Below are 56,807 nucleotides of genomic sequence, written 5' to 3'. Positions count from 1 at the left end.
GGAAAAGCGCTTCCTGATAGCTGTAATTATAGCCATGCACGAAAAGCGCGATCTGCTTGCCGGAGCGGGTGATATCTCCGAGGTCATCGTTAAAACGAGCCTTGCTCAACATCTGCGCCTGCGTGACGACAAAATCCTTCTTCGCGTCGGGTTTGCCGGTCGACCACTCAATTTTTCCACTCTTGTGGGTGGGCGGTATCGAAATGTCGAAGCGGGCATAATTCGGTTCGGCCGCTCTGAGCGCACTGAAGCCCTTTTTGGCCTCCTCGCTTTTTTCGCGCGTGCTTGCCACATAGGCGGTCACGATTTTGGCATCCTTCGCCCTGGTGTCGACCGCTTGCAGCACGTCCGCTCCCGGCCGTCCGGCGCAGGAGGAAAGAAGACCGAGCATGATAAAAAGAGGCAGGAGGAGACGCATGGAAGAGTTACCGGTGATAACGAACCGGCTATAAATAGCCGCCCGCTAAAAAAGTTGCCACTACTGAATAATTCGCATGGTTTCGGCGCTAGGCAATAAACATGGACAAGAGCCGCCTTGCCATCGGGGCAGCTTCGTTTTAGGCCGTAACCATGACGAACAAGGTCTCGCTTTCCCGACTGAAACTCACGGACTTCCGCAACTACGCGGCGGCATCGCTTTCCCTGGATGACCGCCATGTGGTGCTGACCGGCGACAATGGGTCCGGCAAGACCAACCTTCTGGAGGCGGTGTCGTTTCTGTCGCCCGGACGCGGACTTCGCCGCGCGGTCCTGTCCGACGTCACGCGCGTGGGTGCGGAAGCCACCGGCTTTTCTATTTTCGCAGATGTCGATGGCATGGATGGCGAGGTCGCGATCGGCACGGGGATTGAAGGCGATGGCGAGGTGGTGTCGCGCCGGCTGCGGCTGAACGGCACGGCAGTCAAATCCGTCGATGAATTGACCGACCATCTGCGTGTCCTGTGGCTCACCCCCGCCATGGACGGCCTTTTTACAGGCTCATCGTCTGACCGCCGGCGTTTCCTTGACCGACTTGTGCTTTCGCTTGATCCCGCCCATGGTCGACGCGCCAGCGATTTTGACAAAGCCATGCGTGGGCGTAACAGACTGCTTTCCGAGGGCCGTTTTGATCCGGTCTGGCTGGACGGTATCGAAAAGCAGATGGCTGAACTCGGCATCTCCATGGCGGTTGCCCGTTATGAGATGCTCGGCCTGCTCCGGAGTTTGATCGAAGGGCGGAGGGGCGATGCGGCCTTCCCCTCAGCGACGCTGTCGCTTTCCGGCTTTATGGATGATGGCCTGAACCGTCCCGCCGTCGATCTGGAAGACGAATATGGCTTGATGCTGCGTGAAGGTCGCTACCGGGACGCCGCCGCCGGGCGCACGCTTGATGGGCCGCACCGTGTCGATCTCTTCGTGCGGCATGCGGAAAAGGACATGGAAGCCGAACGCTGTTCGACGGGGGAGCAGAAGGCGCTGCTGGTGGGGCTGGTGCTCGCGCATGCGCAGCTGACCGCCAACATGACGGGTTACGCACCGGTTCTGCTGCTGGACGAGATTGCCGCTCATCTGGACGAGGGCAGGCGGGCGGCCCTGTTCGATCTCATCCACGCGCTGGGGGGACAGAGTTTCATGACTGGAACGGATGCGGCCATGTTCTCCGCCCTTGGCGAGCGGGCACAATTCTTCAATGTATCCCACGGGAGCATCACCGTATGAAGGCAAAGAGAGGGAGTGCGACATGGACCCGCTGAGCCCGGAAGAAATAGAACGCTACAAACGCCATATCCTGCTGCCGGAAATCGGCGGTGCAGGCCAGCAACGGCTGAAGGCCGCGCGCGTGCTGGTCATCGGGGCGGGTGGTCTCGGTGCGCCCGTGCTCCATTATCTCGCCGCCGCCGGCGTCGGCACACTCGGCATGATCGACGATGATGTCGTGTCTCTCTCCAACCTTCAGCGCCAGGTGATCCACGATAGCGGGACGATTGGCGAGCAGAAGACGGAAAGTGCCCGAAAGGCCATCGCCCGCCTTAACCCTCATGTGCGTACAATCGTGTATGAAGACCGCTTTTCGCAGGTCTGGGCGCATGATCATTTGCAATCCTTCGATCTCCTGATTGACGGATCGGACAATTTCGACACGCGATATTCCGCAGCGGACGCGGGGGAAACGGCAAAAAGGCCGCTGGTGACGGGCGCCGTTGGCCGGTTTGATGGCTCTGTGACGGTGCTGAAGCCCTATGAAACAAATGCCGAAGGCACGTTGCTGCCCGGCTATCGTGACCTGTTTCCCGAGCCGCCGCCGCAGGGGCTCATCCCGAATTGTGCGGAAACAGGGATTGTCGGCGCGCTGACCGGCGTTATCGGCACGCTGATGGCCATGGAGGCGATCAAGCTTATTACCGGTGCCGGCGAACCGCTGATTGGCCGTCTGCTCCTCTATGACGCATTGTCGGCGCGTTTCGAAACAGTGCGATACAAGCGGCGTCAAGGGACAAAGAAAACATGATGGAAATCAAAAGAATTGGCGACGACTTCGACCGCTGGCATGAATTGCTGGCGCTTATCATGACGTCCTTCGCTTACATGGATGGCGTCATCGACCCACCATCTTCAGCCCATCGCCTGACGCCTGAAAATCTTGCCGAAAAGGCAAGGGCGGAGATTGCTTTCGTGGTTTTGGACGGGAATGACCTGCTGGGCTGCCTTTTCTGCAGGCCGGAGCCGCCATCCTGTCTTTACGTCGGCAAATTGTGCGTTTCCCCGAAAGCGCAGGGAAAGGGCATCGGTAAAATGTTGCTGGCGCAAGCCGAGGCCCTGGCCCGTGAACTGGCGCTGCCGGCGCTACGGCTGGAAACCCGGATTGAGCTTGTCGCCAATCATGTAAAGTTCGGGGCTTGGGGTTTCGTCAAGACGGCAGAAAATGCCCATGCGGGATATGATCGCACGACCTCGATCGAGATGACCAAGATCCTCGGCTGAAGCGACTCCCCCCGGCGCGATTGACAAGAACCGGGAGGTCCGATCTTCGGGCCTCTATTTCAGTTTCGCCCGGGCAACACCCGGTTCGGCGGGCGGTGACCATCGAACAGCGTGCGGATATTGATGATGACCTTGTCACCCATCTCGATGCGGCCTTCGATTGTCGCTGAACCCATATGTGGAAGCAGCACCACCTTGCCTTCCTTGGCAAGCTTGATGAGCTTGGGATTCACCGCAGGCTCGTTCTCGTAGACATCCAGTCCAGCGCCGGCGATCTTGCCCTCGCGCAGGCACTGGATCATCGCTGCCTCATCGATGATGTCGCCGCGCGCGGTATTGACGATGTAGCTCGTCGGCTGCATCAGCGCGAGCCGCCGGGCGGAAATCAGGTGATAGGTCGCGGGCGTCGAAGGGCAGTTGACCGAAACGATGTCCACCCGCGCCAGCATCTGGTCGAGACTGTCCCAATAGGTCGCTTCGAGCTCCGCCTCCGTCGCCGGATTGACGCGTTTGCGGTTGTGATAGTGAATGGAAAGCCCGAAAGCCTTGGCGCGCCGCGCCACCGCCGTGCCGATGCGGCCCATCCCGACAATACCGATACGCTTGCCGGAAATGCGCCGTCCCAGCATCCAGGTTGGTGACCAGCCGAGCCACTCATCCGCGCCATTGGCAAGCACGCGGGTGCCCTCGATCATGCGGCGCGGTACGGCCAGCACCAGCGCCATGGTGATATCGGCGCTGTCCTCGGTCAGCACGTTGGGCGTGTTCGTCACGGTGATGCCCTTGCGGGCCGCGGCGTCCACATCCACATGGTCGATGCCGTTGGAGAAACTCGCGATCAGCTTCAGCTGCGGTCCAGCCTGCTCGATCATCGAGGCGGTAATGCGATCGGTGACCGTTGGCACCAGCACGTCCACCCGCTGCATGGCGGCGACCAGTTCTTCCTCGCTGCGCGGGGTGTCATCGATATTGAGTTCTGCGTCGAAAAGTTCGCGCATTCGGGTTTCGACGACATCAGGCAATTTGCGGGTGATATAGACTGTCGGTCTCTTCTTGGGGGTCATCGTTTGCCGCTGCCTTGTTCAGAAGTCATTAACCAGAAAGAGCGATAATTTCTTTCAATCAGGGCGTTTCTACCAGACCCACCGGCGAAGACAAACAAAACTCGCTGAAGCTTGAGGCATGTGGAAACGAGCCTCCTTAAATATCATCCGGTTTGCAGAAGGCGGGAAACGGAAATGGGCATGCGCAGTGTGGTTTCTATTGTTTGCATTGCATTGTCTTTGGGCCTCCTCGGTGCGGCAACCGACGCCATGGCGCAGGGCGCCGCGAAAGGCGCCAGCGGCCTGCCGCTGCCGCGTTTCGTCAGCCTGAAATCCAAACGCGTGAACATGCGCATCGGTCCGAGCACGGATTACGCCGTGTCGTGGATGTATCTGAAATCCGGGATGCCGGTCGAGATCATCCAGGAATATGAAAACTGGCGGCGCATCCGTGATGCCGATGGGACGGAAGGCTGGGTCAACCAGGCCCTTCTCTCCGGTGAGCGCACGGCCGTCGCTGCCCCATGGATGCGCGGCAAGGGCAAGGAAGTCTATGTCAACATGCGTCGCGAGGCGCAGTCCGGCGCAGCCGTCGTGGCACGGCTTGAGCCGGGCGTGGTCTTCAGGATCGGCGAATGCAATGGGGACTGGTGTCGCGCCGAGGCCGGTCAGGCCTCGGGCTGGGTTTCGCAGGGCGAAATCTGGGGTGCTTACCCGGGTGAAGCCTTTAAATAAGGCCGTGCTTCTCGCCAAGCGCCTTCAGCGATGACATGGGACGAGGCCCGACCTGCTGAATGACAGCGGCAGCCGCAAGGCAGCCAAGCTTGCCGCAATCTTCGAGCGACCGGTCCTGCGTATAACCAAACAGGAAGCCGGCGGCGAAAAGATCGCCCGCACCCGTCGTGTCGACCACGTCATGCACCGGATAGGCATCCACCTTCACGCGTTCCGTGCCGCGCATGATAACCGCGCCTTCTTCGCTCATCGTCACCGCCGCGATCTTGCAGTCGGCGGCGATCCTGGTCAGCGCAAGCTCGAAGTCGTCGGTTTCATAAAGGGAAAGCGCTTCCTGCTTGTTGGCGAAAACGATATCCACTGTGCCGGAGCGCATCAGATCGAGAAACTCCTCACGGTAACGGCCGACGCAGAAACTGTCGGAAAGCGTCATGGAAACTTCGCGGCCGTTTTCATGAGCAATGCGGGCGCATTCGCGGATCGCATCCTTGGCGCGCGGCGGATCCCACAGATAACCCTCGAAATAGGTGACCTTGGTCTGCGCCACCACGTCGTCTTCCACATCCTCAGGGCCCAGATCGACGCAGGCGCCGAGATAGGTGTTCATCGAACGCTCGCCATCTTCAGTCACGAAGATCATCGAACGGGCCGTTGGCGGGAAGGTGCCTTGCGGCTTGGTTTCGAAATAAACGCCCTGAGCGCGGATGTCGTGCTGGAAGATTTCGCCGAGCTGGTCTTCCGCCACCTTGCCGAAATAGGCAGCCTTGCCGCCGAAATTCGCCACACCCGCCGCCGTATTGCCAGCGCTGCCGCCGGAGGCTTCGAGAGCCGGCCCCATCAGCGAATAAAGCAGCTCTGCCCGTTCTGCGTCTATGAGGTTCATCGCCCCTTTGGTAATGGCATTGTCGTTGAGAAAGCGGTCATCGCAGCGGGAAATGATGTCGACGATGGCATTGCCGACAGTCAGTACGTCAAATTTCGTCATTGGCCCTATCCGGTTCGCACGGGGTGTGCGTCTTTTTTCAAAGGTCTTAAACATTTCTGGCGGCAAGAAAAGCCTAAAGCGGAAATATGCGGTTCTGCGCGAAAGAAGAAAACGCGTCATTTGCCTGTAATATGGTTAAGCTATCTCTGCGACCAGAGCAGAGGTGTGTGAATGCGTACCGAAGTGGAAGACATGAGGTCTTCTGGCTCAACCGTTATCTCCGCCACGGATGTACTGGCGGCATATAACGGACATAAAAGGCGGGGGAGACCCCGCTTTTTCTTTTTGGCAGACGTCACCATCGCATGGGCCGGACGCCCGCCCGGTAGACGTGGTGGGAAGGCTGCCCAGCCTTCCATGCCGCGATTAAAACCGGAACATGAAGCGTTTTCGCGATTCCATTCCGGCCGAAAAGGCTCTAAAGCGGAGTATCCTCCCGCAAAAGCCGCGAAAGCTTTCCCTCCATGTCTGCCGTTGCCGCGAATGTCGCCCCGATTTTCATTCTCATCCTGATCGGCTGGTTGACCGTGAGAGCTGGCCTCTTCCGGGCAGACGCAGGAGAGATCTTGAGCGACTTCGTCTTCAAGATCGCCGTGCCGACCTTGATTTTCCGCACCCTTGCGGAAGCGAATTTCCACGGTGCCTCGCCGTTCCGGCTCTGGCTCACTTATTTTGCTGGCGTGGCCGTCACCTGGACAGTCGGGCATATCGTCACCCGCCATGTGTTCAAGCAGGATGTCCGCATCGCCGTCATTGCCGGCATCTCCTCGGCCTTTGCGAATAATATCTTCATTGGCCTGCCTCTTGTCGGTCGCTCCGTGGGCGACGAAGGGCTGGTTGCCCTTTCCATCCTGCTCGCCATCCACCTGCCGGTCATGATGATCGCCGGCACGATCCTGATGGAAAATGCAACGCACAAGGCAATCGGTGGAGAAAAGCGCAGCACGGCCGCGGTCTTCAAGCAGGTCGGCAGAAATCTCGTCACCAATCCTCTTGTGATTGGCCTCGTCATAGGGCTTTCGACCAATGTTTCCGGTCTGGCGCTGACGCCTGTCCTGAAAACAGTGGTGGATCAGATCGCCTCCATGGCAGGACCCGCAGCCCTGATTTCGCTGGGCATGGCGCTGACGAAATACACCATCCGCGGCAATATGGGCATTGCCGTCACCATGACTTTTTTTAAACTGCTGCTCCTGCCAGCCTGTGTCTGGGCCATGGGCCACGTACTTGGGCTAAGCCGTGAATGGACGGCGGCGCTTGTCCTCACCTCGTCGGTGCCAACGGGCGTGAATGCCTGGCTCATCGCCAACCGTTTCGGCATCGGCCACAGCGTTGCGGCCTCAACCATCAGCATATCCACGGCGACCGGTGTCCTTTCCGTGTCGCTATGGGCCTGGCTATTGAGCTGATTTTCTTACTTCTGCGCGCTCAGAATCTTGAAGCGGGCATTTCGGCATACTTCCGTGCTGGTGCGGAATTCTGCTGCCAGCACCGGCTCATAGGGCAGCCCGCGATTGGCGACCATCAGCAACTTGCCACCGCTGCGCAGCGCCCCGGCCGCGGCCTTGATGAAGGCCTGACCCAGCGCCGGCTCCGCCGCCTGTCCACTTGAATGGAAAGGCGGGTTCATGATGATGAGGTCGTATTTCTCCTTCGGCGGCTCGTTTGCCAGATCCTGCCAGAAGAAACGCGCCGTCAGGCGAGGGTTGTTTTCGAGAAGATTGGTCTTGGCGAATTCGAGCGCATTCCAATCCGCTTCGAACAGATCGATACGGGCCGTGCGCGGCGATTTTTCCGCCAGCATGATGGAGAGATAACCCCAGCCGGCGCCGAAATCGGCAGCATTGCCGTCGAAATCGGTCGGCAGGCGCGATGCGAGCAGTTCCGAACCATCATCCACGCGGTCATGCGAGAACATGCCGGGCAGGGCGGTGAAGCGGCCTTCCACCGTCACGGGCTTCTGAGCAAGTTTCGACACGACGGCAGAGATATCGTCCGGCCGTTTGAACCACAGGGCGACGCCGTGATATTTCGGCGTCGAGTCCACCTCGATGCCGAGCTTTGTCAGCGTCTTACGCAGCGTCAGAATACCGTCTTCCTTCGATCCGGCTGCGACGATCAGGCCGCCGGCCTTCACCCGGGAAAGCGCTTCAGCGACACGGTTTTCATTTTCGCCGCGGTGTTTGCCGCAAAGCAGCAGCGCCGCATCGTAATCTTCGCCCGAAATATCCGGAGTGACCTTTGCGCCCTGAGCTTCAAGAGCGCGATAGAGCGGCCGAAGATGCTGAACCGCGACGATCTCCGCGTCGAAACCGTCGAGCCGCGGACCCGCCTCCGCTCCCAGAAAAAGAACGCGTTCGCCGTTTTTCGGCATGGCAAGCATGTCAGAGGCAAAGGGATGGAAAAGGGTTTTTACGGCGTCACGGCTCATGGGAGCATCCTCACGGTAGAATAGAAAAAAGGCGCGGGCAAAACCCGCGCCTCGACAGGATTTGGTGGCGCGGCCTTATTCGGCAGCGGCTTCACCGTCTTCCTTCTTCTTGTCGGCAACGATTTCCTTGCCGCTTTCCTGGTCGACAACCTTCATGGACAGGCGAACCTTGCCACGCTCGTCAAAGCCCATCAGCTTGACCCAGACCTTGTCGCCTTCCTTGACGACGTCGGAGGTCTTGGCAACACGCTCGGAAGCGAGCTGCGAGATGTGGACGAGGCCGTCACGGGCGCCGAAGAAGTTGACGAAAGCGCCGAAGTCGGCGGTCTTGACAACCGTGCCTTCATAGATGGCGCCGACTTCCGGTTCCGCAACGATGGAGTGAATCCACTTGCGAGCCGCTTCGATTTCCTTGCCGGAAGAAGAAGCGATCTTGACGGTGCCGTCGTCTTCGATGTTGATCTTCGCGCCGGTCTTTTCGACGATTTCGCGAATGACCTTGCCGCCGGAGCCGATGACTTCACGGATCTTGTCGACCGGGATGTTCATCACTTCGATGCGCGGCGCAAATTCGCCGAGCTGACCGCGGCTCTCGGTGATGGCGTTGGCCATTTCGCCGAGAATGTGCTTGCGGCCACCCTGTGCCTGCTCCAGAGCGATCTTCATGATCTCTTCGGTGATACCGGCGATCTTGATGTCCATCTGCAGCGAGGTGATGCCGTCAGCCGTACCTGCGACCTTGAAGTCCATGTCGCCGAGGTGGTCTTCGTCACCGAGGATGTCGGAGAGAACCGCGAAACGGTCGCCTTCGAGGATGAGGCCCATGGCGATACCGGCAACCGGCTTGGCAAGCGGAACGCCTGCGTCCATCAGCGCCAGCGAGGTGCCGCAAACCGTTGCCATCGACGAGGAGCCGTTGGATTCGGTGATTTCGGAAACGACGCGCAGCGTGTAGGGGAACTGTTCGGCAGTCGGCAGCATCGGACGTATAGCGCGCCATGCGAGCTTGCCGTGGCCGATTTCACGACGGCCCGGAGAGCCCATGCGGCCTGTTTCACCGACCGAGTAGGGCGGGAAGTTGTAATGCAGCAGGAAGCGTTCCTTGTACATGCCGGTGAGGCTGTCGACATACTGCTCGTCTTCGCCGGTGCCGAGGGTCGCAACAACGATCGCCTGGGTTTCACCGCGGGTGAAGAGCGCCGAACCGTGCGTGCGCGGCAGAATGCCGACTTCGGAAACGATCGGGCGAACGGTCGACAGGTCGCGGCCGTCGATGCGGCTCTTGGTGTCGAGAACGTTCCAGCGAACAATCTTGGCCTGAAGGTGCTTGAAGACAGCGCCGATTTCTTCCGGCGTGTACTTGGCTTCGCCTTCTTCCGGCAGGAAGTGCGACTTTACCTTAGCCTTGACGGCGTCGACGGCGGCGTAACGGGCGGCCTTTTCGGTGATCTTGTAAGCGTCGCGCAGTTCAGCTTCGGCGAGTGCCAGCATCTCGTTTTCGAGAGCGGAAAAATCTTCCGGTTCAAATTCGCGCGGTTCCTTGGCGGCAACTTCGGCGAGCTTGATGATCGCATCGATAACGGGCTGGAAACCGCGGTGACCGAACATGACCGCGCCGAGCATGACGTCTTCGTTGAGTTCCTTGGCTTCCGATTCCACCATCAGAACCGCGTCCTGCGTTCCAGCAACGACGAGGTCCAGAACCGACTCATCCATCTCGTCGAGATGCGGGTTCAAAACATATTCGCCGTTGATGTAGCCAACGCGCGCGCCGCCGACCGGGCCCATGAAGGGAACGCCGGAAAGCGTGAGCGCCGCGGATGTGGCGATCATGGAGAGGATGTCAGGATTGTTTTCCAGGTCGTGCTGGATAACGGTGACGACAACCTGGGTGTCGTTCTTGTAGCCTTCAGGGAAGAGCGGACGGATCGGGCGGTCGATCAGGCGCGAGACCAGCGTTTCGTTTTCGCTCGGACGGCCTTCACGCTTGAAGTAACCACCGGGGATCTTGCCGGCTGCGTAGGTCTTTTCCTGATAGTTGACGGTGAGCGGGAAGAAATCCTGACCCGGCTTCGGAGACTTAGCGGAAACCACAGTCGCGAGAACCATGGTCTCGCCGTAGGTTGCGATGACGGCGCCATCAGCCTGACGGGCAACCTTGCCGGTCTCGAGCTTCAGCGGGCGGCCTGCCCATTCGATTTCCACGGAGTGTTGATTGAACATATCTTGTCCTTGGTTGTGGCTGCCCGCTCGGTCATCGTGACCGGCCGTGGCAGCGCTGTGACTCAATCACGGGCAAGACAGCGGGAGGCTTGGACGGGCAAGCATCCGGCAATCCTGCCCCATGACAGGTCTGCGGTTGAAAAAGGCGGCACCGGCCCATCCGGTTCACCCTTATCGCCCGGGGGCCACATCTGCGGCAAACGCCCGGAAAATCATGCGGCCTGTAGGGCCGGAATTAAAAACCGGCGGGCATCGTTGAGAAGCCCGCCGGAAACCTTATTAGCGGCGAATGCCGAGAGCACCGATCAGCTTGGTGTAACGGGCTTCGTCCTTCTTCTTCAGATAGTCGAGAAGCGAACGACGGCTCGAAACCAGGGTCAGAAGGCCACGACGCGAGTGGTTGTCCTTCTTGTGATCCTTGAAGTGACCGGTCAGGTTGTTGATCCGCTCGGTAAGGATTGCGACCTGAACTTCCGGCGAACCGGTGTCGCCTTCCTTCGTTGCATATTCCTTGATGAGGGCGGCTTTACGCTCTGCAGTAATCGACATCGGACGATCCTTTCAGTTTTAAGGAAAACGGGACGCCTAGAGCCGGGATGTCGTCCAGCTCTGGCCATGAAAAGCGAAGGCAAAGCCCAAGCTGGCGCTGCCTATAAACTATTCCGGGTGCAATGGAAAGAGGCGATTGACAGCGCTCCGCCACGCGTCAGCAAACGCGTGACGGTCCGACTCAGCCGAAAACCCTCTTCGGGCGAAACTCGCCTTCGCCGATTTCGCCAATGGCGACCAGCTTGCCATGTGCCGTAGCGTAGGCTTCCGGATGGCTGGCCGGCGCATCGCGCCCGCGCAGCAGGATAGGGTTGCCCATCTTCAGCCGGTGCGCCTGGTCGTCGTTGATAATAAGGCGGGGAAGGGCGGAAAGCGCTTCGGCCGTGTCGATCAGATAGGCGTCCAGCGCTTCCAGCCGCTCGTCGCGGTCTTCAACGGCTTCCAGCGCGGTGAGCGTTTCGAGCGGCACCATCATGTCTTCGCCGAATGGAGCGACCATGGTGCGGCGCAGTTCCGAGATATGGCCGAAACAGCCGAGATCGCGGCCCATGTCACGCGCAAGCGCCCGCACATAGGTGCCTTTGCCACATTCCACTTCGAAATGGGCCGTATCGGCATCCGGGCAGGCCAGCAACGTCAAGCGATGGATTTCCACCTCGCGTGCGGGAATTTCTACGGTCTCGCCGTCACGTGCCAGATCATAAGCGCGTTCACCGGCGATCTTGATAGCGGAGAATTGCGGCGGGGTCTGCATGATCACCCCGGTATAATTGGGCAGAAGATCGCGGATCGCCTGCTCGTCCGGGCGCTGATCGGAAGATTCGACCACTTCGCCTTCCAGATCGTCGGTCGTGCGCTGCTCGCCCCAGGTCACTGTGAATTCGTAGATTTTCCGGCCGTCCATGACGTAAGGCACGGTCTTGGTGGCGTCACCAAGCGCGATCGGCAACATGCCGGAGGCCAGCGGATCAAGCGTGCCGGCATGGCCTGCCTTCTGGGCATTGAACAGCCACTTGATCTTGGAGACGGCCTCGGTAGAGCCGAAATCGAGCGGCTTGTCGAGGATCAGCCAACCGGAAATCGGACGGCCCTTGGGTTTGCGGTTCTGCTGTTTGCGTGGTTTGGACATGCTTCAGTTCTGTTCGTCGTCTTTTTCGTTTGAAGGTCCAAGATCGCGCTGCACTTCGGGCGAGCGTAGAAGCGCGTCGATCTTCTGATAATTGTCGAAACTCGTATCGTCGCGGAAACGCAGTTCCGGCATGTATTTCATCTGCCGGAGCTGCGGGCCGAGGCGGCCGCGCATGAACTTGGCATGGCGGTTGAGTGCCGTGATGATATCGGTGTGGTCGGCAACGCCGAGCGGCGTCACGTAAGCGGTGGCGATCTTGAGATCGGGAGACATGCGCACTTCCGAAATGGAAATGACGGTGCTTTCGATCAGATCGTCGCGGACTTCACCGCGCTGGAGAATCTGGGTCAGGGCGGCGCGCACCTGTTCGCCGACGCGCAGCATGCGTTGGGAAGGGGCCGATGATGTAGCTTTTGCCATGGGTTATGCCTCAAACGGAGCGAGCGCCGGTAAGCCGGCGCCCGACAGTAAAGTCCTGTTTTGCGGCGAGAACGCTCTTTGTTCTATCGCATTTCTGGACGGAAAACCGGGGGTCCACTTTTCCTGGAAATGCTTTAGAGCGTTCTCGTGATGTGTTCGACGCGGAAGCACTCGATGGTGTCGCCGGCGCGGATGTCTTCGTAGTTTTCGAAGGCCATACCGCATTCCTGACCAACAGGCACTTCGTTGACTTCGTCCTTGAAGCGCTTGAGGGTCTTGAGCTTGCCTTCGTGGATGACGACGTTGTCGCGAACCAGACGAACACCCGCACCACGTTCCACCTTGCCTTCGACGACACGGCAACCCGCGACCTTGCCGACCTTGGTGATGTTGAACACCTCGAGGATTTCGGCATTGCCGAGGAAGGTCTCGCGACGTTCCGGCGAAAGCAGACCCGACATCGCCGCCTTCACGTCATCCACCAGATCGTAGATGATGTTGTAGTAGCGGATCTCGATACCAGCGCGTTCGGAAGCCGTACGTGCCTGTGCATTGGCGCGAACGTTGAAGCCGATGATTGCGGCGTTGGAGGCCTCGGCAAGCGAGATATCCGATTCCGTGATGGCACCAGCACCCGAATGAACGATACGAGCGCGGACTTCGTCGGTGCCGAGCTTGTCGAGCGAAGCGATAATGGCTTCGACCGAGCCCTGCACGTCTGCCTTGATGACCAGCGGGAATTCCTTCATTCCCGACGTCTGCAACTGGCTCATCATCTGTTCCAGCGAACCGCGCTGGCCGGTCTGACGTGCGACAGCCTTGTCGCGTGCCAGACGCTGGCGGTACTCGGAGATTTCGCGAGCACGGCTTTCGTTTTCGACAACCGCGAAACGGTCACCCGCCGACGGCGTGCCGGAAAGACCGAGAATCTCGACCGGCATGGCCGGACCGGCTTCCTTGACATGTTCGCCCTTGTCGTTGACGAGCGCGCGCACACGGCCCCACTGATCACCGGCAACGATGATCTGGCCGGGCTTCAGCGTGCCCTTCTGAACCAGAACCGTGGCAACGGCGCCGCGGCCGCGGTCGAGCTCGGCTTCGATGACCGTACCTTCCGCCGTGCGGTTCGGGTCCGCCTTGAGGTCAAGGATTTCGGCCTGCAGCAGGATCGCTTCAAGCAGCTTGTCGAGGTTGAGCTTGTTCTTGGCCGAAACTTCGACGTCAAGAACTTCACCGCCCATCGATTCCACGAAGACTTCGTGCTGCAGAAGCTGCTGGCGAACCTTTTCAGGGTTGGCCTCATGCTTGTCGATCTTGTTGATCGCAACGACGATCGGAACACCCGCCGCCTTGGCGTGGTTAATGGACTCGATCGTCTGCGGCATCACGCTGTCGTCTGCGGCAACCACGAGAACGGCGATATCCGTCGCCTGCGCACCACGGGCACGCATGGCGGTGAAGGCGGCGTGGCCGGGGGTGTCGATGAAGGTGATCTTCTGACCGTTCTTCTCGACCTGGTAGGCGCCGATATGCTGGGTGATGCCACCGGCTTCGCCGGCAACAACATTCGCCTGACGGATGGCGTCGAGAAGCGAGGTCTTGCCGTGGTCGACGTGACCCATGATCGTCACGACGGGCGGACGCGGCAGCATTTCGCCTTCGTCGTCCGCCTGGTTGAAGATGCCTTCTTCCACGTCGGATTCGGAAACGCGCTTGACGGTGTGACCGAATTCGACTGCAATCAGTTCCGCCAGATCGGCGTCGATCACGTCGCCCGGCTTCATCATCTGGCCTTCCTTCATCAGGAACTTGATGACGTCGACGGCACGTTCCGACATGCGCTGCGACAGTTCCTGAATGGTAATGGTTTCCGGCAGGATCACTTCGCGCATTACCTTTTCACGGGTCTCCTGCATCTGGCTGCGGCGGAACTTTTCCTGCCGGCGGCGCATGGATGCCATGGAGCGGCCACGTGGCGTACCGTCTTCATCCAGATTGGACGAGGTTACGGTCAGCTTGCCACGGCGGCGTTCTTCTTCTGTCTTCAGGCGTGCAGCCGGCTTGGCCGGCGCCGGCGCTGCAACCTTGCCACGGACTGGCAGGTTACCACGGCGTGCACCGCGATCGTCCTCCTCGTCGCCGTCAGTGCGGCGACCGCGCGGAGCGGCGGTTTCGGTGGCCGGGCGGGCAGGGGCAGCGGCGGGCTGAGGACGAGCCTCGGCGCGCGGCGCCGGCTGAGCGGCAGAAACCGGCTTTTCAGCGGCCGGTTCGGATTTTGCTTCCGCGGCCGGCTGGCTTGCCGCGAGCTTTGCTGCTTCAGCCTCCTCGGCGGCGCGGCGGGCGGCCTCTTCCTTTTCCGCGGCAATGCGGCGTTCTTCTTCCACCTTGCGGCGAGCCTCTTCTTCGGCGCGCTGCTTGGCTTCAATAACGTCACGGGCCTGCGCTTCCATCAGTGCGCGGCGACGGGCTTCCATTTCACCGGCGGAAAGGTCATGCAGAACATTGCCGCGCGGACGCTCCGGCTGGCGCTGCTGGGGCGCAGACGAGCCGGGACGCTGCTGCTGCGAAGGGGAAGAACCCGGACGCTGCTGCTGGTTGCTGGGCTGGTGGATGCGTGGCTGCGGAGCCTGTGGACGCGGTGCTGCGGCGGCGGGAGCCGCCGGCTTCGGAGCGGGGGCCGCAGCCGAATGTACCTGCTTCTCGTCTTCGGGACGCATGGGGCGGCGCTTGCGTGTTTCCACGACAACCGCGTTGGTGCGACCTCGACCCATATCCTGCCGCACGGTGCCCTGATTCATCCCGCCCGGCTTCAGGGTAAGAGTCTTCTTGGCAGGCGCGTTGAGTGTCTTGTCGTCGTTGTTGTCGGTCATTCCGTTCCCGTTCCTTCGGACGAGAACCGGATGACGTTCATCAGGTCTCGTCGTTCAATTGCTGCATCGGAACGCGGCGACCGTTCATATCGGGCAACCGCGTCATTGTTCTGTCCGGGCAGCGTCGCGTTCCGCATGAGCCCGACCGCCATTGCGGTACTGCTCAAGCATCGTTGCGCGCTTCACTACACCCTCACCCGCCTGCCCTGCAAGCGCGCAGGCATGGATAAAAGCATTCTGGCCCATCAACTCGTCCATTTCGGCTTCGCTAAAGAGCCGGAAGGACGGAATTTCATTGCTGGCATCGCTGCCGAGTGCCCAGGCCTTGCGGGCCTGGTCCAGTTTTCTGACGCCATCGGCCGCAGCGTCGGTCGCATGGAACACGGCGATCGCGTTCCCGGACCGGACGGCAGCATCGACCTTCGTCGCGCCGCTGATGAACTGGCCCGCCTTGCGCGCCATGTTCATCATGCCAGCCACATGCTGCGCCATCAGACGGTCGAGAAGAGCGAGAAGCTCAGGCCCGGCCTTGACGTCACGTTTCAGAGCCCGCGCGAAGAGCTTCTTCGCGATGGCTTTCTCGATCAGGGCGCGCTCGGGTGTCACCCAGCAGCCGCGTCCCGGCAATTGGCGTTTCAGGTCCGGAACGACGTCGCCGTCCGGGCCTGCGACGAAGCGGATCAGCTCATCTGGCGATCCGCTCTGCCGTGTCACAATGCACATACGTCCATTGACGTCGCCTTTGATCCGCCCGTCATCGTCAGTCTCGGGCAGCTCGTCCGGCTCATGCGCCTGCGATGTCATTCCTGCTCGGCGGTATCCGCCTCCTCGGCAGCTTCCGCATCGGCTTCCTGTTCGGAAGCGAGCTCTTCGGCGGTGATCCAGCCTGCCAGAAGGCGAGCCTGCACCACCATGTTCTCGGCCTCGACGCGCGAAACATCGAGCTTGGAGAAGATGCCTTCGAACTTCTTCGTCTCGCCGTCCTTGCGCTCGCTCCAGCCAACGAGATCGTCCGCTGCACAGCCGGCAAAGTCTTCGATGGTCTTGATGCCGTCTTCGCCGAGCGCAACCATCATCTGCGAGGTCAGGCCGTCGATCTGGCGCAATTCGTCGGAAACGCCGAGTTCCTTGCGCTTGGCGTCCATTTCGGCTTCCAGGCGTTCCAGATATTCGCGGGCGCGGGTCTGGATTTCATCGGCGGTGTCTTCGTCGAAGCCATCGATCGAGGAGATTTCGTCGAGATCGACATAAGCCAGTTCTTCAACCTGCGCGAAGCCCTCCGAAGCCAGAACCTGGCCGACCATTTCGTCGACGTCGAGCGCTTCCATGAACAGGGCCGTACGCTCGTTGAATTCCTTCTGGCGACGCTCGGATTCTTCCTGCTCGGTCATGATGTCGATGTCCCAGCCGGTCAGCTGCGATGCCAGACGCACGTTCTGACCGCGGCGGCCGATGGCGAGCGACAGCTGCTCGTCGGGAACGACCACTTCGATACGCTCGGATTCTTCATCCAGAACGACCTTGGCGACTTCCGCCGGCTGCAGGGCATTGACGATGAACGACGCCGGCTCCTGGCTCCATGGAATGATGTCGATCTTCTCACCCTGGAGTTCGCCGACGACGGCCTGAACGCGCGAACCGCGCATACCGACGCAGGCGCCGACCGGGTCGATCGAGCTATCGTTCGAGATGACGGCAATCTTGGCGCGTGAGCCAGGATCACGGGCAACCGACTTGATCTGGATGATGCCGTCGTAAATTTCCGGAACTTCCATGGTGAAGAGCTTCACCATGAACTGCGGATGGGTACGCGACAGGAAAATCTGCGGGCCACGCTGTTCGCGGCGAACGTCGTAGACGTAGGCGCGTACACGATCGCCGTAGCGCATGTTTTCGCGCGGGATCATCTCGTCACGACGGATAATGCCTTCGCCACGGCCGAGATCGACGATGACGTTGCCGTATTCGACGCGCTTGACGGTGCCGTTGACGATTTCGCCGATACGGTCCTTGAACTCGTCATACTGGCGGTCACGCTCGGCCTCGCGCACCTTCTGCACGATGACCTGCTTGGCGGACTGGGCGGCGATACGGCCGAAATCCATTGGCGGCAGCGGATCGGCAATGAAGTCGCCGAGCTTGGCGTCCGGGTTGCGGTCGCGGGCAAGCTCCAGCGGGATCTGGGTCGAATAGTCCTCAGCCGCTTCGACAACTTCCAGAAGACGCTGCAGGCGGATTTCGCCGGTCTTGGAGTTGATATCAGCGCGGATATTGGTTTCCGAACCATAGCGCGAGCGGGCGGCTTTCTGGATAGCGTCGGCCATTGCGGCAAGCACGATTTCGCGGTCGATGACCTTTTCGCGCGCCACAGCATCGGCGATCTGCAGAAGCTCAAGCCGGTTAGCACTCACTGCCATTTTTTTATCTCCGTAAGTCGCATAATTGCGGGGATCGCCCGTTTTCCGGGCTTTACGTTGGAATTAGTCTTCGTCTGCTTCGTTTTCGTCGTTCTGGTTTGCGGCAGCGGCCTTGGCCGCCTTGTCTGCCCGCAGCGCATCACGAATAAGGTCGTCCGTCAGAATGAGCTTCGCATCGGAAAGCGCAGTGAACGGAATAACGACTGTCGGCTCTTCGCCATAAGCGATCTGGTCGCGTTCCAGCTTGAAACCGTCAGCATCAACCTCAACGATCTTGCCGCGAAACCGCTTGCGGTTCTCGACCAGAATGGAGGTTTCGACCTTCACCAGATGGCCCTGCCAACGGGTGAAATCCGATTTGCGAACCATCGGCCGGTCGATGCCGGGCGAGGAAACTTCAAGATGATACGCTTTATCGACCGGATCTTCCACATCAAGAACCGGTGAAATGGCCATGGAAATGGCTTCACAGTCCTCAACGGTCATCGTGCCGTCTTCCCGTTCCGCCATCACCTGCAGCGTCATGCCGTTCTGATTGGAAAGCCGCACGCGCACCAGAACATAGCCCATACCCGTCAGAACGGGTTCGATGATCTCGGCAATACGCTGGTCGATGCCGGTTTCGGTTATAAGTCGCGGTTCGTGTGCGGTGTCTGCCATCTGGCCTTCCGGTTTTGGATTGTCGCCGGGCTTTCAGCCCTCTGTTTCCGGTCCGCCTAACGAAAAAGAGCGGAGCCTTGCGGCCCCACTCTTCATCAAGCGATCAAGAATTTCAGTGGTCATATAGACCCATCGGTGCAGGATTGCAAGGTTTTCGCGGGTAGAGTCGCTTCCGCTGCGCCCTCGGCCATATTTTCACCCTTCCCGTGCGGGAAAGGCTGGCATGATTTTCGGCACTGTCTATAGTTGCCGTTTGATAAATCGCAGTTGCATCAAGTGGACAGAGCGTGCCTGACCGTAAATCGCCACTCGCGCCTTTAAGGCATTTGACTTACAGACGAATCTGGATCGCGAGCCTTGCCTCAAATTTCGGCGGACTGATCCAGGCGGTGGGCGCCGCATGGATGATGACGTCGCTCTCCAGTTCGGAAAACATGATCGCGCTGGTGCAGGCCTCCACCTCTTTGCCGATCATGCTGTTCTCGCTGATTTCAGGCGCGCTGGCCGATAGTTTCGACCGCCGCCGCATCATGATTTCGGCGCAGCTGCTGATGCTGACGGCGTCCGTGCTGCTTACCGTTTTTGCCTGGTCCGGCTGGCTCACGCCGTGGCTTCTGCTTTTCTTCACCTTTATGATCGGCTGTGGCACGGCCCTCAACAATCCGTCCTGGCAGGCATCCGTCGGCGAAATGGTGCCGCGCGAGGATTTGCCCGCCGCCGTCACGCTGAACAGTGTCGGCTTCAATATTACCCGCAGTGTCGGCCCGGCCATCGGCGGTATCATCGTCGCCGCCGCCGGTGCGGCCGCCGCATTTTTCGTGAATGCGCTGAGCTATTTCACGCTGATCTACGCCCTGTTTCGCTGGCAGCCGCCCAAATATGCCTCGACCCTGCCGCGGGAGCAGCTTCTGGCCGCCATTTCGGCCGGCATGCGTTATGTGGCGATGTCGCCCAATATCGGCAAGGTGCTGGTGCGCGGCTTCCTTTTCGGCCTTTCCGCCAGCGCCACCCTCGCCTTGATGCCCATCGTCGCCCGCGACCTGGTGGAGGGCGGCCCGCTGACCTATGGCGTCATGCTGGGTGCCTTCGGCGTCGGCGCGATTGGCGGTGCGCTGATCAGCGCGAGATTGCGCGAGGTGCTGTCCAGCGAATGGATCGTGCGCGTCGCATTTCTAGGCTTCGCCTTCAGCGCCGGCGTAACGGCGGTGAGCACGAGCGCGATCATCACGTCACTGGTGCTGACCGTTGCCGGCGCCTGCTGGGTGCTGGCACTGTCGCTCTTCAATACCATTGTCCAGCTCTCCACCCCGCGATGGGTGGTTGGCAGGGCGCTCTCGCTTTACCAGACGCTCACCTTCGGCGGCATTGCGGTCGGCAGCTGGCTGTGGGGTGAGCTGGCGGAAGATTACGGCATTTCCTATTCGCTGCTCTGTTCCTGCGCACTGATGCTGCTCGGTGTCGTCGTCGGCCTCAAACTTGCCATGCCGGCCTTCGCCTCGCTTAATCTCGATCCGCTCAACCGTTTCGTGGAGCCGCCGCTGAGACTGGACATCAAGCCGCGCAGCGGGCCCATCGCCATCCTCATCGATTATGAAATCCATGACGAGGATCTGGGCGAATTCCTGCCGCTGATGGCCGAGCGCCGCCGCATTCGCATTCGTGACGGCGCGCGCAACTGGAACCTGATGCGGGATCTCGAAAACCCCGACATCTGGACGGAAAGTTACCATGTGCCGACCTGGGTGGAATATGTCCGCCATAATCACCGCCGCACCCAGGCAGATGCAGAGGCCTGGGACCGGCTGCTGGAGCTTCACCGCGGCAAGACGCGGCCACGGGTGCACCGGATGATCGAACGTCAGACCATCCCGCCGACCGACGATATCTTTCACAAGCCTCATACAGATCAGCATTGAGAGGTGGGGCCGAAACGTGCAGGTAAAGGCATTGATACCTCCCTGCCATAGCTCTCGACGTCATTCTCGGGCTTGTCCCGAGGGTCCAACGACGTATGTTAAATCAACTGGTTGCAGATGCTCGGAACAAGCCCGAGCATAATGACATAGAGGTTTTCCGACGTCGCCGGTAACGTGCTATTTTAACCTTGCCTTCAAGCTTGCATCTGGAAAACACGTCGGTGAAAGCCCATTTTTCGACTGCCAGTCCCCGAGTGAGCGGCGCGTCTTGAAACCGGCGAGGCCATCTGCCTTGCCGACATCATAGCCCTTGGCAACCAACGCCTTCTGCATTGCCAGAACATCCGAGCGCAGCATCGATCCGACATTGCCCCATTCCCCCTGGAACGGCCCCGCGCCGTGGGCGATGCGGTCAGCGAGATTGCCGATGAAGAGCGCATAGAGATCGGAATTATTATATTCCTTGATGACGTAGAAATTCGGCGTCACCACGAATTCCGGCCCATGCCGCCCAGCCGGGACCAGCATCATGCCATCGGCAGAGAGGTCATTGGCCGGGAAGGCTTTTCCGGAAATGCGTGTGATGCCCATTTTCGCCCAATCCGCCACAGGTCGTGCGAGATCAGGCCCTTCCTGCGCGCAGGAAACATTGGCGGGGATCGAGACTTCGAAACCCCAGTCGCGATTGCGTTGCCAGCCGCGCTGAGAAAGATAGTTAGCTATGGATGCCAACGCGTCCGGCACGGAGTTCCAGATGTCACGGTGGCCGTCGCCATCAAAGTCCACGGCATACTTCAGATAGCTCGACGGCATGAACTGCGGCTGGCCGAGCGCACCGGCCCAGGAGCCCATCATGCGAGAGGCCGCGATATCGCCACTCTCGACGATCTTCAGCGCATCGATCAACTCGGCGCGAAACATCTCCTTGCGGGTAGACATATAGGCTTTTGTGGCCAGCACATCGACCACGGAATGTGGCAGTTTTGCCCGGCCGAAACCGGATTCGCGGCCCCAGATCGCAACGACGATATCACCCGGCACACCGTATTTCGCCTCTATCCGGCGCAGCGTCGCCGCGTGGGTGGAAGCAAGCGAACGCCCGGTGGCGGCAAGACCCTGCAGCCGCTTTTCCGAGAAATAGGCGCCGGGCGAGGAAAATTCCGCCTGGCTCTGGCTCTGCTCCTTCGGCGGCTTCTGGCCGGGAATGACGAGATCGGGCAGGTTCCAGCTGATGGAGAGACCGCTGAGCGTAGCCTCAAGCGTCCTTTGCGAAATGCCGGCCTTGCGCGCTTCCGGCCAGATTTCCTTTTTCAGCCAGGCATTAAATTCGGCATCATATCGGGCTGCCGCTGCTCCTGTCGGTGCCGATTGCCCCAACGCCGTCGTTGCTGAAAAAACGGAAAGAAGGGCAGCCAGTGCCTTCGGGGCAAAACGGTTTCGCATTCGGTCTCCTCTTTGAATGACGGGGAGGGAGGGGGACTTCAGATTGTCGTTCGCGCCCGAAGCGCGGCCGTCAAAGTGCCCTCGTCGAGATAATCGAGCTCACCGCCCACCGGCACGCCATGCGCAAGCCGGGTGATCTTGATGTCGAGACCGGAGAGGCGGTCGGTGATGTAATGGGCGGTTGCCTGCCCTTCCACCGTCGCATTGACGGCGATGATGAGCTCGCGGATGCCGCCGGCGCTCACACGGTCGATCAGGCCCTTGATGTTCAGGTCCTCCGGCCCGACCCCGTCGAGCGGCGACAGAGTGCCCCCCAGCACGTGATAGGCAGTGTTCATCGCACCCGTCCGCTCCAGCGCCCAGAGATCAGACACATCTTCCACCACGATGATGACCGACTGGTCGCGCCGGTCGTCGGCGCAGACGGTGCAGGGGTCTATCGTATCGACGTTGCCGCAGCAGGAGCAGATCTTCACCTTGTCATAAGCCTCGCCCATGGCATGGCCCAGCGGCCCGAGAAGCTGTTCCTTCTTCTTGATGAGATGCAGTGCTGCCCGCCGCGCCGAGCGGGGCCCAAGCCCCGGCACTTTTGCCAGGAGCTGGATCAGTTTTTCGATTTCGGGGCCGGTGACTCGTTTTGCCATGAGCGCTTTCTACTGCATAAATCGGGAAACGGGAATCATGAAGCGCAAAGGGTTGTTCATGAAAATCAGGGCGGTGTGCCGGGGCGAGGCAAAAAGGCTGCCGGGAAAGACCACGAAGACGGGCATCTTCAAACATGCCGTGCAGGGTCCCGTCATGGTCGATGCGGAAGGCATCGTCAGTGACGCCGTCTGCAATCGCAAACATCACGGCGGGCCGGATCAGGCGATTTACGTCATGGGCTCCGCCGATCTCGACTTCTGGTCCCGCTCTCTGGGCTTTACGGTCGAACCCGGGTTTTTTGGTGAGAACCTCGTTCTTGATGGTGTCGACAGCGCAAAACTCCACGTTGGCGACAGGTTCTCGGCAAATGACGTTGAGCTGGAAGTGACCGCCGCCCGCATTCCCTGCGCCACCTTGTCGGTTCGCATCGGCGATCCCGATTTCGCACTGCGTTTCCGTCGGGCGGGCCAACCGGGGTTCTACTGCCGGGTGCTGAAAGGCGGCATGTTGGCTGCCGGGGAGGATATCGTGTTCAAACCCTATCAGGGATTAAAGCTGCCAATACCGACCATTTTGCAGCGCTTTCGCCCCATGCAGCTCAACGCAGCTGAACGCCTGGCCTTTCTGGAAACGCCGCTGGCGAGCCGGTTTCGCGCGATGCTGGAAGCTTGAAGCCGGCCATGGGACAAGGAGGGCGCCCGCTCCATGCGCTTCGCCCCCTCGTCAAATCGGTTATATCAGAACGGCAGCTTCATGCCGGGCGGCAGCGGCAGGCCGGCGGTCAGCCCAGCCATCTTTTCCTGCGCCTGCGCTTCGCCTTTCTGCTTGGCGTCCTTATGCGCTGCGACGATCAGGTCCTCAAGGATTTCCACCTCGTCTTCCTTCAATAGCGAGGGATCGATTTTCAGGCCGCGCATTTCGCCCTTGCCGTTCAGAATGACGGTTACCAGACCGCCGCCAGCACGCCCCTCGATTTCGAGCGCAGCGATTTCTTCCTGCACCTTCTCCATCTTGGCCTGCATTTCCTTGACCTTGCCCATCATGCCCATGATGTCACGCATGTGCCAATCTCCTGTTCTTTTTGTTTAAAACTCGATGTCGTCGCCGGGAAGGATGTCGCCTTCACTCGATTCGGCAACCGATGGCGACGCGATGTCTTCAGCCTCATCCTGTACGGCGGCGCGGATGCGCACGTCGGTAATTTTTGCGCCGGGAAACTGCGCCAGGATGGCAGCCACATCAGGGTCCTGGCGTGCATCGACAAGACGCGCGTCCCGTGCGTTGCCCTCAGCCTCGACAAGGGTCGGTTCCCCCTGCTCCTTGCTGAGGCTGATGATCCAGTGGATGCCGGTCCATTCCTTGAGCTTGACGCCAAGTTCGCCGGGCAGGGAGCCGGGGGCACCTTCCCCGAGGCGCATATCGAGCCGGCCGGGCTCCAGCCGTACCAGCCGTACGAAGTTGCGCACTTTCGCCCGCATGACGGGATCGCGGTTCTTCTGACACAGATCGGCAATATCCTGCACCGAATTGACGGGAACTTTCGGCTCCGGCCGCTCCTCCGTTTTCGGTGCTGCGACCTGCATTTCCTGCGGGCGGCTATCTGGAATGGCGCGCAGTATGGCGGAGGTCTGTGGCGCTGCCTGGCGCTGGGTGGGAAGATCGACAGGTCGTCCCGCAGCCACGGTCTGTGCTGACGAATAGGCGCGCGCACCGCCGCCATTGCCGCCGCCGGAAGGTCCGCCATTGGCGTAACCCCCGTCACCGTTCGAAAGCTCCAGCAAGCGCCGGGCAGCATCTTCGGGTGCGGGAAGATTGGCAGCGTGCGCCAGCCGGATGAGAACCATTTCGGCAGCACCGGCCGGGCGCGAGGCATTTTCCGTTTCCGGTATGCCCTTCAGCAACATCTGCCAGATGCGCGAAAGCGCGGTGACCGCAATTGTGTCGGCAAATTCCGCACCGCGCACGCGCTCTATTTCAGAAAGCGAGGGATCTTCCGCTGCATCCGGCACATATTTCATGCGGGTCACGAGATGGGTGAAATCGGCGAGATCGTTAAGGACCACAACCGGGTTCGCGCCCGCCTCATATTGACCGTTGAATTCCGACAGAGCGGCCGCGACATCGCCTTTGACGACGTGCTGGAAGAGATCGACGATGCGGGCCCGGTCGGCAAGACCGAGCATGCCGCGTACCGCTTCAGCTTCCACCCGGCCACCGCCATGGGCGATTGCCTGATCGAGCAGCGACAGGCCGTCACGGGCAGACCCTTCCGCCGCGCGGGCGATCATCGAAAGCGCCTGCGGTTCGGCTTCGAAACCTTCCTTGCCGGCGATGGCGGTAAAAAGACCGACGAGATCGGCGGCGCTGATGCGGCGCAGGTCGAAACGCTGGCATCGTGACAGAACCGTGATCGGAACCTTGCGGATTTCCGTTGTGGCGAAGATGAACTTCACATGCTCCGGCGGTTCTTCCAGCGTCTTGAGCAGGCCGTTGAAAGCCTGCGTCGACAGCATGTGCACTTCGTCGATGATATAGACCTTGTAACGCGCCGAGACAGGGCGATAACGCACCTGTTCGATGATTTCGCGAATATCGTCGATGCCGGTATGGGAGGCGGCATCCATCTCGATCACGTCGACATGGCGACCTTCCATGATCGCCTGACAATGTTCACCGGGAATGCGCAGATCGATGGTCGGCTTGTCGATGGTGTCGGTTTTGTAATTCAGCGCTCGGGCGAGAATGCGGGCCGTGGTCGTTTTGCCCACGCCGCGGACGCCGGTCAGCATATAGGCCTGCGCAATACGTCCGGTCTCGAACGCGTTTGTCAGCGTGCGGACCATCGGCTCCTGTCCGACCATCAGATCGGAAAAATCCTTCGGGCGATATTTGCGCGCCAGTACCCGATAGCCGGTCCCGACCTGGGATTCGCTTGATGTGGTGGGTACGCTGTCGTTCATCGCCTCGCCAGTTTGTTTTGCCAGTTTGTCTTGGGGCGCTGAACTGGCCCGGCGAAAGCTGAGCACGTCTTTTAAAAGGTGGGAGGCTGGCACGGCGACCCGTGCCGGGCTCGTTAGGGCTGCTTCCTTCCGGACCTGACCCGGTTGGCGAGTGGCTCGTCCACCACCAACCTCCCGGGGCCACATATCGGCAATATCGACAGCAAATGCAAGCCAAGCATTCAAAAAACTGCTATCACAATGAAAACAAACATGGAGGACACCTTGGAGACATTCCAGCTGGACGAAAGACTGGCGCGCGATAGCGTGCTCGTGACGCGTTTGGGGCTATGTGAACTGCGTTTGCAAAATGACAGCCGCTGGCCATGGCTGGTGCTGGTGCCGCAGCGAGACGGCGTCAGCGAGCTGTTCGATCTTACTCCGCTTGATCAGGCCGTGCTGACATTCGAGACCAATCTTGTCGCGTCCGCCTTGAAAGAAATTACCGCGGCCACCAAGATCAATGTGGGCGCTCTGGGCAACATCGTCCGGCAACTGCATGTCCATATTATCGCCCGCAATGAAGGCGACACCTGCTGGCCCGGCCCCATCTGGGGTCATGGGACGCCCGTGCCTTATGCCGCGGGCGAAAAGGAAACTTTGATGAAAAAAATCTCCGGCGCACTCTGATGATTTCCATGAAAATTTTTGAAACCACTGCCCCCCATCCCGAAGCAAGTCTGCTGACGGCTTTTTCCAAAAATGCCCTCGACCGTTTCGCGGAAAAGCGGACGGAGGAATGCGTTGCCGATGCCCTGAAAGTCGACGGCACCCATATTTTTGCCTTTTCGGGCAGCCGGCTTGTCCTGAAGCATGACGAACAGGTCATCGACCCCCTGTTTTCCGCCTATGAGCTGGCCGAGTTGCAGCCGGATTTCGACAATGCCGTCCTGCTTGGATATCGGGAAACCGGCGAACCGCGAATCGCCGTTCCGGTTGCCGTGGCCGAAGACCAGCTGGCGAGCCACTACAAGCTCGCCGACGCACGCACGCTGTATCGCGATCACCTGCTGGAAGAGGAATTGCTGAGTGAGGTCGCCCAGGCCGTCAGCCTCACACATTGGAACGCCGACAACCGCTTTTGCGGGAAATGCGGTGGGGCCATGGAGCTGCGAATCGGCGGCTACAAGCGCATCTGCGCCGCCTGCAGCCACACTATTTTTCCACGCACTGATCCCGTCGTCATCATGATGACGATCGACATCGAGCGCGATCTGTGCCTGCTTGGCCGCGGAGCGCATTTTGCGCCGGGCATGTATTCGTGCCTCGCCGGTTTTGTGGAACCGGGTGAGACCATCGAACAGGCTGTTCGCCGTGAAACGCACGAGGAATCCGGTGTCGAAATCGGCCGCGTCCGTTATCACGCCTCCCAGCCTTGGCCGATGCCGCATACGCTGATGATCGGCTGTTATGCCGAGGCGTTGTCTTTTGAGATCGCACGCGATGAGGTCGAGCTTGAGGATTGCCGCTGGTTCACGCGGGAAGAGGTGGCAAAGATGCTGGAGGCCCCGGCGGGCGAAGGTCTTTCTGCGCCGCCCATGGGAGCCATCGCGCATCGCCTGATGCGCGACTGGGTGGAATGGCCGAAGTAGGAGATCGCGGCAGGCTCAGCTCTGGTTGAGCTTTCCGCGCATCGCATGGCCCTTGTAGACGCCGAGAATACGGACTTTTTCAGAGAAGAAGCGCAGCTCGTCCAGGGCATGCCGCACGGGTTCGTCATCGGGATGGCCTTCAATGTCGGCATAAAATTGCGTCGCCACGAATTTGCCGCCGAGCTGGTAGCTTTCGAGCTTCGTCATATTGATGCCGTTCGTCGCAAAGCCACCCATGGCCTTGTAGAGTGCCGCGGGAATGTTGCGGACGTTGAAAACGAAAGTCGTGACGACGATTTCTTCGCTCGACTGGCGCTTGGCCCAGTTTTCATCGCGGGACAGCACTACGAAGCGCGTGACGTTGTTTTCCGAATCCTCGACATTCTCGGCGAGAATATCGAGACCGTAAAGGCTGGCGGCAAGACGCGGCGCAAGCGCCGCCATGCTGCGGTCGCCCGTTTCGGAAACGAGCCTTGCCGATCCTGCCGTATCGCCGGCGATGACGGGTTTCCAGCCGTTGGAACGAATGATCTTGCGGCACTGGCCAAGTGCGTGGATGTGGCTGTGGACGGTGCGGATCTCGTCCTTTTTCACGCCCGGCATCACCATCAGCTGAAAGCGGATCGGCATGAAATATTCGCCGATGATATGCAGGCGCGATTCCGGCAGCAGGTGATGAATATCCGCCACGCGGCCGGCCAGAGTGTTTTCGATCGGGATCATGCCGAGATCGGCTTCGCCGTTTTCAATGGCGTTGAACGCATCCTCGAATGTCGGACACGGCAATGGTTCCATGTTCGGAAACATGTCGCGGCAGGCCATGTCGGAGTTCGCGCCGAATTCGCCCTGAAAGGCAATGCGATTGGTGATCAAGCTCATGGGACTGTCCGTTAAAGGGTTCTGCTTGCAAGAATTTTGCGAGCTTTTTCGAGATCGTGCGGCGTATCGACACCGAGCGGTACGGAGCGGACGATCTCGGCATCAATGCGCATGCCCGCTTCGAGAGCACGCAGCTGCTCCAGCCGCTCGCGCTTTTCCAGCGGTGAGGGCGGTAGACTCACGAATGTCTCGAGCGCAGCACGGCGATAGGTGTAGAGCCCGATATGATGATAAAGCGGCCCCTCGCCGTAAGGCGCGGTGGTGCGGGTGAAATAAAGCGCGCGCAGACGTGTTTCGGAAAGTGGGCTGCCCACAACTTTCACTACGTTCGGATTGGTTTTTTCTTCCTCGTCGGTGATTTCGACCGTCAGTGTCGCAATGTCGACGGCGGCGTTCTCCAGCGGGCGCAACGAGGCGCGTATAGTTTCCGCCTCGATGGTCGGAAGGTCGCCCTGAACATTGATGACATATTCCGCCTTGCCATAGGGGTCGGCCTTCTGCAGCGCTTCGAAAATGCGATCCGAACCGGATTGATGGTCGTCACGCGTCATCATCACGTCGAAACCGGCATTTTGAACCGCCGAAAATACCTGTTCGTCATCGACCGCGACGACGATTCGCTCCGCGCCGGCCTCACGTGCCCGCTGCGCAACCTGCACGATCATCGGCTTGCCACCAATGTCGGCAAGCGGCTTGCCGGGCAGGCGCGTGGAGGCCATTCGCGCCGGTATGAGGACGACAGCTTTCTCGAAATCCCGATTATTCATCCGACACCCTTCAAATCCCGCCCGAAAAGTGTCAAAACGTCACGGTGTGGGGAGCATTATTCAAGTTGCGCAGGCTGTGCAAAAGCCATAGCTTTCGAGCAATTTCAAGATGCCCGTTATATCGAGCGGATGCGAGGGAGCGCGTTTAGATGAATTCTTATGTTAATATGGGCGTTGGGGCGTTTCTGGGTACAGTATTCGTCCTGATGTCGGTGTCGATTGCGTCCGAGGGCATTTTCCATGCGCCCGCGCCCGAAAAGGAAGGTTACGCCATCGTCGCGGAAGAAAGCAGCGGCGGAACGGGCGGCGGAGAAGCGGCGGCTGCGGCCACCCCGATCGCACAGTTGCTCGCCAGCGCGGACGCCGCCAAGGGCGAAGCGGTCTTCAAGAAATGTACGAGCTGTCATACCGGAGAGAGTGGTGGTGCAAACAAGGTCGGCCCCAATCTCTTCGATGTCGTCAACCGGCCGATCGCCAGCCACGAAGGTTTCAGCTACTCCGCAGCGATGAAGGATTTCTCCAAGGGTGGAGCCGAGCACTGGGATTACGATCATCTCAACTATTTTCTCGAAGCCCCGAAAAAGCACGTTCCAGGCACGGCCATGGGCTTTGCGGGTGTGAAGAAAGAAACGGAAAGAGCAGATCTTATTGCCTATCTCCGCACGCTGTCTGCGAACCCGGCGCCGCTGCCGGACCCGGCTGCAGCTCCCGCGCCGACAAATTGAAGGTGACGACAGTTCATGAGAAAAGCCCGGCAGAGATGCCGGGCTTTTCTTTTCGCAATCTTGCCTTGCCTCTCGAAGATCAGAAGCCCTTGCCGCCCCGCAACTCGGAAATCACCGTTCCGACCATGATCCTGACATCCAGCCAGACCGAAAAGTTTTCGACATAATAAAGATCGGATACGATGCGCGCCCTTGCCTTGTCGCTGCGATCCGTTGGCCCGCGCAGGCCCCGCATCTGGGCAAGTCCCGTGATGCCTGGCCGCATCCGGTGCCGCAGGTGATAGTGCGGAACCAGCTCCTCGTAGAGACGGCCGGCCGCCAGCATGCCGATGGCATGGCAGCGCGGTCCGACCAGCGACATGTCACCCTTGAGCACATTGATGAGCTGTGGCAGCTCATCAATATTCGTGCGCCGGAGAATGGCGCCGATGCGGGTTATTCTCGGGTCATTCTTCACTGTTTGCGCCACGCCGGTGGCGTCGCACATGTCTGTTCTCATTGAGCGAAATTTATAGACGCGAATCTTCCGCCCATTCATGCCCCAGCGGACCTGCGAGAACAGGACCGGCCCGCGGCTGTCGAGTTTGACGAGCGCTGCCACCGTCAGAAGGACGGGAGCCAGTGCGACGAGGGCGATGGACGCCCCCGCAATGTCCATCGTTCTTTTGAGCGCGAACTGGCCGCGTTGTAGTGGAGATACCCGTTTCTCAAAAATGGAGGGCTGCGTTTCCGGTGTCTCGAAAGTGATGGCCGAGGAATAGGGATCGCCGAAAAAAACGGCATGGGATGAGCCTTTAGTACCCAACATAGTATAGGATCCTGAAAAACTTATTTTGATAGAAGAAATTTAATTTATATGAACGATTAATAATTCATTTACCCTAAAAAGTCATCCGAAATGTAGCCGTGTCTGGGCAAATATCAATCTAAAGTTAACGTATGCACGCAGGTGTTGCGCTTCAGGCGCCGATTCGCCGCCGTGGACGGGGTGGCGGCCGGTTCGGCCACCGAAAAGCGTGAAACGAAAGGGGTGAAGGACGTGGACCTCGGTCGCTTCGTCCTTCGTTGCCGGGCTTGGCGACGATTTAAAAACCTGTCAGCGACCCATCAGAATGTCGAGCAGGGTGGTTTGTTTCGGTCCCGACGCGTCAGGCGCTTCACCGCCAATATCGGCCGGCGGCACAGGGCCGTTGCCGGCGGAATAACGGGGTTCGATATCCCGCGAAGGAATATTAGCCGGCGGCGTCAGCCCTCCCGACTGCCCATCTGGCTGATTCGGTGTGGGTGATGCCGGCGCCGCGGGATAGGCGCGATTATCAGTCGTTCCGCCGCCCAGCGCGTTGGAAATGATGTCGCCAATGGAGGAGGGCGCATTCTCCGGCGCCGGTTGCTGCATATCCATGAGCGGCGGCACGCCGCCTGCACCAAGACCGAAGAGGGGCGAAGGCGAAAGACCGGAATGAGCCGCGGTCATGAACTCTTTCCACGCCCTTGCAGGAAGGCCGCCGCCCGTGACCTTTTTCATGGAGGTGCCGTCGTCGTTTCCAAACCAGACGCCGGTCGTCAGATTGCTCGTATAGCCAACAAAGAGCGCATCGCGGAAAGACTGCGTGGTACCGGATTTCCCCGCTGCCTGCCAGCCCTGCAGGCGCGCGGCCTTGCCGGTACCTTCGGTGATGACGCGCGACAGCATGCCGTTCATCGTGGCGGCAATTTCTTCGCTTAGCACCCGTGGCGGATTGTCATATTTGTTTTCATAAAGCACCTTGCCATCGGCATCGGTGATACGCTTCACGATGTGCGGCGTGGCTTTATAGCCGCCATTCATGAAAGGAGCATAAGAAGCTGTCAGTTCCATCAGCGACACTTCCGAAGTCCCGAGCGCGATGGAGGCATTGTTCTGCAGCTCCGATTCGATGCCCATGCGATGCGCCACCTGTGTCACCCGCTCGGGACCGACCTCCATCACCAGCTGGGCGGCGATGGTGTTCAGGGAGTTGGCCAGCGCTGTGGCCAGTGTCACTTCGCCGCGAAATTTCTTCTCATAATTTTCCGGGGTCCAGTTGCCGATACGAACAGGCCCATCATTACGAATGGTATAGGGCGTAAGCCCGGATTCGAGAGCGGCGACGTAGACGAAGGGCTTAAATGCCGAGCCGGGTTGCCGTTTTGCCTTGGCAGCGCGGTTAAACTGGCTTTCGGCATAATCCGCACCACCTACCACGGCCCTGATCGCCCCCGTACCATCGATGGAAACCAGTGCCGCCTGGGAGGCGCCCTGTTTTTTGCCGTCGCCCTGCAGCACGTGGGTCAGCGCCTTTTCGGCATCGCGCTCGAGATCGGGATCGATTGTCGTATCGACGACGATATCCTGCTTGACCTCGCCAACCAGGCCGCGCACCTCTTCCAGCACCATGTCGGCGGCGTAATGTTCGGCACCGGACCAGAAGCGTTTCGCTTTGGTCGGCGGCTGCGACATGGCGGTCTTGATCTCATCATCGGTAATGAAACCGACGTCGCGCATGGATTGCAGCACGACCTGCGCCCGTTCTTCCGCTGCCTGTGGGTCCCGTGCCGGCGAAAGGCGCGACGGCGCTTTGAGAAGCCCGGCGAGCATTGCCGCTTCGCCCAGATTGACGTCGCGGGCGGATTTGTTGAAGTAGCGCCGCGAGGCCGCCTCGACGCCATAGGCGTTGGATCCGAAATAGACGCGATTGAGGTACATCGCCAGGATCTGATCCTTGGTGAACTTGTGCTCCAGCCAGAAGGACAGCAGCACTTCCTGAACCTTGCGTTCGAGGGTCCTGTCCGGCGAAAGGAAAAGGTTTTTCGCCAGCTGTTGCGTCAGTGTCGAGCCGCCCTGCACGGTTCGCCCCGTCAGCACATTCGTGACGATGGCACGTCCGAGACCAAGCGGATCGACCCCGAAATGGGAATAAAACCGCCGGTCCTCAATCGCCATCACAGCCTGTGGAATATAGGGCGACATGTCTTCCAGCGCGAGCGCCTCGCCGCCGGTCGTGCCGCGGTTTGCAAGCACGCTGCCATTCACGGAAACGATCTTCACATTCGGCGGACGTTCTGGAATGGACCAGCTGCTGGCACTCGGCATGCGCGCGCCATAATAAAGCACAAGTCCGGCAATCCCGATACCGCCCCAAATGCCCAGCACGATGCACCAATAGACGAGGGACCGGATGAAACCCGTCGCCCCCCGACCTGTGCCGCGGGCGCGCTTTTCGTTTTTCGTCTTGGGTCGGCGTGAAGCCTGTTTCGGTTTCTTCGGCGACTGTTTTGCAGTGCCGCTGATGCGCTCGCTGGCGTCAAGACGCAGATCGTCACCGGACTCGTGGAAATCCCCGAAGGAGGGTTCTACCCGTTCGCGTGATCTACCCTTGCCTGCCATCCAGCCGAAATCGCTCCTTTTGGGGGACCGCCTGTGCCTTGTCGGTCTCAGGCGTCTATGCCTGCGCGATCCTTAATCCAGGATGAAGAGTTTAAATGCGGCAATTTAAGGCGGGGTTAAGCCCAGGCCGGATCAAATCGGCGTCATTGGCAGACGTCGACCCATTCAGCTTTAGTCAGTTCGGCCATCACATGGGGAGAAATCCGCACCGCTGCATTGGTAGCGCCGGCTGCCGGAACCACTTCAAGATAATCTCTCAGCGATATGTCGCAAAACACCGGCAAAGGCGACGGCAAGCCGAAGGGGCATACACCGCCGACAGGATGGCTGGTCACCGCAACCACCTCGTCCGCCCCCAGCATGCGCGGTTTCGTTCCGAAATGATCACGGAATTTCCTGTTGTCGAGGCGTTTCGTACCCGCGGTGACAACGAGCAGAATTGCATCGCCCGCCTTGAGGCAGATCGTTTTGGCGATCTGGTCTGGCTCGACGCCATGTGCTTTAGCGGCAAGCGCAACGGTTGCCGAACTGGCTTCCGTTTCAATGATCGTCACCTCGGGTGATTTTTCGGCAAAAAATGCTCTGACGGATTGAATAGACATGCGTATTTGTTAGGCGGTTAGAAATGGTTGTTCAAGATGTCACGCTTCAGCTATGCAATAATCGCAATGCTGCGCTGCGATAGAATGTCTGTTTTTTGAGCGGCGATGTTGTATGTTCAAAACATCGAAGCGACGCACTCCTCCTCCCAGCGTCGCCCGATTGGACTGACAATACTCCTCCTCCCAATTGTCAGTCAGTTTCAAGAACCCGGCGCACCTCCTCCCGCGCCGGGTTTTTGCTATTTGGCGCTTCCTTTTTCGAGCCCTGGCGGACCCCTGATGCGATAGTTTCGTTCAAAGAAACTTGACTTTCAGCCCCTTCCAACCTAGGTACTTCGCCATCGATATTTGTTTGACGACCAGAGCTTCGGCGTCTTTCCAGACGCTCACGACGATCTTTTCCTTCAAATTCGACCCCAAGACCGCGCTGCTCGCAGCGCAAATACAATTGCCAACGGAAGGAAATCGTTATGGCGACTGGTACAGTAAAGTGGTTCAACGCAACCAAGGGCTACGGCTTCATTCAGCCGGACGACGGTTCGCAGGACGTATTCGTTCACATCTCGGCTGTTGAGCGCGCAGGTCTGACCGCCCTCAACGACGGCCAGAAGCTTTCTTACGAGCTGATGCAGGACCGCCGCTCTGGCAAGATGTCCGCAGGCAACCTCGTCGCTGCCTGATACGCAACAGGCCCGAAAGGGTTTCTTGCATGAACTGAAAGGCCGGATTTTTCCGGCCTTTTTCTTTGGAAGGAAGTCCGGCGGGCGGGGTCTTGAAAACGGCGGTACGTATACCGATATAGGGTTCAACAGTGTTTCAGATGAAAACTGTCAGGGGCGTCTTAAGATGCCGCTGTTGTTGCGTTAACCAAAGATTAACCAAAACAGATGATCCTGATTGTGAAAGCAGCGTCGGAAATCGACGCGCTCTGAAACATCAGACCGTTGAACCGCTTTGACCACGGATGTACTGGCATTGACGGAAAACGGATGGAAAGGTCGGGCTTGCCCGGCCTTTTTGTTTTTGGAGTGAGCGGAGGCGCCCGACCAGTGGCGCCTCCTCTTTTTTATTTCGCGGCCAGTGCGTCGAGAATGCGGATCCAGGAGCGAATGCCCTTGTGGAAGGACTGCAGGTCGTATTTTTCATTCGGCGAATGAATGCGATCGTCCGTCAAGCCGAAACCGACGAGCAGCGAATCCATGCCGAGCATCTTCTGGAAATCGCCCACGATCGGGATAGAGCCGCCCATGCCGATCACGACGGCCGGTTTGGGCCACTCTTCCGAAAGGGCGTTCTTCGCCTTGGTCAGGACGGGTGAATCGTATGAAAGCTGGATCGCCGGCGATGCGCCATGCTCGTGGAATTCCACGGAGCAATCAGCCGGAATTTTCGAGCGTACATACGCCCGGAAGTTTTCGCGAATGGCGGCGGGGTTCTGTTCGCCGACAAGGCGGAACGACACCTTGGCGGAAGCTTTTGCTGCAATAACGGTCTTGAAGCCATCACCGGTGTACCCGCCTATGATGCCGTTGACCTCCGCTGTCGGCCGCGCCCAGGTCTGTTCCAGCACGGAGCGGCCCTTTTCACCCGAGGGAACCGAAAGGCCCACTTCACCGAGGAAGGTTTCTGCGGTGCGGCCCAGCGTCTCCCAGGCAGCCTTGATATTGGCGGGCGTTTCTTCCACGCCGTCATAGAAGCCGTCGAGCGTCACGCGGCCGGTCTCGTCATGCAGGCCAGCGAGAATGTCGGTCAGGATGTGGATGGGGTTTGCGGCGGCACCACCGAAAAGACCCGAATGCAGATCGCGATCGGCGGCGGTGATGACGATTTCTTCGCCGACCAGACCACGCAGCGCCGCGGCAATGGCGGGCGTATCCCGGTCCCACATGCCGGTATCGCAGACCAGGGCATAATCTGCCTTCAGCTCTTCCGCATTCGCTTCGAGGAACGGCTTCAGCGAGGGCGAACCGGATTCTTCTTCACCTTCAAAAAGAATGGTGACGCGCACCGGCAGGCCGCCATTCGCGGCCTTGTAGGCGCGGCAGGCCTCCACGAAGGTCATCAACTGGCCCTTGTCATCCGCCGTACCGCGTCCTGTAATCACCTGACGGCCTGCGCCGATATCCTTGACGGCAGGTTCGAAAGGATCGTTTTCCCAGAGATCGAGCGGATCGACCGGCTGTACATCATAATGGCCGTAGAAAAGCACATGTGGGGCGTCTTCGGTGGCCGCATCGTGATGCGCCACCACCATGGGGTGACCGGCTGTATCGCGAACGGAGGCAGTAAAGCCGAGCGCTGAAAGCGTTCTCACGAGCCATTCCGCCGCCTTGCGGCACTCGGCCTTGTAAGCGGGGTCCGTGGAAATCGACGGAATGCGAACGAGTTCGAACAGTCGCTCGAGGCTGGAGGTGAGATTGTCATCGGCAGTGGAAAGAATGGGGGAAACGTCTGTCATCGCTGATCCTGTCATGTCTGTCGTGACCCGGCGATAAGACGAAACATCCGGGCATCGCGCATCGCGGGAAACAAGGGCCGGCGTGTCGTGAATCGGCAAACGCGCGGCCGCGGAAACGATAGAGCAGTTCAGGAAAACTGCGAAGCGGTTTCGAGTTGGAAGCGCTATTTTGCTTTTTTTGCGCTCTCGATGGCGCGGCGCATATATTCCAGCAGAAGCTGGCGTTCAAAACGCCGGAAATCCGCAAGCAACATGTCTTCGGTGGCCTCAGAAGCGGCAATGGCATTCGCTTCCAGGTCCCTGCCGCGCTGCGTCAATTCGATGATCTGGGCGCGGCGGTCACCGGGATGCGTCTTTCGCACGATCAGTCCGTCGCGCTCCATGCGTGAGAGCGTGTTAGCAAGCGTTGCCTGTTCGACATCGATTCTGTCGAGCAACTGCCTTTGTGTTAGCCCTTCTTCATGCCAGAGCTCGATGAGAATGGGGAATTGGCCGGGAGAGAAGCCCAATGCGGCGGCTCTTTTCTGCAGCGCCATAGTGAACTCCCGCGCCATTTTGGCGGCGAGATAGATGGCCGATTCATCCCGGGAAAATCCCATTCCTCCGTCCCTCAGACAGTTTGGCCGGACGGCGCCGGCAATTCAATAGTGCGATATATATCGCACGATATGTTTTTGCCAGCCGGTAACAGGCGCAAAATAAAACCGCCATGGCCTGGAGGGGGCGGCCATGGCGGTCATATTGGAGGACAAAGGCCCGGAGAGGGGGAAAGGCCTTTGTCCGGTCTGACGCGGCGGGGGACGAGCCAGCTATCAGACTACGGCGTGATCAGGCGCCGTCCTCTAAGAAATGTGTCTGCAAATGCGGCTTTTCAAGGGAAAGATGGATTACAAATCGGTAACGTTCGGGTGAAATGCGACGCGCTTTTTTCACCACCTCGGTTCCGGCTCTTTACCGTGTGTTCCGCGAAGTTTCGGTAGACGTTAAAACGCCCCCGCGCTATCCATGCTACCCATGAAAAAAGGCGATCATCTCTTCCTCGTTGACGGGTCCGGTTTCATTTTCCGGGCCTTCCATGCCATCCCGCCGCTGAACCGCAAGTCGGACGGGCTGCCGGTCAATGCCGTTTCCGGCTTCTGCAACATGTTGTGGAAGCTCCTGAAGGATGCGCGCAACACCGATGTCGGCGTGACGCCCACGCATTTTGCGGTAATTTTTGATTATTCGTCAAAGACATTCCGCAATGAGCTTTATGATCTCTATAAAGCCAATCGCACGGCGCCGCCGGAAGATCTGGTGCCGCAATTCGGGCTGATACGGGAGGCGACGCGCGCCTTCAACCTTCCCTGCATCGAGACGGAAGGCTTCGAGGCGGACGATATCATCGCCACCTATGCCCGGCAGGCGGAGGCCATTGGGGCCGATGTCACCATCATCTCCTCCGACAAGGATCTGATGCAGCTCGTCACTGCCAATGTCCACATGTACGATGCGATGAAGGACAAGCAGATCGGCATCCCTGATGTCATAGAGAAATGGGGCGTGGGTCCCGAAAAGATGATCGACCTGCAGGCCATGACCGGCGATTCGACCGACAATGTTCCGGGCATCCCCGGCATCGGTCCAAAGACGGCCGCGCAATTGCTGGAAGAATACGGCGATCTCGATACGCTGCTCGCCCGGGCAGGTGAGATCAAGCAGCAGAAGCGTCGGGAAAATATCATCGCCAATGCGGAACTTGCTCGTATTTCCCGACAGCTCGTGGCCCTGAGGACCGACGTGCCGCTGGATCAGCCGCTTGAAGCACTGGTGCTGGAACCTCAGAACGGCCCGAAACTCATTGCCTTCCTGAAGGCGATGGAATTCACCACGCTGACGCGGCGGGTTGCCGAAGCGACAGAGACCGATGCTTCCGCCATTGAGTCCGCCAATGTGCCGGTTCAGTGGGGCGCCGACGCCCATGGTCCCGATCTCGATGCGCCGGCCGCGCGTGAAGCGGCTGCTGGCGTAACGGGCACTGCGGCTTCGCCCGCTATTCCGGCGCGGAAAGGTGCAGGGGAGGGCAGCGCGCCGGCTGATCTTGCCACCGCCCGCCAGACGCTTTTTGCCGCCGCCAAGATCGACACGAGCGCCTACACGACGATCAGGGATCTTGCGACGCTGGACCTCTGGGTTGCGGCGGCGCGGGAAACGGGGGTCGTCGCCTTCGATACGGAAACGACCTCGCTTGATCCGATGCAGGCGGAGCTCGTCGGGTTTTCGCTGGCAATCGCCGATAATGGCAAGGATGCCTCGGGCAGCGATATACGCGCCGCCTACATTCCCTTGACGCACAAGACTGGCTCCGGCGGCGATCTATTCAGCGACGGTATCAGGCTCGCCGAAGGCCAGGTGCCCTTTGACGAAGCACTGGTCCGTCTCAAGGACTTGCTTGAAGACGAGGCCGTGCTGAAGGTCGCGCAAAATCTCAAATATGACTATCTGCTCATGAAACGCCATGGCGTCGTCATGCAGAGTTTCGACGATACGATGCTGATCTCCTATGTGCTTGAGGCTGGCAAAGCGACGCACGGCATGGATTCGCTGTCCGAACGTTGGCTCGGCCATACGCCGATCCCCTATAAGGACGTGGCGGGATCGGGCAAGTCGAGCGTTACCTTCGATTTTGTCGACATCGACAAGGCGACGGCATATGCAGCGGAGGACGCTGATGTCACCTTGCGGCTGTGGATGGCGCTGAAGCCGCGGCTTGTTTCAGAACGGCTGACCAAGGTTTACGAGCGGCTGGAACGTCCGCTTGTGCCTGTTCTGGCTCATATGGAGGAGCGTGGCATCACCGTCGACCGGCAAATCCTCTCACGTCTTTCCGGCGAACTCGCCCAGAAGGCGGCAGCGTTTGAAGAGGAAATCTACGAGCTGGCCGGCGAGCGTTTCAACATCGGCTCGCCAAAGCAGCTCGGCGATATCCTGTTCGGCAAGATGGGCCTGCCGGGCGGCTCCAAGACCAAGACCGGCCAATGGTCGACCTCGGCACAGGTGCTGGAGGATTTGGCGGCTGAAGGTATTGAACTGCCCCGCAAGATCGTCGACTGGCGGCAGCTGACGAAGCTGAAATCCACCTATACGGATGCACTGCCGGGATATATCCACCCGGAGACGAAACGTGTGCATACATCCTATGCGCTGGCCTCCACCACAACAGGCCGTCTGTCGTCCTCGGAACCGAACCTACAGAACATCCCCGTTCGCACGGCGGAAGGGCGAAAAATCCGCACGGCTTTCATCTCCACGCCCGGCCACAAGCTTCTTTCCGCCGACTACAGCCAGATCGAACTGCGCGTGCTGGCCCATGTCGCCGATATTCCGCAGCTTCGAAACGCCTTCGAAAACGGCATCGACATTCATGCCATGACGGCTTCGGAAATGTTTGGCGTGCCTGTCGAAGGCATGCCCTCGGAAGTGCGCCGCCGCGCCAAGGCCATCAATTTCGGCATTATCTACGGTATTTCGGCTTTCGGTCTCGCCAACCAGCTCGGTATCGCCCGTTCTGAAGCCGGCGAATATATCAAGAAATATTTCGAGCGTTTTCCCGGCATCCGCGACTACATGGAGGCGACAAAGGCTTTCGCCCGTGAGAACGGTTATGTCGAAACGATTTTCGGCCGCCGCGCCCATTATCCGGAAATCCGCTCGTCCAACCCTTCCGTGAAGGCCTTCAATGAGCGCGCCGCCATTAACGCGCCGATCCAGGGCTCCGCGGCGGATATAATAAGGCGCGCCATGGTCCGTATCGAACCGGCGCTGGAGGCTGAAAACCTGTCCGCCCGCATGCTGTTGCAGGTGCATGACGAACTCATCTTCGAGGTCGATGAAGCGGAAATCGAGAAAACTCTGCCCGTCGTCGTCTCGGTCATGGAAAATGCGGCCATGCCGGCAATCTCCATGAAGGTGCCATTGCAGGTGGATGCCCGCGCGGCTGACAACTGGGACGAGGCGCATTGACCGGCTTTTGGCCGGTCCATGTCATTGCTGTGTCGCGTGCACGGATTAGAGGAAACGCTTCACGAGGAGTTTCCCATGCACGCCCCGCTCGTCTCGAAAGATCTCGGCTATATTTCTGCTGCCTGTCATGATCAGCCGCCGCGCCATCTCGGCAGCCGCTTTAATGAGAATGGTGAGTTTCTGCCTGAGCCGGGCAATACGGTCGTCTGCCGTCTTGTTGGGGGCTCGCAGACCGAAAACGCGATCATTGCGACGCGTCAGCGCTTCCTGGATATGCCGGAGGCATCCCAGCTTGCTTTCACACCGGCTTCCAGCCTGCACATGACGGTGTTTCAGGGCATCATCGAGTTTCGGCGTGCTCTGCCCTATTGGCCGCAGACAATGCCGCTTGATACACCGATCGACACGATGACGGACTATTATCGCGACCGCCTTTCTGCTTTTCCGGCGCTGCCGGGATTCAACATGCAGGTCACCGGTTTGCGGCCGGTAGGTCTGGTCCTGACGGGAGCCACGCCCGAGGATGATCGCATTGTGGCCCTGTGGCGGGATACATTCGCCGATTTCTTCGGATATCGCCATCCTGACCATGACAGCTACGAGTTTCACATCACCCTGTCCTACATCATCAGCTGGTTCAAGCCTGAGTGCCTGCCGCGCTGGCAGGCGATGCTTGACGAGGAACTGGAAAAGCTGCGTGCCGCGGCGCCAGTTATGGAGATGCGTCCGCCGGCTTTCTGTGAATTCAGGGATATGAACCACTTCAAGGAGCTGGTTGTTTTCGATAGAAGGTGAAGCATGATTGGCATTGCCTGAGGGCAGTTTGCCGCATGGTTTTTGCCGAATCGGAAAAAATGCGCGTCAGGGCTGGTCAAAGCCCGTTTGGGCATGTATAAGCGCGCCAAATTTCCGATATCGAGACATCCGACATTCGGCCTTTGGTTCTGGCCGGTTCCGTTGTTTCGCCGCTTAAGTGGAGTAACAAAAATGGCTGTACCAAAAAGAAAAACAAGCCCGTCCAAGCGTGGCATGCGCCGCTCGGCTGACGGTCTCAAGTCTGCGACCTATGTTGAAGACAAGAACTCCGGCGAACTGCGCCGTCCGCACCATATCGATCTGAAGACCGGTATGTATCGCGGCCGTCAGGTTCTGACGCCGAAGGAAAGCGCATAAGCTTTTCCGACGTGACTTTGCAAAAACCGGCCCTCGTGGCCGGTTTTTTGTTTTTAGCGATCTCTCACGGTGTCCAGCGCTCACTTGGAAAATCTCGTCACTCCTCCTACACTCGCTTCGGGAGAGCGGGTTAGATTCCTGCCGCGTGAGGGGAGTTTCGGTGAAATATCGCTGGATTTTGTTGATGATGCTCGGTCTTGGCCTCGGTTACGGCGCCGTGACAAAAGGAAGCGGCGTCATTGCAGAAAGCTATTTCGGTGAAATGTCCGAGCAGGGGCGCACGACGCTCCGGCTTGCCGTCTCCGCCCTTGGCGGGCTGTTGAACCGTTACGAGCCGCTGCCTGCCTTGATTGCAGATCATGATGACATTGAGGAGCTGGTCGCACATCCCAAGGATGAAGCCCTGCGACAGCGCGCCAATGTTTACCTCAAATCCATCAACACCCTGCTGGAATCCTCCGATATCTACATCATTACGCTGGATGGCGAGACAATCGCGGCCAGCAACTATGATGGTCCGACAAGCTTCGTCGGTGAGAATTTCAGCTACCGTCCCTATTTTCAGGATGCGGCGAAGGGCCTGCAGTCGCGGTTCTTCGCGCTCGGCACGACCTCGCACAAGCGCGGATATTATTTCTCCGCGCCTATTCTCTTCAATGCGGAAATAAAGGGCGTCATCGTCTTCAAGGTCGACATCGAAGGCATAGAGGCCTCCTTCGGCGATGGCGAAAACCGTATTCTTGTGTCGGATCCCGAAGGCATCATTTTCATGACCGGCACGCCGCAATGGCTTTACTCCGGCCTGATGCCGCTGACGCCCGAAAGACTGGCGCGTACCGAGGCCTCACGCCGTTACGCCAATGCCACACTGAAGGAACTGCCGCTGAAACACGGCAGTTTCGGCTCGCATCAGCTGATGACGATTACCCAGAATGAGGGGGACAGGGAATATATGGTCCTGTCTCAGCCGATGGCGGATGCAGGATGGACCGTCAGCGTGCTGATGGATACCGGTTCATTGCGGACACAGGTGAAGACGGCAATGATCGCGATCATCCTGTGCCTGTGTCTGGCAGCCGCGCTCATTGCGGCGATGCTGCAGAGACGGCGACGGCTGCGTGAACGGCTGACCCATCAGGCAGAAGCCCAGGCGGAGCTGGAACGGCGGGTCGAGGAACGCACTGCCGATCTGGCGCGTGTGAACCAGGAGATCGAACACGTAATTGCCGAACGCCGCCAGACGGAAAAACAATTACGTAAGATGCAGAATGATCTGGTGCAGGCGGGCAAGCTTGCGGCGCTCGGACAAATGTCGGCGGCCTTGTCGCATGAAATCAACCAGCCGCTTGCCGCAGCCAAGAATTATGCCGAAAACGCGTCGCTTCTTGTAGAGCGCGGGCGGCTGGACGAGGTCAGGGAAAACCTCAGGCGCATTTCGGGGCTGATCGATCGCATGGCCTCGATCAGCAGGCACCTCAGGAATTTCGCCCGAAAGCCGAATGAAAAAATGACTGCGGTCAGCCTGGAAACCGTGCTTCGCGACACGCTTGAAATCGTCGGTGCCCGGTTGAAGGCCGCCAATGCGGTGCTGGATGTCAATCTCGGCCCGGTGCCACTTGCGGTGAAAGCTGGTCCGGTGCGGCTGCAGCAGGTGCTCGTCAACATCATTTCCAACGCGGCGGACGCCGTGGAGGGGCGCGAGGATCGGCGCATCGCGCTCGAGGCCGTACAGCACGGCCAGACGGTTTCCGTCTTCATCCGCGACCGGGGACCAGGCGTTCCGCCGGCAATTTCGGATCGCATCTTCGATCCGTTTTTCACCACCAAGGGTGTGGGGCGTGGCCTCGGCCTCGGGCTTTCCATCTCCTATAACATCATCAAGGATTTTGGCGGCCAGTTGCGGGTGAGAAATCATGAGGAAGGGGGCGCGGAATTCGAGATCGAATTGCCCGCCGCCGCCTGGCGCATGGAGGCGGCTGCGGAATGACCATGTCGCGGGTTTTGCTGATCGATGACGAAGAGGAACTGCGCTTCTCCACTGCCCAGGCGCTGGAGCTTTCCGGTTTTGCCGTCACCATGCTGGCGAGCGCCGAACACGCGCTCGAACTCATCGGCTACAGTTTTGATGGTGTCGTGGTCAGCGACATCCGCATGCCCGGCATGGACGGCATGACGCTGCTGCAGAAGGTGAGGGAGCTCGATGCGGAAATACCTGTGATTCTGATGACGGGTCACGGGGATGTTCAGCTGGCGGTCAACGCCATGCGCAATGGCGCCTATGATTTCATCGAGAAGCCGTTCACACCGCAATATCTCGCGGGCATCATCAAGCGGGCCAATGACCGGCGGGCGCTGGTGCTGGAAAATCGCCGTCTCAAGGCGGTGGCGGGCAAGCATGACGATCTCGAAACGCGCCTGCCGGGCAGAACCCAGGTGATGGTCGATCTGCGGTACCGCATTCGCGCCATCGGTGCGACGGATGCCGATACATTGATCGTCGGAGATACAGGCGCAGGCAAGGAGGTGGTTGCGCGGGCATTGCACGATATCAGCAGCAGAGCCAACCGGCCCTTTGTCGCGATCAACTGTGCGGCGCTTCCGCAGACATTGATTGAGAGCGAGTTGTTTGGTCACGAGGCCGGCGCCTTTCCGGGCGCGCTGCGCCCGCGTTATGGCAAGTTCGAACACGCGCGCGGCGGCACCATCCTGCTGGATGAAATCGGCTCTATGCCTTTCGAACTGCAGGGCCGATTGCTTCGCGTGCTGCAGGAAAGAGTGATTACCCGTCTCGGCTCGAATGAAACGGTCGAACTCGACGTGCGCTTCATTGCCACCAGCAAGGTAGATCTGGAACAGGAAGTTGCGGCTGGCCGTTTTCGCGCCGACCTTCTTTACCGCCTCAACGTCGCGACAATTCTCGTGCCATCGCTCTCGCAGCGCAGTGCGGATATTCCGCTGCTCTTCCTCCATCTGGTACGAGAAGCTGCCGCCCGCTACGGGCGGGAGGATATGGAGGTGCCGCAGCACCTGCTCTCCGCTGTTTCGCTCAGGGAATGGCCGGGCAACGTCCGGGAATTGCGCAACGCTGCGGACCGCTTCGCGCTGGGCCTGGAAACCGACGTGTCCGATGCGTCGCCGGCGTTTCAGGATGATGGCAGGTCGGCTCTTGCCCCGAGGGTCGCGGCATATGAAAAAAGCCTGATTGCGCAGGCCATCGCAGCCCATGGGGGAAATCTGAAATCCGTTTATGAGAACCTCGGCATCTCCCGCAAAACGCTTTACGAGAAGATGCAGAAATACGAGCTTCACCGGCATATGACCGAGATCTGATGGGTGGATTTCCACCCATCTTTAGGCCGTCATGGGTTGAAATCCACCCATTAACTTTGGTTACACGGATAAAACTGCGTTTCATCGCAACAGTGCCGTTGCTGAATGTCACTTCGGGATCGCAAATATCGTCACCCCGGCCGCCATGGAGGAGCATGCGCGGCTGAAGTGGCGATCATTTTCATCCGGGAGGAATCGATGAAAATACTGAAGACAGTTTCCGGCCTTGCTGCCGCCGCTGCCGTTTCCCTTTTCGCGCTGTCCGCATCCGCTCAGACCTATCCCGAGCGTAACATCACCATGGTCGTGCCTTTCTCGGCCGGTGGCCCGACGGACACGGTGGCGCGTCTTGTGGCTGAATCCATGTCGAAGGATCTCGGCCAGCAGATCATCGTGGAAAATGTCGGCGGCGCTGGCGGCACGCTTGGCGCTGGCCGCGTTGCCTCCGCAGATCCCGACGGTTACACCATCCTTCTCCACCACATCGGCATGGCGACCAGCGCCACGCTCTATCGAAAGCTCGCTTACGACACGACCAGTGCTTTCGAATATGTTGGTCTGGTCACGGAAGTACCGATGACCATCCTGTCGCGCAAGAACCTTGAGACCACGGACCTCAAGGGGCTGATCGATTACGCCAAGGCGAACAAGGACAAGGTCACCGTTGCCAATGCCGGCATCGGCGCGGCCTCTCATCTGTGCGGCATGCTGTTCATGAGCGCCATCGAGACGCCGCTCGTTACCGTTCCCTACAAGGGCACCGGTCCTGCCATGACCGACCTGCTGGGCGGCCAGGTGGACATCATGTGCGACCAGACCACCAACACCACCAAGCAGATCCAGGGCGGCACTGTGAAGGCTTACGCCGTAACCTCGCCGAAGCGGCTGGATGTGCTGAAGGACGTGCCGACAGTTGCCGAAGCTGGCTTGCCCAAACTCGAAGTCGGCATCTGGCACGGCATCTACACGCCGAAGGGCACGCCTGCGGAAATCAATGAAAAGCTCTCCAAGTCGCTGCAGGTGGCGCTGAAGGACAAGAATGTCGCGGCCCGTTTTGCGGAACTCGGCACCACGCCGTCGCCGGAAAGCGATGCGACACCGGCGGCGCTGAAGGCCAAGCTTGAGAGCGAAATCGCCCGCTGGAAGCCGGTGATTGAGGCTGCCGGCCAATATGCCGACTGATGAACGCGGAAAGACCGGCGGTTTCCTGCCGCCGGTCGACCGTGATCAACTTTAACAGGCGAACCGGCTGAATGTCGGCCGCCGTGGAGGGGCATCTTTCATGAAGTCGTTATTTAATGACCCTGCCGAAGCAGTCTGCGGGGCAATTTTTATGGGGCTTGGCGTCTTTTTTGCCTTGCAGTCCTATGGTCTGGAAATCGGAACCGCCTTCCGTATGGGGCCGGGCTACTTCCCGCTGGTACTCGCGATCATCCTGATCCTGCTTGGCGGCGTCATATTCCTGCGCGCAACCCGGCCGGCTGGCGAGGGCATCGGCGCAATCGCCTGGCGCGGCATATTTTTCATCCTGCCCGCGCCGATCTTTTTCGGTTTCACTGTTCGGGGCCTGGGTTTTGTGCCGGCGCTGTTTTTCAGCGCGCTCATTGCGTCCTTCGCCTCACACAAGATGAGCCCGTTGATGGCGGTCGTTCTTTCCGCGGCTATCACTGTCTTTTCCGTCGCTGTTTTCAATTATGGTCTTGGCCTGCCTTTCCAGCGCTTCGGCCCCTGGCTCAACTTCTGAGGTATAGCGATGGATTTGCTCGATAATCTTGCGCTCGGTTTCGTCACCGCCTCGTCGCTGGCAAACCTCTTTTTCTGCCTGATCGGCGTGCTGCTTGGCACCCTCATCGGCGTTCTGCCCGGCATCGGCGCGACGGCGACTATCGCCATGTTGCTGCCGATCACCTTCCAGCTTGAGCCCGTCTCGTCGCTGATCATGCTCGCCGGCATCTATTACGGCGCGCAATATGGTGGATCGACCACGGCGATCCTGATCAATATGCCCGGCGAATCGTCTTCTGCCGTCACCGCCATCGATGGTTACCAGATGGCACGCAAGGGCAAGGCGGGTGCAGCGCTTGCCATCGCCGCCATCGGATCGTTCTTCGCCGGCACGGTGTCAACCTTCCTCGTCGCAATCTTCGCGCCGCCGCTCACGGCAATCGCGCTGGAATTCGGCGCGGCGGAATATTTCTCGCTGATGGTCGTCGGCCTCGTGTCGTCCATCGCGCTCGCCCATGGCTCCATCGTCAAGGCATTGGCCATGGTCGTGCTTGGCCTGCTGCTCGGTCTCGTCGGCACGGATATCTATAGCGGCACGCCGCGCTTCACCCTCGGTATCCGCGAATATGCCGATGGTCTGAATTTCGTGGCTGTGGCTGTGGGTGTCTTCGGTATCGCCGAAATCCTGCGCAACCTCGAAAACGAGCGGACCCGTTCGGTGCTGATCGCCAAGGTTAGCGGCCTGATGCCGACCAAGGATGATTTCAAGCGCATGGTAGGGCCGGTTCTGCGCGGCACGGCCATTGGTTCGGCTCTCGGCATCCTGCCGGGTGGCGGGGCGATCCTTGCCGCCTTTGCCTCCTACACCGTGGAGAAACGTGTCTCCAAGAACCCGGAAGAATTCGGTCATGGTGCGGTCGCCGGTGTGGCCGGTCCGGAATCGGCCAACAATGCCGGTGCCCAGACGTCGTTCATTCCGCTGCTCACGCTCGGCATTCCGGCCAATCCGGTGATGGCGCTGATGATCGGCGCGATGATCATTCAGGGCATCGTTCCCGGTCCGAATGTGGCGACCGAACAGCCGGCGCTGTTCTGGGGCATCATCGCCTCCATGTGGATCGGCAATCTGATGCTCGTCATCCTCAACCTGCCGCTGATCGGCCTGTGGGTGAAGCTGCTGACGGTGCCCTACTACGTGCTCTTCCCGATCATCATGGCCTTCTGCGCCATCGGGGTCTACAGCGTCAATTCAAACGTCTTCGATCTCTATGCCGTCGCCTTCTTCGGCTTCATCGGTTACGTGCTGGTGAAACTGCGCTGCGAACCTGCCCCTTTGCTGCTCGGCTTCGTGCTCGGTCCACTGCTGGAGGAGAACCTGCGGCGCGCCATGATCCTGTCGCGTGGCGATCCGTCGACCTTCGTGACCCGGCCGATCAGCGCCACCCTGCTTTTCATTGCGCTCGCCGTGCTGATCATCGTCTTCCTCCCCAGCGTGAAAAAGAAACGCGAAGAGGTTTTCGTAGAAGAAGACTGAGAATGCGATAAACTCATGAGGCCGGCGATGGAGACATCGCCGGCTTTTCTGTCTCTGTTTCCGCCATGCCGAATTCGCTTCACGAAAGCGACATATGGTTGACTTGCGAGCCTTTAGGCCCAAGGAAGGGCTGGAAAGAGAGGTCACCATGACATCGGAAACCGAAGAACGGATCATCGCGCTCGAGGAAACGGTCGCGCATCAGGTGAAGGTGATAGAGGAACTGTCGGACCAGCTGGCGGAGCAGTGGAAGGTTGTTGAACATACCCGCGCCAAGCTTGATCGCCTGACAGAGCGGTTCCTGAGCCTTGAGGAGCAGTCATTGGACGCGCCCGCCATCACAAGGCCACCGCATTACTGACGGGAGTACAGGATGAAAAACGACACAGCCAAGCTCGCTGAAGAAATCGTCGACTTCTGGAAGAAGGCTGGCCCGGAAAAATGGTTCGACAAGGACGCCGCCTTCGACAGTCACTTTCACGACCGGTTCCGTGACGCTCATTTCGCTGCCGCGAGGCGGGAACTGGATGGCTGGCTGGAGGGTGCAGAAAGCAGCCTCGCCTTGATGCTGCTGCTGGATCAGTTTCCGCGCAACTGCTTTCGCGACACGGCCCACATGTATGCGACCGATCCTCTGGCACGGCTTTTGGCCGATGAAGCCATCCGGCGCGGACATGATCAGGCGGTGAGTGAGGATCTGCGGGTCTTCTTCTATCTACCGTTTTCTCACGCAGAAGATCTGGAGGCGCAGCACCGGGCGTGCCGTCTCAATCAGCCGCTTGGCGGGCTTTATCTGCATCACGCCGAAGAACATCGCGAGATCATCGAACGTTTCGGCCGCTTTCCGCATCGTAACAAGATATTGTTGCGGGAAACGACACCGGAGGAGCGGCGATATCTGGAAGAGGGCGGCTTTTCAGGCTGACCCCAAAAAGAAAACGCCGCCAGTCCAAGGGATGGCGGCGTTTCTGATGGTGAAGAACGGCGGCACTCAGCCGTCGAAGAATTCCTTCATCCGGGCGAAGAAGCCCGTCGATTCCGGATTATTCTCCTTGGAAGACAGCTGCTCGAATTCCTGCAGCAGCTCGCGCTGTCGCTTGCTGAGTTTCTGCGGCGTCTCGATCTGAATCTGGATATAGAGATCGCCCGTCTGCGCCGAACGCAGCACCGGCATGCCCTTGCCCTTCAGACGGAACTGCTTGCCCGGTTGGGTGCCTTCCGGAACCGTGACGCGCGACTTCGTGCCATCGAGCGTCGTGACATCGAAGGTGCCGCCGAGCGCTGCCGTCGTCATCGAGATCGGCACGGTGCAATAGAGATCGGCACCGTCGCGCTGGAAGAACTCATGCGGACGCACGGACAGGAAGATATAGAGATCGCCCGCCGGACCGCCACGCATGCCGGCTTCGCCTTCGCCCTGCAGGCGAATGCGTGTGCCATCCTCGATGCCCGAGGGAATGTTGACCGAGAGCGAGCGCTCTTCCGTTACGCGGCCCTGACCATGGCACTTGCTGCAGGGGTCGGAGATCGTCTGTCCACGGCCATGGCAGGTGGGGCAGGTGCGCTCCACCGAGAAGAAGCCCTGCGCGGCGCGCACGCGGCCTGAACCCTGGCAGGTGCCGCAGGTCTTCGGCTGCGTGCCGGGCTTGGCGCCCGAGCCGGAACAGACGTCGCAGGTGATCGAGGTCGGAACCCTGATCTGCGCCGTCTTGCCGGTGAAGGCTTCTTCCAGCGTGATTTCCATGTTGTAGCGAAGATCGGCACCGCGTTCGCGACCGCCGGAAGATCGGCGCGCGCGACCGCCGCCCATCATCTCGCCGAAGATGTCTTCGAAAATATCCGAGAAGCCGCCATTGGCGAAACCGCCGCCGCCAAAGCCGCCACCGCCGCCCATGCCGCCATTTTCAAAGGCCGCATGGCCGAAACGATCGTAGGCCGCGCGCTTCTGCGGATCCTTCAACGTTTCGTATGCTTCGTTGATTTCTTTGAATTTCCGTTCGGAATCGGCATCATCAGGGTTTTTGTCCGGATGGTACTTCATCGCGAGTTTGCGGAAGGCGCTTTTCAGCTCTTTTTCGTCCGCAGTCTTGCTGACGCCGAGTGTTTCGTAAAAGTCTGCTTTCGCCATTCAGTTAACAAGCCCCGCAAATGGATTTCCGGCTGCACGCGGCAGCCGGATGTCTTGCATAAATTGTCAGGAGACGGAAAGTCGCGCGATTATGCGGACTTCTTGTCGTCCTTGATTTCTTCGTAGTCAGCGTCGACGACGTCATCCTTGCCGCCTTCGGAAGCATCGCCAGCCTCGGCCTGCTGCGCTTCATAGATGGCCTGACCGAGCTTCATGGAGACTTCCATGAGGGTCTGGGTCTTCGCCTGGATGTCGTCGGCGTCAGGCTCGGAAGCCTCAACCGCGGTCTTCAGGGTGGCAATGGCGTCTTCGATCGCCTTGCGGTCGGTTTCGGAAACCTTGTCACCATATTCCTTCACCGACTTCTCGGTGGAATGGATGAGGCTTTCAGCCTGGTTCTTGGCTTCCACGCCCGCACGACGCTTCTTGTCGGCCTCAGCGTTGGCTTCGGCGTCCTTGACCATCTTTTCGATGTCGGCGTCAGAAAGGCCACCGGAGGCCTGGATGCGGATCTGCTGTTCCTTGCCGGTGCCCTTATCCTTGGCCGAAACCTGCACGATACCGTTGGCGTCGATATCGAAGGTAACTTCGATCTGCGGAACACCACGCGGTGCCGGCGGCAGGCCAACGAGGTCGAACTGACCAAGCAGCTTGTTGTCCTGCGCCATTTCGCGCTCACCCTGCGAGACGCGGATGGTCACGGCCGACTGGTTGTCTTCGGCGGTCGAGAAGGTCTGGCTCTTCTTCGTCGGGATCGTCGTGTTGCGATCGATCAGACGCGTGAAGACGCCACCCAGCGTTTCGATGCCGAGCGACAGCGGGGTCACGTCGAGCAGCAGAACGTCCTTGACGTCGCCCTGCAGAACGCCAGCCTGAATGGCCGCGCCCATGGCAACAACTTCATCAGGGTTCACGCCCTTATGCGGCTCCTTGCCGAACAGCTGCTTGACGACTTCCTGCACCTTCGGCATGCGGCTCATGCCACCGACGAGAACGACTTCATCGATCTCGGAAGCGGAGACGCCGGCGTCCTTGAGCGCTGCCTTGCAAGGTGCAACGGTGCGCTGCACGAGGTCGTCGACCAGGCTTTCGAACTTCGCACGGGTCAGCTTCAGCGTCAGGTGCTTCGGACCGGAAGCGTCAGCCGTGATGAACGGCAGGTTGATTTCGGTCTGCTGCGAGGACGACAGTTCGATCTTCGCCTTTTCGGCAGCTTCCTTGAGGCGCTGCAGAGCGAGCTTGTCGTTCTTCAGATCGATGCCCTGATCCTTTTTGAACTCGCCGGCCAGATACTCGACCAGACGCATGTCGAAGTCTTCACCGCCAAGGAAGGTATCGCCATTGGTGGACTTCACTTCGAAGACGCCGTCGCCGATTTCCAGAACGGAAATATCGAAGGTGCCGCCGCCAAGGTCATAAACGGCGATCGTCTTGCCGTCCTTCTTGTCGAGGCCGTAAGCGAGTGCTGCCGCGGTCGGCTCGTTGATGATGCGCAGAACATCAAGGCCGGCGATGCGGCCGGCATCCTTGGTTGCCTGGCGCTGCGCGTCGTTGAAGTACGCCGGAACGGTGATGACGGCCTTCTCGACCTTTTCACCGAGATAGGCTTCAGCGGTTTCCTTCATCTTCTGCAGGATCATCGCGGAAATCTGCGAAGGGGAATAATTCTTGTCCTGCGCCTTCACCCAGGCGTCGCCATTGTCACCCTTGACGATCTCGAAAGGAACAAGAGCCTTGTCCTTCTCGACGGTAGGGTCTTCATAACGGCGGCCGATCAGGCGCTTTACCGCAAACAGGGTGTTAGTCGGATTGGTGACCGCCTGGCGCTTGGCCGGCTGGCCGACAAGGCGTTCGCCATCATCGGAAAATGCCACCATGGACGGCGTGGTACGTGCGCCTTCCGCGTTTTCAATAACTTTCGTGTCCTTGCCATCCATCACTGCGACGCAGGAGTTGGTTGTGCCAAGGTCGATACCGATTACTTTTGCCATGCTCTTCTCTCCTTGAAGCGCGCTGTCTGAACCCCGTGAGGCATTCCTTTGACAGCACCTTGACTTGGATTTGCAGCCTTCGCTGCTGTTATGCGGCGTATATAAGGAGCGATTTTTGCGGCTGCAAGGCGCAAGAGCAGGGGAAAGGCAGCAAAAAAGCGCCGGAAACTCTTTCTTTGCAGATGCATAGCCATCAAGGCTTGCGTAAGCCGAAAAACGCGACTTTGACGCTATGCTGCGCAGTCGTCCGGCGCCGCAGGCACAAGGACTTCCGGGATGCCATTATAATGGTTTGAAGTGGGCGAAATGGCGGACAGGGTGGGATTCGAACCCACGGTACGCTTTCACGCACACACGCGTTCCAGGCGTGCGCCTTAAACCACTCGGCCACCTGTCCTTTTTCAAGTCTGCATGTCATGAAGAATGCAAATCACTGGAACGGCGCGATATATACCGATGAATTCGCAGGGATCAACACGAATCTGACAGTTTTTTGAATTGTCGGCAATTTCATGCCTTTCGATGCGATTGCAATCGCGTTTTCCGGCCTTTATCCATGCAGGAAATGTTTCAAAATGTGGCTGCCGTAAGCGGCAGACCGTGAGCGAGGTATCCCAATGAAAGCTTTTTTGCGGTTTTTGAGCTTTCTTTTCCTCGCCGCAGCGATTTTTCTGGGTGTGCTCGATTCGATCCGCTCTGTTTCCACGTCATCAGTCACCATCACCGGCATATTGTCAGTCTGGAACTATCTTCTTCCTGCTTCGCGAACCATGGTGGAAGCGTCTCTGGCTCACTATATTCACCCTGAAGCGTGGCGCTTCATAGAAAATGCCCTGTCGGCACTGCCTGCATTTGCCTTTTTCCTCGCTCTGTCCCTCCTCTGCTGGATGGCCGGTTACAGAAAATACAAGGCGACGAGACGTTTGTCGGTCTGACGGGGCTGGCGCCCGCGGATGTGAACCGTGAGAAGCGGCGGAACTGGCCGCATGGAGGACCGAATGTTCCTGTTCGATACGCTTTCTAAAAAAACGACGATGCCGACCGAAGAGACGGCGTTGCCTGGCCGTGAAGAGGCTCTCGTTGTGCCGGAACTTCACTTCGTCAACGGCAGACCTCTGAAGGGGCCTTATCCGGATGGCTTAGAGACCATCTATCTCGGCATGGGTTGCTTCTGGGGCGCGGAGCGGTTGTTCTGGAACACGCCCGGCGTTTGGGTGACGGCGGTCGGTTATGCCGGCGGCTTTACCCGCAATCCGACCTATCAGGAAACGACGACGGGTCAGACGGGCCATGCCGAGGTGGTCAAGGTTGTCTACGATCCGGCGGTGACCTCGCTCGGGGCGCTCTTGAAGATATTTTTCGAGGAGCATGATCCCACTCAAGGCATGCGGCAGGGCAACGACATCGGCACAACCTATCGTTCCGCCATTTATGCGACGACGGAAGGGCAGCTGCAGCAGGCGCAGAAAGCTCGAGACGCATTTCAGCAGGCTCTGGAAGAGGCTGGCCATGCCGGCGCCATCACCACCGAGATCGGCCCGCTTGAAACGTTTTATTACGCTGAGGACTATCACCAGCAATATCTTGCCAAGAACCCGGGTGGCTACTGCGGCCTCAGGGGAACCGGCGTAAGCTGCAATATCGACTAGTTTTTTTGCAGTTCTGCCCGGTGGAAAGACTAAAAAATCGCCAGATCAAAGTTTTTCCACCGGGTCAAAAAAACCGGATGAATTTTTCATTGAGCCATGCAAGGATATGAGGCAAGCACAGCCGGTATAACGGCTGGCGGTTCCGCAGACATTCCCGGGAAACGGGATTGCGGGAGGACCCTTAAAATATCAATTGCAACAACAGGGCTGCACAATGAAAAAATCCCTTCTGACGCTTTTTGCGCTTGCCGCAATGTCGGCTTCCGCGCTCGCCGCGGATATCAAGCCTGCGCTGGTCTATGGCACGGGCGGCAAGTTCGACAAGTCGTTCAACGAGGCCGCTGCGGCCGGCGCTGAAAAGTTCAAGGCGGAAACCGGCATCGAATTCCGCGACTTCGAACCGACCAGCGACACGCAGGGCGAACAGGCCATCCGCAACTTCGCCAGCAAGGGTTTCAACCCTGTCGTCGCCGTATCCTTCGCCTGGACCTCGGCCATGGAAAAGGTTGCCGCCGAATTCCCCGACACCAAGTTCGTGATCGTCGATTCCGTCGTTGAACTGCCGAACGTCCGCTCGGTCGTCTACAAGGAGCACGAAGGTTCTTACCTCGTCGGTCTGCTGGCCGGCATGGCTTCCAAGACCGGCAAGGTCGGGTTTATCGGCGGCATGGACATTCCGCTGATCCGCAAGTTCGCCTGTGGTTACGCTCAAGGCGCCAAGGCTGCCAACGACAAGATCGAAGTCTTCCAGAACATGACCGGCACCACCGGCGCTGCCTGGAACGACCCTGTGCGCGGCGGCGAGCTTACCAAAAACCAGATCGATCAGGGCGCGGACGTGATTTACGCGGCAGCCGGTGCGACCGGTATCGGCGTGCTCCAGACTGCCGCCGACAACAAGAAATTCTCGATCGGCGTCGATTCCAACCAGAACCACCTGCATCCCGGTTCAGTTCTGACCTCGATGGTCAAGCGCGTCGATCTGGCCGTTTACAACGCCTACAAGGACGCCAAGGATGACAAGTTCACGCCTGGCATCGTCGCTCTCGGCGTCAAGGAAGACGGCGTTGCCTACGCGCTCGACGATAACAACAAGGCGCTCATCACGCCTGAAATGACTGCCGCCGTGGACAAGGCCAAAGCCGACATCATCTCCGGCGCCGTCAAGGTCCATGATTACATGGCGGACAATTCCTGCCCGAAATGATATGATATGTGGCTGGGGCGCATGATGTTTTTCATCTTGCGCCCTTTTCATATCCAGCCTTCGGAGAGGTTTCGGTTTGAATATGGACCCTGCAATCGAGCTCGTGGGCATCGACAAGAAATTCGGTGCCGTACACGCCAACAAGAACATCAATCTGACAATTGCCAGGGGTACGATCCACGGCATCATCGGGGAAAACGGTGCCGGAAAGTCGACTTTGATGTCGATCCTCTACGGTTTTTACCAGGCGGATGCCGGTGAAATCCGGGTGAACGGCACGCCGGTTTCGATCCGCGACAGTCAGGCCGCCATCAATGCCGGTATCGGCATGGTGCATCAGCACTTCATGCTGGTCGAAAATTTTACCGTGCTGGAAAATGTCATGCTGGGCGCAGAAGGCGGTGCGCTGCTGGCCAATGGCCGGGCTGGTGCACGCAGGGAGCTGAAGCGCCTGGAAGACGATTATGGACTGGAAGTCGATCCCGATGCGGTGATCGAGGAATTGCCGGTCGGCCTCCAGCAGCGCGTCGAAATTCTGAAAGCCATGTATCGTGGCGCGGAAATCCTGATCCTTGACGAGCCGACCGGCGTTCTGACGCCGGCAGAGGCCGATCACCTGTTCAAGATCCTCGGCGTGTTGCGTGATCAGGGCAAGACGGTCATTCTCATCACCCATAAGCTGCGCGAGATCATGGCGATCACGGACTCCGTTTCAGTCATGCGTCGTGGCGAGATGGTGGCGACCCGGAAAACCTCCGAAACGAGCGTCGAGGAGCTGGCCGAACTCATGGTCGGCAGACGGGTGCTGCTGCGGGTGGAAAAGGGCGAAACGACGCCGGGCGACGTTCTTTTGTCGATCCGCAATCTCACCGTCAAGGATAGCCGCGGCGTCACCATGGTGGATGACGTTTCGCTGGATGTCCGCGCCGGTGAAATCGTCGGTATAGCCGGTGTCGCAGGCAACGGCCAGTCGGAGCTGCTGGAAGCCATCGCTGGCATCCGAAAGCCCTATTCCGGCGAAATCTGGGTGGACGGACAGAAGGTCGATCGCCCCGATCCCGCAATTTTACGCAGGCTTGGCCTCGCCCACATTCCGGAAGACCGCCACCATATGGGGCTGGTGCTTAAATTCGAGGAATATGAAAACTCCATCCTCGGTTATCATCACGACGAACGTTACGGCAAAGGGCCGTTCCTCAACCCCGAGGCCATTCGCAGGGATGCGGTCGAGAAGATCGAAAAATACGATATCCGCCCGCCAAACCCGCAGCTGAAGACCGCCAACTTTTCCGGCGGCAACCAGCAGAAGATCGTTGTCGCCCGTGAAATCGAGCGTGACCCCAAGATGCTGATCATCGGCCAGCCGACACGCGGCGTGGATATCGGCGCGATCGAATTCATTCATCGCCGCATCATCGAAATGCGCGATGCTGGCAAGGCGATTTTGCTGGTTTCCGTCGAACTCGATGAAATCCGGTCGCTGTCGGACAGGATCATGGTCATGTTCGCAGGCCGGGTCGTCGGAGAAAAAACGGCGGAAGCCGAAGAACAGACGCTGGGCCTGATGATGGCCGGCATCGCCGCATGAGGCATGAATGAGCACCGCTTCCGTACCGCTGCCAAACTGGATTACCTACGGCCTCCTGCCGTTTCTCAATGTCGTTACCGCCTTTCTGATTTCCGGCCTCGTTGTCTGGTCCATCGGTGAAAACCCGCTGGCGGCGCTGCGCCTGCTGATCGAAGGGGCGCTCGGCCGTGGTGATGCCATCGGCTTCACGCTGTTTTATACGACGAGTTTCATCTTCACCGGCCTCTCCGTCGCCGTCGCGTTCCATGCCGGGCTCTTCAACATCGGCTCCGAAGGTCAGGCCTATGTCGGTGGCCTTGGCGCGGCGCTGGTGGCGCTGGCGCTCGATCGTTATGTGCCGTGGTACGTGACGATGCCCTTCGCTGTCATCGGCGCTGCTGTTTTTGGCGCCGCCTGGGCCTTCATTCCGGCCTGGCTGCAGGCAAAACGCGGCAGTCACGTGGTCATCACCACCATCATGTTCAACTTCATTGCTGCGGCCTTGATGGTCTATCTGTTGGTGAACGTGCTGATCGTGCCCGGCAAGATGGCGCCGGAAACCCGCACTTTTCTGCCGGGCGGCCAATTGCCGAAACTCGACTGGCTGATGGCTCTCTTCGGCCTGAAGCTTGGTCCGGCGCCGTTT

General features: G+C 59.2%; 51 protein-coding genes, 1 tRNA gene and 1 other RNA gene (2 of these 53 running past the window's edge). 26 read left to right on the top strand and 27 right to left on the bottom strand.

Translation table 11 applies throughout. The features are described 5' to 3' along the window. A protein-coding gene (locus tag BLU28_RS04530; protein ID WP_022555341.1) for an alpha/beta hydrolase crosses the window boundary here: on the bottom strand, window positions 1-418 show its 5' end (the start). The gene continues 695 nt to the left of window position 1, outside the view; 418 of the gene's 1,113 nt are visible here — the first part of the coding sequence; it begins with the start codon at window positions 416-418; its stop codon lies off the left edge, out of view. A 152-nt stretch (window positions 419-570) separates the two neighbouring features. On the opposite strand from BLU28_RS04530, the gene recF reads away from it, so the two are divergent. The 3 genes from recF to BLU28_RS04515 are packed head-to-tail and all read left to right on the top strand — an operon-like array spanning window position 571 to window position 2,961. After that, on the top strand, window positions 571-1,698 hold the full coding sequence (gene recF, locus BLU28_RS04525; protein WP_077986510.1) for a DNA replication/repair protein RecF: 1,128 nt from the start codon (window positions 571-573) through the stop codon (window positions 1,696-1,698). Between the two features lie 22 nt (window positions 1,699-1,720). Beyond that, window positions 1,721-2,488, top strand: a complete 768-nt coding sequence (locus BLU28_RS04520) for a molybdopterin-synthase adenylyltransferase MoeB (protein ID WP_077986511.1) — start codon at window positions 1,721-1,723, stop codon at window positions 2,486-2,488. Then, complete coding sequence (locus tag BLU28_RS04515; protein ID WP_042936634.1) at window positions 2,485-2,961, top strand: GNAT family N-acetyltransferase; 477 nt, start codon at window positions 2,485-2,487, stop codon at window positions 2,959-2,961. Before BLU28_RS04520 ends, BLU28_RS04515 begins: the two co-directional genes overlap by 4 nt. A 59-nt stretch (window positions 2,962-3,020) precedes the next feature. Here BLU28_RS04515 and BLU28_RS04510 read toward each other — a convergent pair whose 3' ends face one another. Beyond that, window positions 3,021-4,025, bottom strand: coding sequence for a 2-hydroxyacid dehydrogenase (locus BLU28_RS04510; RefSeq protein ID WP_077986512.1), 1,005 nt, complete (start codon window positions 4,023-4,025; stop codon window positions 3,021-3,023). 180 nt (window positions 4,026-4,205) lie between these two features. Between BLU28_RS04510 and BLU28_RS04505 the strand changes: the two genes are divergently transcribed. After that, entirely contained in the window at window positions 4,206-4,739 is a 534-nt protein-coding gene (locus tag BLU28_RS04505) for an SH3 domain-containing protein (RefSeq protein ID WP_034496360.1), read from the top strand. Here BLU28_RS04505 and BLU28_RS04500 read toward each other — a convergent pair. Beyond that, window positions 4,732-5,724, bottom strand: a complete 993-nt coding sequence (locus tag BLU28_RS04500; protein ID WP_045533177.1) for an adenosine kinase — start codon at window positions 5,722-5,724, stop codon at window positions 4,732-4,734. The two genes, BLU28_RS04505 and BLU28_RS04500, sit on opposite strands and share 8 nt — an antisense overlap. A 464-nt stretch (window positions 5,725-6,188) precedes the next feature. On the opposite strand from BLU28_RS04500, the gene BLU28_RS04495 reads away from it, so the two are divergent. Continuing rightward, window positions 6,189-7,133, top strand: a complete 945-nt coding sequence (locus BLU28_RS04495) for an AEC family transporter (RefSeq protein ID WP_004439041.1) — start codon at window positions 6,189-6,191, stop codon at window positions 7,131-7,133. 5 nt (window positions 7,134-7,138) lie between these two features. Here the strand turns inward: BLU28_RS04495 and BLU28_RS04490 are convergent, their stop codons facing one another. The 9 genes from BLU28_RS04490 to rimP all read right to left on the bottom strand — a co-directional run bounded on the left by BLU28_RS04490 (window position 7,139) and on the right by rimP (window position 18,423). Next, window positions 7,139-8,155: a class I SAM-dependent methyltransferase gene (locus BLU28_RS04490; RefSeq protein ID WP_077986513.1), complete on the bottom strand. Its 1,017-nt coding sequence runs from the start codon at window positions 8,153-8,155 to the stop codon at window positions 7,139-7,141. 75 nt (window positions 8,156-8,230) lie between these two features. Further along, window positions 8,231-10,378, bottom strand: a complete 2,148-nt coding sequence (gene pnp, locus BLU28_RS04485; protein ID WP_077986515.1) for a polyribonucleotide nucleotidyltransferase — start codon at window positions 10,376-10,378, stop codon at window positions 8,231-8,233. 279 nt (window positions 10,379-10,657) lie between these two features. Then, window positions 10,658-10,927: a 30S ribosomal protein S15 gene (gene rpsO / locus BLU28_RS04480; protein WP_004439050.1), complete on the bottom strand. Its 270-nt coding sequence runs from the start codon at window positions 10,925-10,927 to the stop codon at window positions 10,658-10,660. Window positions 10,928-11,108: 181 nt separating this feature from the next. Beyond that, the gene (gene truB, locus BLU28_RS04475) at window positions 11,109-12,056 is read right to left on the bottom strand and encodes a tRNA pseudouridine(55) synthase TruB (protein WP_004439053.1); all 948 of its coding nucleotides are present in this window, start codon (window positions 12,054-12,056) and stop codon (window positions 11,109-11,111) included. A 3-nt stretch (window positions 12,057-12,059) separates the two neighbouring features. Next, complete coding sequence (gene rbfA / locus BLU28_RS04470; RefSeq protein ID WP_004439055.1) at window positions 12,060-12,476, bottom strand: 30S ribosome-binding factor RbfA; 417 nt, start codon at window positions 12,474-12,476, stop codon at window positions 12,060-12,062. A 134-nt stretch (window positions 12,477-12,610) separates the two neighbouring features. Then, window positions 12,611-15,346 carry a translation initiation factor IF-2 gene (gene infB / locus BLU28_RS04465; RefSeq protein ID WP_004439058.1) on the bottom strand — a complete coding sequence of 912 codons (2,736 nt, stop codon included), beginning with the start codon at window positions 15,344-15,346 and terminating at the stop codon, window positions 12,611-12,613. A gap of 102 nt (window positions 15,347-15,448) precedes the next feature. Further along, window positions 15,449-16,150 (bottom strand): RNA-binding protein, encoded by a 702-nt coding sequence (locus BLU28_RS04460; protein WP_077986516.1) that lies wholly within the window; start codon window positions 16,148-16,150, stop codon window positions 15,449-15,451. Beyond that, a complete protein-coding gene (nusA, locus tag BLU28_RS04455) occupies window positions 16,147-17,763 on the bottom strand; it encodes a transcription termination factor NusA (protein WP_003524306.1) in 1,617 nt (538 codons plus the stop codon). The genes BLU28_RS04460 and nusA overlap by 4 nt, the downstream gene beginning before the upstream one ends. A gap of 63 nt (window positions 17,764-17,826) precedes the next feature. Further along, on the bottom strand, window positions 17,827-18,423 hold the full coding sequence (gene rimP / locus BLU28_RS04450) for a ribosome maturation factor RimP (protein ID WP_004439068.1): 597 nt from the start codon (window positions 18,421-18,423) through the stop codon (window positions 17,827-17,829). Window positions 18,424-18,710: 287 nt separating this feature from the next. On the opposite strand from rimP, the gene BLU28_RS04445 reads away from it, so the two are divergent. After that, window positions 18,711-20,339: an MFS transporter gene (locus BLU28_RS04445; RefSeq protein ID WP_077986517.1), complete on the top strand. Its 1,629-nt coding sequence runs from the start codon at window positions 18,711-18,713 to the stop codon at window positions 20,337-20,339. Window positions 20,340-20,516: 177 nt separating this feature from the next. On the opposite strand, the gene BLU28_RS04440 is transcribed toward BLU28_RS04445, so the two are convergent. Both BLU28_RS04440 and recR read right to left on the bottom strand, forming a co-directional pair. Then, window positions 20,517-21,782 carry a lytic murein transglycosylase gene (locus BLU28_RS04440; RefSeq protein ID WP_077986519.1) on the bottom strand — a complete coding sequence of 422 codons (1,266 nt, stop codon included), beginning with the start codon at window positions 21,780-21,782 and terminating at the stop codon, window positions 20,517-20,519. A 38-nt stretch (window positions 21,783-21,820) separates the two neighbouring features. After that, window positions 21,821-22,426 carry a recombination mediator RecR gene (recR, locus tag BLU28_RS04435; protein WP_003507177.1) on the bottom strand — a complete coding sequence of 202 codons (606 nt, stop codon included), beginning with the start codon at window positions 22,424-22,426 and terminating at the stop codon, window positions 21,821-21,823. A 37-nt stretch (window positions 22,427-22,463) separates the two neighbouring features. Between recR and BLU28_RS04430 the strand changes: the two genes are divergently transcribed. Then, a complete protein-coding gene (locus tag BLU28_RS04430) occupies window positions 22,464-23,099 on the top strand; it encodes an MOSC domain-containing protein (protein ID WP_168247063.1) in 636 nt (211 codons plus the stop codon). 65 nt (window positions 23,100-23,164) lie between these two features. On the opposite strand, the gene BLU28_RS04425 is transcribed toward BLU28_RS04430, so the two are convergent. The 3 genes from BLU28_RS04425 to ffs form a co-directional block, all read right to left on the bottom strand. After that, a complete protein-coding gene (locus tag BLU28_RS04425; RefSeq protein ID WP_004439084.1) occupies window positions 23,165-23,488 on the bottom strand; it encodes a YbaB/EbfC family nucleoid-associated protein in 324 nt (107 codons plus the stop codon). Between the two features lie 24 nt (window positions 23,489-23,512). Then, a complete protein-coding gene (locus BLU28_RS04420) occupies window positions 23,513-25,387 on the bottom strand; it encodes a DNA polymerase III subunit gamma/tau (protein ID WP_077986521.1) in 1,875 nt (624 codons plus the stop codon). Between the two features lie 78 nt (window positions 25,388-25,465). Next, an RNA gene (ffs, locus tag BLU28_RS04415) (signal recognition particle sRNA small type) lies at window positions 25,466-25,562 on the bottom strand. Window positions 25,563-25,627: 65 nt separating this feature from the next. Here ffs and BLU28_RS04410 point away from each other — a divergent pair. Beyond that, on the top strand, window positions 25,628-26,056 hold the full coding sequence (locus BLU28_RS04410) for an HIT domain-containing protein (RefSeq protein WP_162699341.1): 429 nt from the start codon (window positions 25,628-25,630) through the stop codon (window positions 26,054-26,056). Continuing rightward, a complete protein-coding gene (gene nudC, locus BLU28_RS04405; protein WP_077986523.1) occupies window positions 26,056-27,018 on the top strand; it encodes an NAD(+) diphosphatase in 963 nt (320 codons plus the stop codon). The genes BLU28_RS04410 and nudC overlap by 1 nt, the downstream gene beginning before the upstream one ends. 15 nt (window positions 27,019-27,033) lie before the next feature. On the opposite strand, the gene BLU28_RS04400 is transcribed toward nudC, so the two are convergent. After that, window positions 27,034-27,897 (bottom strand): prephenate dehydratase, encoded by an 864-nt coding sequence (locus tag BLU28_RS04400; RefSeq protein WP_004439096.1) that lies wholly within the window; start codon window positions 27,895-27,897, stop codon window positions 27,034-27,036. An 11-nt stretch (window positions 27,898-27,908) separates the two neighbouring features. Further along, a complete protein-coding gene (locus tag BLU28_RS04395) occupies window positions 27,909-28,664 on the bottom strand; it encodes a 3-deoxy-manno-octulosonate cytidylyltransferase (RefSeq protein ID WP_004439098.1) in 756 nt (251 codons plus the stop codon). A 149-nt stretch (window positions 28,665-28,813) separates the two neighbouring features. Here BLU28_RS04395 and BLU28_RS04390 point away from each other — a divergent pair, with 149 nt between their 5' ends. Next, the gene (locus BLU28_RS04390) at window positions 28,814-29,389 is read left to right on the top strand and encodes a c-type cytochrome (protein WP_004439101.1); all 576 of its coding nucleotides are present in this window, start codon (window positions 28,814-28,816) and stop codon (window positions 29,387-29,389) included. Window positions 29,390-29,468: 79 nt separating this feature from the next. On the opposite strand, the gene BLU28_RS04385 is transcribed toward BLU28_RS04390, so the two are convergent. From BLU28_RS04385 to BLU28_RS04375, 3 genes are all read right to left on the bottom strand, one after another. Next, window positions 29,469-30,197 carry a sugar transferase gene (locus tag BLU28_RS04385; RefSeq protein ID WP_022555350.1) on the bottom strand — a complete coding sequence of 243 codons (729 nt, stop codon included), beginning with the start codon at window positions 30,195-30,197 and terminating at the stop codon, window positions 29,469-29,471. A gap of 288 nt (window positions 30,198-30,485) precedes the next feature. Beyond that, a complete protein-coding gene (locus tag BLU28_RS04380; RefSeq protein WP_077986524.1) occupies window positions 30,486-32,795 on the bottom strand; it encodes a transglycosylase domain-containing protein in 2,310 nt (769 codons plus the stop codon). Window positions 32,796-32,938: 143 nt separating this feature from the next. Continuing rightward, window positions 32,939-33,397: a YbaK/EbsC family protein gene (locus BLU28_RS04375; protein ID WP_077986525.1), complete on the bottom strand. Its 459-nt coding sequence runs from the start codon at window positions 33,395-33,397 to the stop codon at window positions 32,939-32,941. Between the two features lie 470 nt (window positions 33,398-33,867). Here BLU28_RS04375 and BLU28_RS04365 point away from each other — a divergent pair, with 470 nt between their 5' ends. Then, window positions 33,868-34,077 (top strand): cold-shock protein, encoded by a 210-nt coding sequence (locus tag BLU28_RS04365; RefSeq protein ID WP_003492998.1) that lies wholly within the window; start codon window positions 33,868-33,870, stop codon window positions 34,075-34,077. Window positions 34,078-34,463: 386 nt separating this feature from the next. Here BLU28_RS04365 and BLU28_RS04360 read toward each other — a convergent pair whose 3' ends face one another. Both BLU28_RS04360 and BLU28_RS04355 read right to left on the bottom strand, forming a co-directional pair. Continuing rightward, a complete protein-coding gene (locus BLU28_RS04360; protein ID WP_077986527.1) occupies window positions 34,464-35,855 on the bottom strand; it encodes a dipeptidase in 1,392 nt (463 codons plus the stop codon). A gap of 164 nt (window positions 35,856-36,019) precedes the next feature. Then, on the bottom strand, window positions 36,020-36,454 hold the full coding sequence (locus BLU28_RS04355) for a MarR family winged helix-turn-helix transcriptional regulator (protein ID WP_022555354.1): 435 nt from the start codon (window positions 36,452-36,454) through the stop codon (window positions 36,020-36,022). Window positions 36,455-36,869: 415 nt separating this feature from the next. On the opposite strand from BLU28_RS04355, the gene polA reads away from it, so the two are divergent. From polA to BLU28_RS04300, 10 genes are all read left to right on the top strand, one after another. Beyond that, window positions 36,870-39,857, top strand: a complete 2,988-nt coding sequence (gene polA / locus BLU28_RS04350) for a DNA polymerase I (protein ID WP_077986528.1) — start codon at window positions 36,870-36,872, stop codon at window positions 39,855-39,857. Between the two features lie 75 nt (window positions 39,858-39,932). Beyond that, entirely contained in the window at window positions 39,933-40,652 is a 720-nt protein-coding gene (locus tag BLU28_RS04345; protein ID WP_077986530.1) for a DUF1868 domain-containing protein, read from the top strand. A 192-nt stretch (window positions 40,653-40,844) separates the two neighbouring features. Continuing rightward, a complete protein-coding gene (gene rpmF, locus BLU28_RS04340; RefSeq protein ID WP_003507205.1) occupies window positions 40,845-41,030 on the top strand; it encodes a 50S ribosomal protein L32 in 186 nt (61 codons plus the stop codon). A gap of 184 nt (window positions 41,031-41,214) precedes the next feature. After that, window positions 41,215-43,017: a sensor histidine kinase gene (locus BLU28_RS04335; protein ID WP_175477665.1), complete on the top strand. Its 1,803-nt coding sequence runs from the start codon at window positions 41,215-41,217 to the stop codon at window positions 43,015-43,017. Beyond that, a complete protein-coding gene (locus BLU28_RS04330; RefSeq protein ID WP_004439142.1) occupies window positions 43,014-44,360 on the top strand; it encodes a sigma-54-dependent transcriptional regulator in 1,347 nt (448 codons plus the stop codon). The genes BLU28_RS04335 and BLU28_RS04330 overlap by 4 nt, the downstream gene beginning before the upstream one ends. Window positions 44,361-44,558: 198 nt before the next feature. After that, on the top strand, window positions 44,559-45,542 hold the full coding sequence (locus BLU28_RS04320) for a tripartite tricarboxylate transporter substrate-binding protein (RefSeq protein WP_004439144.1): 984 nt from the start codon (window positions 44,559-44,561) through the stop codon (window positions 45,540-45,542). A 100-nt stretch (window positions 45,543-45,642) separates the two neighbouring features. Then, window positions 45,643-46,104 carry a tripartite tricarboxylate transporter TctB family protein gene (locus BLU28_RS04315; protein WP_004439147.1) on the top strand — a complete coding sequence of 154 codons (462 nt, stop codon included), beginning with the start codon at window positions 45,643-45,645 and terminating at the stop codon, window positions 46,102-46,104. 9 nt (window positions 46,105-46,113) lie between these two features. Continuing rightward, window positions 46,114-47,619 (top strand): tripartite tricarboxylate transporter permease, encoded by a 1,506-nt coding sequence (locus tag BLU28_RS04310; protein ID WP_004439149.1) that lies wholly within the window; start codon window positions 46,114-46,116, stop codon window positions 47,617-47,619. Window positions 47,620-47,767: 148 nt separating this feature from the next. Next, a complete protein-coding gene (locus BLU28_RS04305; protein ID WP_077986532.1) occupies window positions 47,768-47,980 on the top strand; it encodes a SlyX family protein in 213 nt (70 codons plus the stop codon). A gap of 12 nt (window positions 47,981-47,992) precedes the next feature. Further along, window positions 47,993-48,544, top strand: a complete 552-nt coding sequence (locus tag BLU28_RS04300) for a DUF924 family protein (protein WP_077986533.1) — start codon at window positions 47,993-47,995, stop codon at window positions 48,542-48,544. A gap of 66 nt (window positions 48,545-48,610) precedes the next feature. Here BLU28_RS04300 and dnaJ read toward each other — a convergent pair whose 3' ends face one another. The 3 genes from dnaJ to BLU28_RS04285 form a co-directional block, all read right to left on the bottom strand. Further along, window positions 48,611-49,747: a molecular chaperone DnaJ gene (gene dnaJ / locus BLU28_RS04295; RefSeq protein ID WP_077986534.1), complete on the bottom strand. Its 1,137-nt coding sequence runs from the start codon at window positions 49,745-49,747 to the stop codon at window positions 48,611-48,613. A gap of 89 nt (window positions 49,748-49,836) precedes the next feature. Continuing rightward, window positions 49,837-51,738, bottom strand: a complete 1,902-nt coding sequence (gene dnaK / locus BLU28_RS04290; protein WP_004439158.1) for a molecular chaperone DnaK — start codon at window positions 51,736-51,738, stop codon at window positions 49,837-49,839. 307 nt (window positions 51,739-52,045) lie between these two features. After that, window positions 52,046-52,135, bottom strand: a tRNA-Ser gene (locus BLU28_RS04285). Between the two features lie 220 nt (window positions 52,136-52,355). Here BLU28_RS04285 and BLU28_RS04280 point away from each other — a divergent pair. The 5 genes from BLU28_RS04280 to BLU28_RS04260 form a co-directional block, all read left to right on the top strand. Beyond that, window positions 52,356-52,673 (top strand): hypothetical protein, encoded by a 318-nt coding sequence (locus tag BLU28_RS04280; RefSeq protein WP_004439161.1) that lies wholly within the window; start codon window positions 52,356-52,358, stop codon window positions 52,671-52,673. Between the two features lie 63 nt (window positions 52,674-52,736). Next, window positions 52,737-53,387 (top strand): peptide-methionine (S)-S-oxide reductase MsrA, encoded by a 651-nt coding sequence (gene msrA / locus BLU28_RS04275; RefSeq protein ID WP_022555365.1) that lies wholly within the window; start codon window positions 52,737-52,739, stop codon window positions 53,385-53,387. A 214-nt stretch (window positions 53,388-53,601) separates the two neighbouring features. Beyond that, window positions 53,602-54,594, top strand: a complete 993-nt coding sequence (locus BLU28_RS04270) for a BMP family lipoprotein (protein WP_004439166.1) — start codon at window positions 53,602-53,604, stop codon at window positions 54,592-54,594. An 82-nt stretch (window positions 54,595-54,676) separates the two neighbouring features. Further along, window positions 54,677-56,182, top strand: a complete 1,506-nt coding sequence (locus tag BLU28_RS04265) for an ABC transporter ATP-binding protein (RefSeq protein ID WP_048902636.1) — start codon at window positions 54,677-54,679, stop codon at window positions 56,180-56,182. Between the two features lie 7 nt (window positions 56,183-56,189). After that, window positions 56,190-56,807: the 5' portion of an ABC transporter permease gene (locus BLU28_RS04260; protein ID WP_004439171.1), read on the top strand. The gene runs 486 nt beyond the window's last position; only the first 618 of its 1,104 coding nucleotides appear in the window; its start codon is at window positions 56,190-56,192; the stop codon falls past the right edge of the window.

The organism is Agrobacterium pusense, from assembly GCF_900102105.1.
Taxonomy (GTDB): domain Bacteria; phylum Pseudomonadota; class Alphaproteobacteria; order Rhizobiales; family Rhizobiaceae; genus Agrobacterium; species Agrobacterium pusense.
The sequence above is the reverse complement of the archived record's forward strand: the minus strand, read 5'-3'. Positions and strand labels throughout refer to the sequence as shown.

What these genes read in the sequence shown, in the direction of transcription:
- recF (WP_077986510.1), top strand. Translation starts at nt 571, where the DNA reads ATGACGAACAAGGTCTCGCTTTCCCGACTGAAACTCACGGACTTCCGC.
- BLU28_RS04520 (WP_077986511.1), top strand. Translation starts at nt 1,721, where the DNA reads ATGGACCCGCTGAGCCCGGAAGAAATAGAACGCTACAAACGCCATATC.
- BLU28_RS04515 (WP_042936634.1), top strand. Translation starts at nt 2,485, where the DNA reads ATGATGGAAATCAAAAGAATTGGCGACGACTTCGACCGCTGGCATGAA.
- BLU28_RS04510 (WP_077986512.1), bottom strand. Translation starts at nt 4,025, where the DNA reads ATGACCCCCAAGAAGAGACCGACAGTCTATATCACCCGCAAATTGCCT.
- BLU28_RS04505 (WP_034496360.1), top strand. Translation starts at nt 4,206, where the DNA reads ATGCGCAGTGTGGTTTCTATTGTTTGCATTGCATTGTCTTTGGGCCTC.
- BLU28_RS04500 (WP_045533177.1), bottom strand. Translation starts at nt 5,724, where the DNA reads ATGACGAAATTTGACGTACTGACTGTCGGCAATGCCATCGTCGACATC.
- BLU28_RS04495 (WP_004439041.1), top strand. Translation starts at nt 6,189, where the DNA reads ATGTCTGCCGTTGCCGCGAATGTCGCCCCGATTTTCATTCTCATCCTG.
- BLU28_RS04490 (WP_077986513.1), bottom strand. Translation starts at nt 8,155, where the DNA reads ATGAGCCGTGACGCCGTAAAAACCCTTTTCCATCCCTTTGCCTCTGAC.
- pnp (WP_077986515.1), bottom strand. Translation starts at nt 10,378, where the DNA reads ATGTTCAATCAACACTCCGTGGAAATCGAATGGGCAGGCCGCCCGCTG.
- rpsO (WP_004439050.1), bottom strand. Translation starts at nt 10,927, where the DNA reads ATGTCGATTACTGCAGAGCGTAAAGCCGCCCTCATCAAGGAATATGCA.
- truB (WP_004439053.1), bottom strand. Translation starts at nt 12,056, where the DNA reads ATGTCCAAACCACGCAAACAGCAGAACCGCAAACCCAAGGGCCGTCCG.
- rbfA (WP_004439055.1), bottom strand. Translation starts at nt 12,476, where the DNA reads ATGGCAAAAGCTACATCATCGGCCCCTTCCCAACGCATGCTGCGCGTC.
- infB (WP_004439058.1), bottom strand. Translation starts at nt 15,346, where the DNA reads ATGACCGACAACAACGACGACAAGACACTCAACGCGCCTGCCAAGAAG.
- BLU28_RS04460 (WP_077986516.1), bottom strand. Translation starts at nt 16,150, where the DNA reads ATGACATCGCAGGCGCATGAGCCGGACGAGCTGCCCGAGACTGACGAT.
- nusA (WP_003524306.1), bottom strand. Translation starts at nt 17,763, where the DNA reads ATGGCAGTGAGTGCTAACCGGCTTGAGCTTCTGCAGATCGCCGATGCT.
- rimP (WP_004439068.1), bottom strand. Translation starts at nt 18,423, where the DNA reads ATGGCAGACACCGCACACGAACCGCGACTTATAACCGAAACCGGCATC.
- BLU28_RS04440 (WP_077986519.1), bottom strand. Translation starts at nt 21,782, where the DNA reads ATGCGAAACCGTTTTGCCCCGAAGGCACTGGCTGCCCTTCTTTCCGTT.
- recR (WP_003507177.1), bottom strand. Translation starts at nt 22,426, where the DNA reads ATGGCAAAACGAGTCACCGGCCCCGAAATCGAAAAACTGATCCAGCTC.
- BLU28_RS04430 (WP_168247063.1), top strand. Translation starts at nt 22,464, where the DNA reads ATGAAGCGCAAAGGGTTGTTCATGAAAATCAGGGCGGTGTGCCGGGGC.
- BLU28_RS04425 (WP_004439084.1), bottom strand. Translation starts at nt 23,488, where the DNA reads ATGCGTGACATCATGGGCATGATGGGCAAGGTCAAGGAAATGCAGGCC.
- BLU28_RS04420 (WP_077986521.1), bottom strand. Translation starts at nt 25,387, where the DNA reads ATGAACGACAGCGTACCCACCACATCAAGCGAATCCCAGGTCGGGACC.
- BLU28_RS04410 (WP_162699341.1), top strand. Translation starts at nt 25,628, where the DNA reads ATGAAAACAAACATGGAGGACACCTTGGAGACATTCCAGCTGGACGAA.
- nudC (WP_077986523.1), top strand. Translation starts at nt 26,056, where the DNA reads ATGATTTCCATGAAAATTTTTGAAACCACTGCCCCCCATCCCGAAGCA.
- BLU28_RS04400 (WP_004439096.1), bottom strand. Translation starts at nt 27,897, where the DNA reads ATGAGCTTGATCACCAATCGCATTGCCTTTCAGGGCGAATTCGGCGCG.
- BLU28_RS04395 (WP_004439098.1), bottom strand. Translation starts at nt 28,664, where the DNA reads ATGAATAATCGGGATTTCGAGAAAGCTGTCGTCCTCATACCGGCGCGA.
- BLU28_RS04390 (WP_004439101.1), top strand. Translation starts at nt 28,814, where the DNA reads ATGAATTCTTATGTTAATATGGGCGTTGGGGCGTTTCTGGGTACAGTA.
- BLU28_RS04385 (WP_022555350.1), bottom strand. Translation starts at nt 30,197, where the DNA reads ATGTTGGGTACTAAAGGCTCATCCCATGCCGTTTTTTTCGGCGATCCC.
- BLU28_RS04380 (WP_077986524.1), bottom strand. Translation starts at nt 32,795, where the DNA reads ATGGCAGGCAAGGGTAGATCACGCGAACGGGTAGAACCCTCCTTCGGG.
- BLU28_RS04375 (WP_077986525.1), bottom strand. Translation starts at nt 33,397, where the DNA reads ATGTCTATTCAATCCGTCAGAGCATTTTTTGCCGAAAAATCACCCGAG.
- BLU28_RS04365 (WP_003492998.1), top strand. Translation starts at nt 33,868, where the DNA reads ATGGCGACTGGTACAGTAAAGTGGTTCAACGCAACCAAGGGCTACGGC.
- BLU28_RS04360 (WP_077986527.1), bottom strand. Translation starts at nt 35,855, where the DNA reads ATGACAGACGTTTCCCCCATTCTTTCCACTGCCGATGACAATCTCACC.
- BLU28_RS04355 (WP_022555354.1), bottom strand. Translation starts at nt 36,454, where the DNA reads ATGGGATTTTCCCGGGATGAATCGGCCATCTATCTCGCCGCCAAAATG.
- polA (WP_077986528.1), top strand. Translation starts at nt 36,870, where the DNA reads ATGAAAAAAGGCGATCATCTCTTCCTCGTTGACGGGTCCGGTTTCATT.
- BLU28_RS04345 (WP_077986530.1), top strand. Translation starts at nt 39,933, where the DNA reads ATGCACGCCCCGCTCGTCTCGAAAGATCTCGGCTATATTTCTGCTGCC.
- rpmF (WP_003507205.1), top strand. Translation starts at nt 40,845, where the DNA reads ATGGCTGTACCAAAAAGAAAAACAAGCCCGTCCAAGCGTGGCATGCGC.
- BLU28_RS04335 (WP_175477665.1), top strand. Translation starts at nt 41,215, where the DNA reads ATGATGCTCGGTCTTGGCCTCGGTTACGGCGCCGTGACAAAAGGAAGC.
- BLU28_RS04330 (WP_004439142.1), top strand. Translation starts at nt 43,014, where the DNA reads ATGACCATGTCGCGGGTTTTGCTGATCGATGACGAAGAGGAACTGCGC.
- BLU28_RS04320 (WP_004439144.1), top strand. Translation starts at nt 44,559, where the DNA reads ATGAAAATACTGAAGACAGTTTCCGGCCTTGCTGCCGCCGCTGCCGTT.
- BLU28_RS04315 (WP_004439147.1), top strand. Translation starts at nt 45,643, where the DNA reads ATGAAGTCGTTATTTAATGACCCTGCCGAAGCAGTCTGCGGGGCAATT.
- BLU28_RS04310 (WP_004439149.1), top strand. Translation starts at nt 46,114, where the DNA reads ATGGATTTGCTCGATAATCTTGCGCTCGGTTTCGTCACCGCCTCGTCG.
- BLU28_RS04305 (WP_077986532.1), top strand. Translation starts at nt 47,768, where the DNA reads ATGACATCGGAAACCGAAGAACGGATCATCGCGCTCGAGGAAACGGTC.
- BLU28_RS04300 (WP_077986533.1), top strand. Translation starts at nt 47,993, where the DNA reads ATGAAAAACGACACAGCCAAGCTCGCTGAAGAAATCGTCGACTTCTGG.
- dnaJ (WP_077986534.1), bottom strand. Translation starts at nt 49,747, where the DNA reads ATGGCGAAAGCAGACTTTTACGAAACACTCGGCGTCAGCAAGACTGCG.
- dnaK (WP_004439158.1), bottom strand. Translation starts at nt 51,738, where the DNA reads ATGGCAAAAGTAATCGGTATCGACCTTGGCACAACCAACTCCTGCGTC.
- BLU28_RS04280 (WP_004439161.1), top strand. Translation starts at nt 52,356, where the DNA reads ATGAAAGCTTTTTTGCGGTTTTTGAGCTTTCTTTTCCTCGCCGCAGCG.
- msrA (WP_022555365.1), top strand. Translation starts at nt 52,737, where the DNA reads ATGTTCCTGTTCGATACGCTTTCTAAAAAAACGACGATGCCGACCGAA.
- BLU28_RS04270 (WP_004439166.1), top strand. Translation starts at nt 53,602, where the DNA reads ATGAAAAAATCCCTTCTGACGCTTTTTGCGCTTGCCGCAATGTCGGCT.
- BLU28_RS04265 (WP_048902636.1), top strand. Translation starts at nt 54,677, where the DNA reads ATGGACCCTGCAATCGAGCTCGTGGGCATCGACAAGAAATTCGGTGCC.